The sequence below is a fragment of the Paenibacillus silvae genome (genome assembly GCF_014639235.1).
Lineage (GTDB): Bacteria > Bacillota > Bacilli > Paenibacillales > Paenibacillaceae > Paenibacillus > Paenibacillus silvae.
On the sequence record NZ_BMFU01000004.1, the window covers coordinates 520,920 to 578,590 of the forward strand.

Here is a 57,671-nt window from a genome sequence, read left to right on the forward strand (position 1 = left end):
GGCGGCATCGGTCCTACCCAGGATGATCTGACCAAAGATGCGCTTGCGGCTGTGCTCCAACGAAAGCTGCACATTGATCGTATGGCGATGGACAAGATTGAAGGTTTCTTCCGTGAACGCAATGTAGAGATGACAGAGAACAATCGGCGTCAAGCCATCGTTATTGAAGGTGGAACACCCTTGGCGAATGAAACGGGTCTTGCCGCAGGCAATGCCATTGCGGACAATGACAAATATTATGTCGTGATGCCTGGACCGCCTAAAGAGCTCATTCCGATGTTTGAGCAGGAGGTCAAGCCGTGGCTGCTGCAGCATGTTCTTACTGAAGAAATGCCGATTTATTCACGTATGCTCAAGTTTGCAGGCATTGGTGAATCCGCATTGGAGGATCGCCTGCTTGATCTTATTGATACGCAGACTGATCCTACGATTGCTCCGTATGCAAGCGAGGGAGAGGTTACTGTACGTGTATCTACCAAAGCAGCAAGCGAAGGAGAGGCCAAGCTGAAGCTGGATGCGATGGAGGTGCAGATTCGCGAGCGTCTGGCCGAACATCTCTACGCGACCGAGGATGTGCCTATAGAGTACACAATTGTCACGATGATGTCTGATATGGGACTGACCCTGAGCGCCGCTGAGAGCTGTACAGGAGGGCTTGTAATGCAAAGCCTCACTTCTGTGCCAGGAAGTGCCTCGATGCTGAAAGGCGGCATCGTCTGTTATTCCAATGAAATTAAAGAAAAGCTGCTTAACGTGCCGCACAGCTATCTGGAAGGTGAGGACGCTCCGGGTGCGGTTAGTCCTGAGGTGGCTAAAGTGCTTGCAGAGCAGGTTCGTATGATCGGGGATGCTGATTTCGGTCTGGCAATTACAGGAGTAGCTGGTCCAGGATATTCGGAACGTAAACCACCTGGGCTTGTGTTTATCGCTTTGGCGGAGCGTGGAAAGGATACTGAAATTCATGAATTGCGAATTAACGGTAACCGTGAGACGGTCCGTATCCGTTCGGCAAAAGCGATCCTGTATCGTTTGTGGCAAAAGCTAGTTGCCATTGACTGATAAGCATGGAATGGTTTGCTTTTGTGTAATGAAGGAAGTATAATGTGTTGAGACGGAAGAACCGTAAAATGTGGCTGCACAGCCTTGTTTACGGTTCTTTTTCTGTTTCTTGAATACATTTCGATGAGGAAGAGGCGCCTCGGCCTGAACAAAAAAAACGAATGTATGTTCGAAAAAAAGCTTGGCAAACGAGTAAAAACAAGGTATCATTACATTATAAACAGTAAAGGGTGTGAGTTTATTGTCAGACCGTCGTGCCGCGCTTGATATGGCGCTCCGTCAAATAGAGAAGCAATTTGGTAAAGGTTCCATTATGAAACTGGGTGAGTCAACTCACATGAATGTGGAAATTATTCCCAGTGGATCATTGGCTTTGGATATTGCACTAGGAACAGGCGGCTTGCCTAAAGGCCGTATTGTTGAAATATATGGACCTGAATCTTCAGGTAAAACAACTGTAGCACTGCACGCGATTGCCGAGGTTCAACGCGTGGGTGGACAAGCAGCATTCATCGATGCCGAGCATGCGCTTGATCCGAATTATGCAAGCAAACTGGGCGTTAACATTGATGAGTTGCTTTTGTCCCAGCCGGATACGGGAGAGCAGGGCTTGGAAATTGCTGAGGCACTTGTACGCAGTGGTGCAGTAGACATCATCGTTATTGACTCGGTAGCAGCTCTTGTACCAAAAGCAGAGATTGAAGGAGAGATGGGGGATTCCCACGTAGGCTTGCAGGCGCGTTTGATGTCACAAGCACTGCGTAAATTGTCCGGAGCGATCAGTAAATCCAAAACGATTGCAATCTTCATCAACCAGCTTCGTGAGAAGGTTGGCGTAATGTTTGGTAACCCGGAAACGACACCTGGCGGCCGTGCACTGAAGTTCTATTCTACGATTCGTCTCGATGTGCGCCGTATTGAGAGCATCAAATCAGGTAATGACATTACGGGTAACCGTACTCGTATTAAAGTGGTGAAAAATAAAGTAGCACCTCCATTTAAACAAGCGGAAGTTGATATTATGTACGGTGAAGGTATTTCCAAAGAGGGAAGTATCATCGACATTGGTACAGAACTGGATATCGTTAATAAAAGTGGTGCCTGGTATTCTTACGAAGGCGAACGTTTAGGCCAAGGTCGTGAAAATGCAAAGCAGTTCATGAAAGAACATAAAGAAATTGCTGATGTAATCGAGCAAAAAATTCGTGAAGCCAGCAATTTGACAACAGCTGTTCCTGCACCAACGAGCGAAGAACAAGAAAAAGAAGCGGCTGAGGAACAGGAATTATTTGAAATTAATGAGTAATCATATGTCGGGTGCTAACTCGTGCACTCCGACCTGTTGAAACCTGTAGTAGCGGGCAATTATGCTTATGTAGCTAAATAGGATTGGTTTCTCGCGTGCTAACAGCCTCTGTCCATTCCGGACAGAGGCTGTTAGCATCTATGCCATCCGAATGAAAGAATGAGCAGAGAAAGTGTATTTTAACCTAAACAGAGAATAGCGGGGAGTGTGAAGATCGTAGTGAGGCATCGCCAAAATCAGCATGAAAATGATGAACATGAAGAAGAACTGCATGAACAGGCCGAGGCAGACGGCATCTCCCAGCTTCCAGACGATGAAGAGCTTGTGATTACAAGGGTAGAACGAACCAAGAGCAGAGAAGCCCGTTATCGGATTTCATTTGGCATTTATTCCATTACCGTTCTGGAAGATGTGATGATCAAGTACAGGCTTACTCGCGGAAGTACCTTTATGAAGAAGGATCTGGAGGCGATCCTGATTGCGGATGAGCGTCAGCGGACGTATGTGCAATCATTGCGTTTTCTGGAATTTAAGCAACGGACACGCCACGAATTGAGACAGAAGCTAAAGCAAAAAGAGTTCGCGACATCTAGCATAGAAGAGGTTTTGGATCGGTTGGAGCAAGAAAAGCTAATTGATGATGACCTTTTTGCCAAGGAATGGACAAGACAGCGTATGGAGGGCCAGCGGAAGGGAAAACTGTGGATACGGCAGGAACTACGTCAAAAAGGCATCGCGAATGAACTCATTGCAGAGGTGCTGGATGATGTGAGTGCTGAGGCAGAGCTGGACACTGCATTGACAGCTGGCCGTAAAAAATGGAAACAGGTGCGGGGAGACGTGCAGGAGAAGAAACGTAAAACGTTTGCTTACTTGATGCGGCGCGGTTTTAGCATTGATATGGTGCGCCGGGTCGTGAACCGTTTAATAGAAGAGGATGGGGCGGAAGACCTCGAAGATGACGAAGCATTGTTATGGGACTAGACGAGAAGACTAACAATCCTGCATTCTCTTGACAATTTCTTTCGTCAAATACTAAAATGGACATGAGTCTGTAAGAAAAGGACAACCCTTTTTCCTTCCAAAAAAGCGGTTTCTGCTTCTGCAGGTTTATACCATTCCTGATTATGGGTTCACTGGAAACAGTGGATAGTACATGTAGTCATGTACATGTGAAATGAAAATCGGCGGGGGATCGCCGTGAGTATTATTTATTCCCAAACATATGTAAGGTATGAAAACAGAAAAAGTTGACCCAAGGCGTGCCTTGGAGGAACCAACGAGGAGGTGAACAGTATGGACATTGCTATCACGATCATTCTCGTTGTGGCCGCGCTCGTTATTGGGTTCGGAGTCGGATATTTTATTCGCAAATCTCTTGCAGAGGCTAAAATCTCTAGTGCGGAACAAGCTGCCGTACAAATCGTGGAGAACGCGAAAAAAGAGGCAGAGGCACTGAAGAAAGAAACGGTGCTGGAAGCGAAGGACGAGATCCATCGTATTCGCGCCGAAGCTGAAAAAGACACTCGTGAACGTCGGAACGAAATTCAACGACAAGAGAGACGATTGTTGCAAAAAGAAGAGTCGCTGGATAAAAAATTGGAATCACTCGAACGTAAAGAAGAGCAAGTGGCAAACAAAGAGAAACGTATCGATGAAACACAGCAGCAGATCGAAATGATCTACAAAAACCAGGTAACAGAGCTTGAACGGATCTCAAACCTCACTATGGAGGATGCACGCAGTATCATACTGTCCAACGTTGAACAGGAAGTTCGTCATGAGACGGCTCAAATGATCAAGGACATTGAACAGCAGGCGAAGGAAGAGGCGGACAAAAAGTCTCGCGAGATTATTACACTCGCCATCCAGCGCTGTGCAGCTGACCACGTGGCGGAGACAACGGTATCCGTTGTAACGTTGCCTAATGAAGAAATGAAGGGCCGGATTATCGGTCGTGAAGGACGTAACATCCGTGCTCTTGAAACCCTTACCGGGATTGACCTCATTATCGATGATACGCCAGAAGCTGTTATTTTGTCGGGCTTTGACCCGATTCGCCGTGAAATTGCCCGCACTGCACTGGAGAAGCTGGTTGCAGATGGACGAATTCACCCTGCGCGCATTGAAGAGATGGTAGAGAAATCCCGTAAAGAAGTGGATGAGCGTATACGTGAATACGGTGAGCAAGCTACCTTTGAAGTGGGTGTGCATGGTCTGCATCCGGATCTGATCAAGATTCTGGGTCGCCTGAAGTTCCGTACAAGTTACGGTCAGAACGTCTTGAAACATTCGATGGAGGTCGCTTATCTGGCAGGATTGATGGCGGGTGAACTCGGAGAAGACGTAACTTTGGCAAGACGTGCAGGTTTACTGCATGACATCGGTAAAGCGCTGGATCACGAAGTGGAAGGATCACACGTCGAAATTGGCGTGGAGCTGGCGAAGAAATACAAGGAACATCCAGTGGTTATTAACAGTATCGCTTCCCACCACGGGGATTGCGAAGCAACTTCGGTTATTGCAATGCTGGTTGGCGCAGCAGATGCGCTGTCGGCAGCAAGACCAGGTGCACGCCGTGAAACACTGGAAACGTATATCAAACGACTGGAGAAACTGGAAGAAATTTCAGAATCCTTCGAAGGTGTCGAGAAATCGTACGCTATTCAGGCTGGACGCGAAGTTCGTGTCATGGTGCAGCCTGAGAAGATTGATGATGCTGAAGCCTTCCGTCTCGCACGTGATATTACGAAGATGATCGAGAATGAACTCGATTATCCAGGTCATATCAAAGTTACCGTCATCCGGGAAACCCGTGCGGTTGAATACGCAAAATAAAGGATTACTGAAAAGTGGCCGCATCTGCGTGCCACTTTTCCTGTTCATAAGCGATGCAGGAACTTGAGGAGGCAGTATTCGTGAAAGTTTTATTTATTGGAGATATTGTAGGAAATGTAGGTCGTAAAGCGCTCAAGGAAAATTTGCCTTACCTGAAATCGAAATATAAACCTCATGTCATCATTGTCAATGGGGAGAATGCAGCAGCAGGGCGCGGCATTACAGGTGCCATTGCAAACGAATTTTTTAATTGGGGTGTGCATGGCATCACGCTGGGCAACCATACTTGGGACAATAAGGACATTTTTGATTTTATAGATGATGAACCTCGCATGATCAGACCTGCAAACTTCCCACCAGGTACACCGGGCCGCGGATATACGGTGGTCAAGGGCGAAGGCAAGGAACTTGCCATTGTGAACCTGCAGGGCAGAACGTTCCTGCCAGCGATTGATTGCCCATTTCGTGCAGCGGACGAGATTGTAGACGAGCTGCGCAAAAACTATAAGTGTATTCTGGTAGATATGCACGCAGAAGCAACTTCGGAGAAGATTGCCATGGGATGGCATCTGGATGGGCGCGCCTCCTTTGTTGTAGGTACACATACCCATGTGCAAAGTAATGACGAACGGATTCTGCCTGGAGGCACAGCGTATTTGACAGATGCAGGCATGGTAGGACCACGTGATGGCATCCTTGGAATGGAACGTGAGGCGGTGCTGCGCAAGTTCTATACCCAGCTTCCCGTGCGGTTTGTCGTCGATGACGGGAAGTGGCACTTCCATGGTGCTGTTGTTGATATTGACGAAGCGACCGGGGCGGCAACGCGCATTGAGAAGATTCGTTTGATGGAAGATGAGTGGCGCATGGAATAGGGGTATTGTCCCATTTTGCCAGGCAACTCTGCTAAAAAGAAGGAATTTTTTTGCCTCCCGCGAATAACATCTAGTAAGTGGAAACAAACTTTCAACATTCCCAGGGAGGTACTTACCATGGATGTATTAAAAGTTTCAGCAAAGTCCAACCCTAACTCTGTAGCCGGCGCTCTTGCAGGAGTTCTTCGTGAACGTGGAAATGCTGAACTGCAGGCAATTGGAGCGGGAGCACTGAACCAAGCCATTAAAGCGGTAGCGATTGCCCGGGGATTTGTAGCACCAAGCGGAGTTGACCTGATTTGTATTCCAGCTTTTACAGACATTGTGATTGACGGTGAGGACCGAACGGCCATCAAGCTGATTGTGGAGCCCAGATAATACATGTATCAAGCGTATGCATGAGCCTGTTTACGAATGAAGTAGACAGGTTTTTTTGCGTTATTTTCAGACATTCGGCAGATGAATGGGGTAATTTACAGTTAACAGGGGGATGAGAGATGTCGAGAAAGAACTGGCGTATAGCTGATTTTCATTGTGATGCACTGAGTAAACTGCTGATGAAGCCTGAGCTTTCATTCGAGACTGCTTCTGAGCTGGATGTGAATTTGCAGCAAATGCACGAAGGTGGAGTAAATCTGCAGGCGTTTGCGATTTATTTACCCGAGGTGCTGGGCCGAGGCAAGTTTGAACATGTGATGGGACAACTGGAGCTGTATCGTAAAAAGGTGGAGTACAGCGCAGAGCTCTCCAGTGGGGTTCAAACGCTGCTTTGGCGAGAACAGGTTGTACAGATTCAACGGGATGCGGAAAGCAAACCATGGGGCCTTATTACGCTTGAGGGTGTGGATGGGCTTGAGGGCAACCTTTTTTATCTCGAACTGTGTTTTCAGATGGGCGTGCGCATCGTTGGGCTCACTTGGAATCACGCGAACTGGGCTGCGGATGGCATTATGGAGAAGCGCGGAGCGGGTCTGACTGCTAAAGGCAGGGAACTGGTGCATCTTTGCAACCGGACGGGGATGCTGCTGGACGTATCTCATTTATCGGAAAAAGGGTTCTGGGAACTGGCCGATTTGAGCGAACGCCCCTTCATAGCCTCTCATTCGAACAGCTACAATGTATGCCCGCATGTACGTAATCTGAAGGATGATCAGATCCAGGCTATCATCGCGAGAGAAGGACGCATTGGTCTGACCTTTGTACCCTGGTTTGTCCGGGAGGAGGAGAAAGTCCGTATAGAGGATTTACTGCCGCACATTGAGCACATCTGTTCACTTGGCGGGGCTCATCACTTGATGATGGGTTCAGATTTTGACGGAATATCTGTGAAAATTCAAGGGCTGGAAAATGCGGGATGTTATCCTAAGCTGACTGAAGTTTTACTGAAGCACTATGACGAAGCTCTTGTGCACGGATGGTTATGGGGGAATGCGATGCGGTATCTGGGGGAACACTTGCCAGAGAGAAGACCATAAGAGACTTAAAATGGAAAACCTATTGATAAAATAAGTGTATTTCATGAATTTTCAAGCAGTTCGTTTTCATTTCACGATAAAAAGGAGTATAATACCACTTGGATTGTTAAGAGCCTGTCTACGGGCCATAGATAAACAAGGAGTGAATTTAGGATGAGTAAAACAGTACCTGTGGGCGTATCTGCCCGACACATTCATGTATCCCAAGAGCACGTTGATATTTTATTTGGCAAAGGTTATGAACTGACTGAATTTAAACCACTGTCCCAGCCAGGCCAATATGCTGCTAACGAAACAGTAGCGGTCATTGGTTCCAAGGGGCAGTTTGATAAAGTGCGTATTCTCGGCCCTGTTCGTCCTGAAACACAGCTGGAAATCTCCATGACAGATTCTTTTGCCATTGGTGTTAAAGCACCTGTGCGTGAATCCGGAAGCATCGAAGGTACACCAGGCATTACAATCAAAGGACCAGCAGGCGAAGTAACAATCGACAAAGGAGTTATTGTTGCGGCTCGTCACATTCACTTCCACACGTCCGATGCTGCTAAATGGGGCATTGAAGACAAACAAATGCTGAAAGTACGTTTGGGTGGAGAACGCGGTCTGGTACTCGAAAATGTACTGGCTCGTGTATCCGACTCCTTTGCACTGGATATGCATATTGATACAGATGAAGCCAATGCTGCGGGCGCACGTAATGGTGACACAGCTGAAATCATCGACTAATTGACCTTAGACTACCTTTCATCAGTGCAGGCTGTATGAGGGGGAATCCCAAAGTGTTTGAAAGAAACCTGAGTGTTCTGGTGCAGACAGTTCTTTTGTTGAACTGCTCTCCAGGCTGCTCAGGTTTTTTGGTATTGAATGGCTCTGGTTTTTTGTTGTGTAAACGAAGGGGCATTTTGTTGCGGAAAATGGGATAAGCAGAGTATTCTGCCGGCAAAACTGATAAGGCAGCAGCGCTGTTTGCAGGTGGAACTGCAGCCCAATTCATGTTATAATTTGCTGTAATGCTCTTTTGATGCATGAGAATTGAAATGCTTGCAAAACAATGAAGAATTGAACGCTTTTTATGAATAGAGGCTGTAAGGAGTGACCGAAGGAAATGGCTAAAGACTCAAAAAAGGATTACTCCCAATATTTTGATTTCTCCGATGCCAAAGTAATTTCGCAAGATGAATTCAGCAAAAAAATTAGAATTCGTGGCCGTGAGATTAATATCAAGGCGGAACCGAACCATCGTCAGGAGAAACAAAGGGGCAAGGAAGATATTCAGGTTCTGTATGACACTGCCGTTCCTGATGAACTCAGGTCCATCGGAAAGGGCAAGCGTTATATCGTATATACCTATGGATGTCAGATGAATGAGCATGACTCAGAGACGATTAAGGGCTTGCTCGAAACGATGGGGTATGAAGCGACAGAGGATCGCAAAGAGGCGGATATTATTCTGCTTAACACTTGCGCGATTCGTGAGAATGCAGAGGACAAGGTGTTTGGCGAGCTGGGTCATATGAAAACGCTAAAGCTTGAAAACCCGGGCCTGCTGCTCGGAGTATGCGGATGTATGTCTCAGGAAGAAGGCGTCGTTAACCGGATCATGCAGAAGCATGGTTTTGTTGATATGATCTTTGGTACACACAATGTACACCGTCTGCCATACCTGATCCAGGAAGCGATCTTCAGCAAAGAGATGGTTGTTGAGGTATGGTCCAAGGAAGGCGACATTATCGAGAACCTGCCGAAAAAACGTGAGGGCATGCGCGGCTGGGTGAACATTATGTACGGCTGCGACAAGTTCTGTACATACTGCATTGTGCCGTTTACCCGGGGTAAGGAGCGCAGCCGCCGTCCAGAGGACGTTATTGCGGAAGTGAGAGAGCTTGCCAGACAAGGATTCAAGGAGATCACACTGCTGGGTCAGAATGTGAATGCGTATGGTAAGGACTTCACAGATCTGAAGTACAGCTTCGGTGACCTGATGGACGATATTCGCAAAATAGATATACCGCGTGTACGCTTTACAACAAGCCACCCGCGTGATTTCGATGATCATCTGATTGAAGTGCTTGCCAAGGGTGGCAATTTGGTGGAGCATATCCACCTGCCAGTACAATCAGGAAGCACAGAAGTGCTTAAACGTATGAGCCGGAAGTATACCCGGGAACACTATCTGAATCTGGCAGCAAAGATCAAAGCGGCTATTCCCGACGTTGTTTTGACGACCGATTTCATCGTGGGCTTCCCTGGTGAAACGGATGAGCAGTTTGAGGATACTCTTTCACTAGTCCGTGAGGTTGGTTATGATTTTGCATATACGTACATCTATTCTCCACGCGAAGGCACACCTGCAGCAGTGATGGAGGATAATGTTCCGATGGAAGTGAAGAAGGAACGTCTGAAACGCCTGAACGAAACGATCAACGAGTACAGCCACCGCAGCAATGAACAGCAGCGCGGCAAAATTGTTGAAGTGCTTGTAGAAGGCGAGAGCAAACGAAACTCGACAGTTCTGGCTGGACGTACGCGCAGCAACAAGCTGGTGCATTTTGAAGGGCCTAAAGAATTGATCGGTACGTTTGTGCAGGTGGAAATTACCGACCCGATGACGTTTTATATTCGCGGCAATTTGCTTACCGAACCCGTAGCCGCTAATCAGTAGGAAAAGAGCTGACTATAGGGGCGAGTACCCAAGCCGTACTATACAAAACTCACCGAACAGGATGAGAGTTTCAGGTTCAATATCATGGTTTGGATTTTGGCTTGCTGTAGCGGAGGGGAAGGAAGCGATTCTGAAGAAACGAAGTGTTCGCCTTTATCCGCGGATTTTCCCCTTTGAGAAGGGGATCAGAAAAAAATCCGGGGATAACAGCGATCGGAAGAACGATCCGAACCCGAAGCGTCTACTCAAGTCGGACTATACAAAACTCACCGAACAGGATGAGAGTTTCAGGTTCAATATCATGGTTTGGACTTTGGCTTGCTGTAGCGGAGGGGAAGGAATCGATTCTGAAGAAGCGAAGCGCTCGCCTTTATCCATGGATTTTCCCCTTTGAGAAGGGGATCAGAAAAAAATCCGGGGATAACAGCGATCGGAAGAACGATCCGAACCCGAAGCGTCTACTCAAGTCGGACTATACAAAACTCACATAACAGGATGAGAGTTTCAGGTTAAATATCAGGTTTGGACTTCGGCTTGCTGTAGCGAAGGGGAAGGAAGCGATTCTGAAGAAACGAAGTGTTCGCCTTTATCCGCGGATTTTCCCCTTTGAGAAGGGGATCAGAAAAATCCGGGGATAACAGCGATCGGAAGAACGATCCGAACCCGGAGCGTCTACTCAAGCCGAAGTCCAAACATAGGGTTTTAACCGCATTCTCATCATATATCATCTCATACGAATGGAGCGATCTCAGTGGCGCAGGAAGAAGTGCAGTACAACCATTATGGAATGCCTACCTACGATACGCGCAATCTGGTTATACGCGACGACATTATGGGAAAGGCCAAAGAACTGGCGGACATGCTCGGAACGAGCGAGGAAGTGAAGCAGTTCCAGCAGGCGGAGGCCAAAATTCGAGATCATGAGCGCATTCAGCAATTGATTGCAACGATCAAGAAAAAGCAGAAGGAAATTGTTGCTTTTGAAAGCTTCAACAATAGTGCGATGGTTAGCAAAATTGAGCAGGAAATTGATGAATTGCAAAACGAACTGGACAGTATTCCTTTAGTGACGGAATTCCAGCAAAGTCAAAGTGATATCAATTATCTGCTTCAGCTTGTCATTTCTGTCATTCGGGATACAGTATCCGAAAAAGTCAATGTCGAAGCCGGAACGGATTCACCTCCAACCAGCTGCGGTTAAAAGAACGGAAGGGTGCGGACGCAGTCCGCGCCTTTTTTGACATCGGCGGGCTGAGAGGCACGCATCAGGTAAACTAATCGAGTTCAGGTACGGAGCGGTGATCATCTGCACACATCAGAAAGATTGAAGGGTCATGCTCCACGCTGTGGGGTTATTTGGTTTTGGGTACGTGTGGCGCATGCAGAGGCATACAATACATGTGAAGACAGTACACGTATTAACGAATAAATATAATGACAACTAGAGCTGGTCAGACAACAAGCGGCAAAAGGAGAAATGAAACATGAGCATTTTGGACAAAATGGTGAAAGACGGAGACGGACGTTTTTGGGGATTTCTTGGATGTCGTTATATTAAAGGAAGTAACCAAGAGGTTCAGATTGCGCTCACAGCGGGCGAGCAACATACCAATTCGATGGGCATTATTCATGGTGGCGTGCTGACCTCATTGATGGATCAGGCGATGGGAATGGTCGCCACAGCAGCGATGGAGGTTGATGGTTGCGTAACAACTAACCTGAATGTGCATTTTCTTGCGCCGATGAGGCAGGGTGAATTAATCGTAACGTCGAGTGTGCTGCATCAGGCAGGACGCAGCATCACAACTCAATCCGAGGTGCGGGATGAATCTGGTACGCTGGGATGTATGGCTACAGCCACATTCCGTGTAGCAAAACCGAGAGGTTGAAGACAGAAATTTGAATCATCGGTTGACAAAAAATATTATTATGTCATAATGAGATTATCAAAATGAAAATAGTCGGTGGTGCCCATGAGCGAAAATAACAAACATGTTAACACGGAACCAGATCAGGATGAAATGGAAGCACGAAACTACAGCTCCAAGAAATATCGCACCCCGGATGGGGTTCCAGCGGACATCGTTATGTTCACGCTGACGAAGAGGGAACGCAAGACGGTAACGAAAACCCTCCCGATTCGGGAGTTGAAGGTTATGTTAATTAAACGTAAGGGCTGGCCTTTTGCAGGGCGATGGGCATTGCCTGGTGGTTTTTGCCAAGAGAATGAGTCCATATACGGCGCAGCAAAGCGAGAATTGATGGAAGAAACCGGCGTTGACGGTGGACACCTGGAGTATCTGAACGTGTATAGTCAACCGGGACGTGACCCAAGGGGCTGGATCATCTCACACGCGTTCTTCGCTCTTGTAGAGGAATGGATGCTTGAACACCGGCAGGCAGCGGATGATGCCCAGGATGTCGGATTGTTTACCATTCAAGAAGCGCTGGAAGAGCTTGAGCTGGCTTTTGATCACAGAACGATCATTGAAGATGCGTACAGACGGATACAGCAGCAGATGCTGGAGACCACGATTGCGAGACAGTTTCTTCCACGTGATTTTACGTTAAGTGAATTATATCAGGTTATCCAGAGTGTGGTGCCGGATTTCGAAGAGCCTAATTTTATTCGTAAAATTACTTCAACACGCAGTCGTAAAGGCATTGTCGAGGAAGTGCGTGATGAGGAGGGCAATCTGGTCAGCTCCAATCAATACTCTCAGCGCCCGGCACAGCTGTACAGGTTTACAGAGCTTGTACCACGTTTATCAATTTACACGTAAAACACGGAAAATGCATTCAACCATATTCAAAACCAAGGGAGTGTGGACGATGAAAGCATTAATTGTTATTGATTTTACCCGGGATTTTGTTACAGGTGCGCTGCCTGTAGGTCAGCCTGCGGTGGATATTCAGGAGACGGTTGCGGCGATTACGGAGGCATACTGTAATAACAAAGACGAAGTCGTGATGGCTGTAGACCTGCATGAAGCCAATGATCCGTACCATCCGGAAACAGTGCTTTTTCCACCTCATAACATTCGCGGTACGGAAGGCAGAGCGCTGCATGGCCGTTTGGCCGAGGTGATGGAGAAACGCAAAAGCGAGATTCGGTGGATGGATAAAACGAGATACAGCGCGTTCTGCGGCACAGACCTGGAACTCAAGCTGCGTGAACGAGGTATCACGGATATCGCACTGATCGGGGTATGTACGGACATATGTGTATTGCATACTGCTGTGGATGCCTATAACAAAGGATTTCATATTACGATTTATGAAGATGCCGTAGCGAGCTTTAACCCGGCAGGGCATGACTGGGCGCTTGGTCATTTCCGTTCCAGTATGGGTGCACAGGTGGTTAAGGCAAGTGAAACGATATTGGCCTGATTCGTCAGCGAGTATTGCGGTGTAATCAGCTTTAAGCCCGTCTTCAGGTATGTACCTGGAGAGCGAGCGGAAGTCAGAGAGGATGAGACAAATGCAGACAACAAGCCTGGCTTTACATACGGATAAATATCAGATCAACATGATGTATGCGCACTGGGTTAATGGTACACATAAACGGAAGGCGGTATTTGAAGCCTATTTCCGCAAGCTTCCTTTTGGCAACGGATATGCCGTATTTGCCGGACTGGAGCGTATTGTGAATTATATCAGCCAGCTTCGCTTCACGATGGAGGACATCAAATTTTTATCCAAACAACCAGAGAATTATGATCCGGTCTTTCTGGAGGAATTGCTTCAGTTCTCGTTCCAGGGAACGATTCATTCCATGAAGGAAGGTGCAATTGTTTTTCCTGACGAGCCGCTTATTCGGGTTGAAGGCACCATTATGGAGACACAACTGGTCGAGACGGCCATCCTGAACTTTATGAATTACCAGACACTCATCGCTACAAAGGCTTCCCGCATTAAACAGGTCGCACAGCAGGATACGCTGCTTGAGTTTGGAACACGTCGTGCACAGGAAGCGGATGCTGCCATCTGGGGCGCACGAGCTTCGTATGTAGCCGGATTCCATGCCACATCCAATATGCTCGCAGGTGAACAGTTTGGCATTCCGACAGCGGGCACACACGCACATTCCTGGGTGCAGAGCTTTATGACCGAGCAGGAGGCGTTTGATGCGTATGCAAGAGTGCTGCCGGATCAGGTGACGCTGCTGGTGGATACGTTTGATACACTGAACAGCGGTGTTCCACATGCGATCAAAACAGCGAAATGGCTGGAGAGCCAGGGCAAAAAGATGAACGCCATTCGTCTGGATAGCGGTGACCTGGCTTATCTTTCTATTCAGGCTCGGCAGATGCTGGATGAAGCGGGACTGGATTATGTGAAAATCGTAGCCTCGAATGATCTCGATGAAAATACCATTTTCAACTTGAAAGCTCAAGGTGCTCGAATCGACACATGGGGTGTCGGTACACAATTGATTACCGCCTCAGACCAGCCATCTTTGGGCGGTGTATACAAGCTGGTAGAGCGTGAAGTGAACGGCGAGATGCTACCAACGCTGAAAATATCTGCGAATCCCGAGAAGGTATCCACTCCAGGCAAAAAAGAGGTTTTTCGGATCATAGATCCAAAGCATGGTAAAGCGATTGCAGATTATATCTGCTATCCGGGCGAAGAGCAGCCGCTTCAAGGCGGACCGCTCAAGCTGTTCAATCCGCTGCACCCTTACCTCAAAAAGACGGTTACCCGCTATGAAGCGGTGAATATGCTGGAGCCGATCTTTGTTAATGGTCGCAAAGTATATGAACTGCCTACGCTCGATGAGATTCGCGCATACCATAAGGAGCAGCTGAATTTGTTCTGGCCGGAGTACCAACGGAAGCTGAACCCGGAGATTTACCGTGTGAACATCAGCCCGGCGGCATGGAATATGAAGCAGAAGCTGATTGCTGAACATGTGAAATCTAACGAAGAATAGATGAATGAACGGATCTACAGCATACATCCAGAAGGCATAACCAGTGCAAACGAAGACTGGCTTATGCCTTTTTCATATGAACAGGATATGAACCAGGCTAGGCGATAAGTACACCACCTCTGCAACAATGACATGTGTGCAGCTTCATAGAGGTTTGAGGCAGGATGAGGTATATTATTTCTCGGGAAAGCGCAGGAAACGTCAAATCCCGCCACATTCCGAAATACGTTGCCGATATGCTTGAATTCGGCCAGATTATCTTGAAATATGTATTTAAAAGATGGAAGGCGATATACAGCTCCTTGAGATGATCTTGTTTCAATCTGCTGACAGCAGGGGATGAAAAGGGTGAGGAGGGATGTGTATGAGATACATACTTTGGCTGCTCTGGCTTGCTTTTATCGTGTATGCACTGTTCATGGCGCCGGGAAATTCCCCGGGGAATGATCCGATATTTAGGGAGCTGCTTACATTGCAAAGCAGGGAGCCCTGGCTGCTAACCGTGTTTTCGTGGTTGGGTATATTCCCTTGCATTTATGCCTGTCTTTTGCTGCGAAAATCAGTGAAAACCCGAGGCGCCGTAAATGGAAAACTTGTTCCTGCCTGGCCTTTTGTCCTGTTTTCTTTCGGGCTGGGTGCATTTGCATTGCTGCCCTACTATGCGTGGACTTCGCCTTCGCGAACAGGGTCGGCTTATGAAGCAGATGTTGGTGAACGCACGCTTGCTGCTGAACGCGGCAAGACGGGCATTGCACGAGTGGCTGCAAGCAAACTGACCCATCTGGTACTGCTGTTATTAACGCTGGGTATGGCTTTTTATGCTGTAAGCCAGGGCAATCCAGAACGTTATGCAGAAGCGTTCAATCAATCCTCGTTTGTAAATATTATGACGATTGATTTTGGGGTACTAACGCTGTTGTCCACCCTTGCAATCCTTCGGGATGCCAGAGATAACAGGCGTACAGGCTATTGGGCCTGGTTGGGTTTGTTGCCGCTTGCAGGGCCATTGTTATATTTACTTGCAGAATTTGAACAACCATAAGGAGAGGATACAGATGAAAGAGCAATTTCAAGCTTATGTGATTCGCAAACATGACCAAAAGGGAGTTACCGCCAGCATAGAGCAGCTGAAAAAGGAGGATCTTCCGAACGGTGATGTTACCGTGCAGGTGCGCTATTCCAGTGTGAATTATAAAGATGGCCTCGCAACAGTGGAGAAAGGCGGGGTCGTTCGTCAGTATCCGATGGTGCCCGGCATTGATCTGGTCGGAACGGTTGAAGAATCGGTGAGCGGAAGGTTTGCACCTGGTGATCGGGTGATTAGCACCGGCTTTGAACCCGGTGTATCTCATTACGGTGGCTACAGTGAATATGCCCGTTTGCAGAGTGAATGGCTGGTGCCTTTGCCACAAGGCTTGAGTGAGCAGGAAGCGATGGCCATAGGAACAGCTGGCTTTACTGCAGCACTCTCAGTGGATGCCTTGATCCATGCGGGCATTACGCCGGAGATGGGCAAAATTCTGGTTACGGGAGCAACTGGCGGGGTAGGCAGTATGGCGATAGCCATTCTTGCCAAGCTTGGTTATGCAGTGACTGCAAGCACGGGGAAAAAGCAGCAGGAAGAGGCCCTTCTTCGCAGTCTGGGAGCAGCTGAGGTCATTTCACGTGAAGAAGCGGATGCACCAATCAAGGGAGCAATGGGTAAACAGCAGTGGGCAGCTGTCGTTGATCCGACAGCAGGTCCGGCACTCGCAGAGCGATTAAAGCAGGTGCAGTACGGAGGGGCGGTTGCGGTATCTGGCCTAACCGGAGGCAGTGGTTTTGAGTCAACGGTATTCCCGTTTATTTTGCGGGGCATTCAGCTGATCGGGATTGATTCTGTATACTGTCCAATGGCAAGGAGAGAACGAATCTGGACCAAGCTGGGTGAAGATTGGAAACCGGATCGGGCGCTTGCACTGGGTGTTCAGGAGATTACACTGGAGCAGCTGCCGCATACCTTGGAGAACATATTAAAGGGTGGGGCAGTCGGTCGTACCGTTGTGCGAATCGGCTCCGAATAGTTTGTTTGGAATAAAATGTTTATCTCTTAGACATGCTAACTCTACCTGAGAGAGTCACGCTGCTGTGGCTTATGGAAAGGGAGATGTGCATGTTTTCGAATATGGATAGCAATGGCAGTCAACAGGGAAAAGCAGGAAAAGGCCGAAATGAGAAGATGGGCAGGCTGGGTCTTGCGTGGTTTAATGTAACACGGATCATGGTCGTTGGTGGAGTCGTGGTGATCTGCGCAGCCGCTTTGACCGCCTGCACAACATCGTCCATTGAACAGGAGCGAAAGCTGTATAATGGTCAAGCAACCACGGAAGGCAATTTTCGAGCCAAACAGCAGGGTCATGGTTTAAACGGTGCATTAGCACGAGAACTGACTGCAGGTTTCGATGCGAAACACATTAAACTGATGAATAACATGTTCGAAGATGATGGCGATGGTGGCATGACCTACATGTATTTATTAAACGGCAGTGCAAGGCATATTATCAAAGTGCATATCTATCGCGATGCTCAAACCAGGGCTGAACGCATGGAGGAAATGTATGGCGAGCGCCGAGATCATGCGGTTCTGGAAAATGCAATGGGCAAAACCACAATTCGCAGCCAAGGACATGTATCCTTTGTTTATACGGCTTCCGGCGGAGAGAAGGATGTGTATGAACGGGATGTGATGCAAGTTTTTGGGCAGGTGCTCGGTCAATTAGGCCAAAATAAATAAAACGACAAACCCGTCTGATGTTTCAGACGGGTTTGTATATTTCACGCATGACATGGCGCAGCTCTGGCAAAATAATGCGTTCCATCGCCAGTTTGACGGCCCCGCGGGAGCCTGGCATGGAAAACACAGCTGTCCGTCCAATCGTTCCCGCAACAGCCCGGCTCAGAATAGCGGCAGAACCGATATCCTCCGTAAAGCTGAGGTATCGGAAAATCTCTCCAAACCCCGGCAGCTCCTTGTCCAGCAGCGATGAAACAGCCTCGTATGTGGTGTCTCGGGAAGCTATGCCTGTCCCTCCGCTCAGCAGCACGGCTTCAATATCCTCTCGTACAGAAGCGTCCTGCAAAATGCTTTGAATTTGCTCTGTCTCATCCGGTGTAATGATATACTCCACTACGTGATAACCGGATTTCTGCAAGAGCTGATTCATCAGCTGACCGCTGGTATCTGTTTCTTTGGTGCGTGTGTCCGATACAGTAACAATCATGCAGGCTACCGTTGGCGGAGCCTCCTGCCTGTGCTGTTCGACTGAATTGGCCATATCATAACCTCCTTGAATACACATGTCCTCATAGCATAGACCATTCATGTGAATCAGGCAATGGAGTATTGCTGACGGGCGATTGGAACGAGCATATTGCAGAACATTTGACGAATAGTGTACACTCCCTAGATAGAGTAGGCTCAGATTCAGAATTTTCATGATTGGCAGAAGGGTGTGTAAAGAATGAATACGATTGTAGAAAAAGAACAAAGCATTCCTGTATATATATTGTCAGGCTTTTTGGGAAGCGGCAAAACGACGTTGCTCGTAAAACTCATCGAACACTGGAAACAGCAGAACCTGCGGCCCGCTGTCGTAATGAACGAGCTGGGTGAGGTAAATCTGGATGGTCAGATCGTGGATGAAGCTGTACCGATGACAGAGATGCTGGGTGGCTGTATCTGCTGCACGGTGCGTGGCGATCTGGGACTTCAGCTGGCTGATCTCGTTCAAGAGGAGTCACCGGATGTTATTGTCATTGAAGCGACAGGTGCTGCGAATCCGATGGAGATTCTGGATGCTGTAACCGAAACTTCGCTGTACATGCGTCTGGAACTGAAAAGTTTGATCACCGTGGTAGACGCGGCGCATCTGTCAGGATTGTACTCGGAGCAGAAGGGCAAAACCTTCAAGCTGATGCAGGAGCAGATTCGCTGTGCATCCGTGCTGCTGCTGAATAAAACGGATCGTGTGCAGGCACAGGAGCTTCAGGAGCTGGAGCAGCTGCTGAACAAGTGGAATGGCTTTGCCCCCGTCATTCCTACGATCAGATGTGAAGTGAATATGGAGCATTTGCTTCATAGCGGTACTGACGTTCACATCCAGCAGTCCGCCGAAGCGGGTGGTGCATCTGAATCAGAAAAAGCAGCCAAGTCTCATGTGCATACAGAAGCTTGCCATACGCATGGATGCAGCCATAACCATGACTATGCGGAAGGGCATCTCCATGAGCAGTCCTCTAAGCCTCATGCTTCACATGAGCATGTGATGGTTTACACGCATTATTTTAAGCAGCCCGTGAACAGCGAGGCCTTTGAACAGTTTGTGGCGGCCTTGCCACGTGACATCTACCGGGCGAAGGGCATATTATCATTTAGCGATACGGCCAGTCGTTTCTGGTTTCAGTATGCTTATCGAGAGTCCGATTACATGAAAATTACACCACAGGGTGATGTACCAAATGTTGCAGTGTTTATCGGTGAACATTTTGATCAGACACGTATTCGAGAGCAGCTGCTGGAACTGGAGGCCGTAAGTATCACCGAATAAGCTAAGAGAACTAAACCACGAATGTTCTCAAATAACACGACAAAAATGTTCAATTGATGGTGTTAAGAAAGCTCTAAAATAACTGCGATACAAACGCTCTCAAAGAACCGACTAGTAAAACTTATGGTTCAAAGCTCCTCCGTATTGGGTATTAGGAAGCATAGCAAACTTTGCCTGGGAGGTAACTTTAAATGACACAACAACAATACCAACAATGTATCGATGCTTGCCTGGAGTGCATGAATGCTTGCAACGTATGTTACATATCCAGCTTGAAAGAATATGATCTGGCGATGCTGCGTGATTGCATTCGCGTGAACCGTGAATGTGCAGATATATGTGCATTTGCTGCACAGGCGATGACACGCGGCAGTGAGTTTATCGGTGAGATCTGTGAGTTGTGTGTGAAGGCATGTGAAGCCTGCGCAGCAGTATGTGGAAAACATGAGCATGATCATTGTCAAGCCTGTGCGGAAGCGTGCCGTAAATGTGCGGAAGCTTGCCGTTTAATGGCTGCTGTGGCCTAATCTTTATTTTAAAACGTACGGGTTCCTGCCATTGAGCAGCATACAGGTTGCCAAGGCAGACCAGGATATGTATAATGATGTGAAATGAATGCAATACAGCAATATCAGTGATCGGGAGAGTAGCCCAGATTCAACCAGACAGCGAGCCGGGGCAGGTGTAAGCCGGTATGGGATGAAATGAGTGAACCGCACCCGTGAGATGGTTATCCGAAGCCGTATATGTTCTCCGAGAGCAGAGATCTATGGACCTGAGGGTAATCCCGGCATGCAGCCGTTATTTGCACCGAGCGGATCAGTTATACTTGGCATGCAGCCTTATGCAATTCAGGTGACTGTTCACTTAGAGTGGTACCGCGGGAACTGTTCACACAGCTCTCGTCTCTTGTTGAAGAGACGAGAGCTTTTTTTGCGTCTGGCGATGGGAGCATGACAAAACTGGAGAAGGAGTGTTTGATGTGTTGATGAAACAGGCAGCAGCCCGGATTGCACCGTTAACCGGGCTTGCACAGGAAGACGTGTTAAAACTAATGGAGGTGCCTCCGCAGGAGGCGATGGGAGATGTGGCATTTCCCTGTTTTATTCTGGCCAAAACGCTCAAGAAAGCACCTGCCGTTATTGCAAGCGATATTGCTGCGGCACTACAAGCCGAAGGTCTGGATACTGAAGCTGCGGGGCCTTATGTCAATATTCGTTTTGACCGGGATGTACATGCTGCTCAAATGCTTGAGGAACTGGGCAGCGAGACTTTTGGAAAATTGCAGCTGGGTCAAGGAAAACGTGTTGTCATCGATATGTCTTCGCCTAACATTGCCAAACCTTTCGGCATTGGGCATCTGCGCTCAACCGTTATTGGAGCAGCATTGTACCGTCTCTATAACGAGGCAGGCTATACATCGGTCAGTGTGAATCATCTGGGAGACTGGGGAACCCAGTTTGGCAAGCAGATTGCAGCGTATAAGCGGTGGGGCAGTGAGGAAGCACTGCAGGCTGATCCGATCCGTAATTCACTAGAGCTGTATGTTCGTTTTCATGACGAGGCGGAGCAGGACCCTACCTTGGAGATTGAGGCACGGGACTGGTTTCGCAAGCTGGAGCAGGGTGATGAAGAAGCACAGCGCTTATGGTCCTTTTTTGTGAAGGTGAGTATGCAGGAATTTAACCGGATGTATGAGCGTTTGAATGTGACATTTGACCATACATTGGGCGAGAGCTTTTACAATGACAAGATGGGTGCGGTAGTTGAGGAGCTTCAAGCCAAGGGGCTGCTGGAGGAAAGTGATGGCGCGCTCGTCGTAAGGCTGGATGAAGAGAACATGCCGCCTTGTCTTATTATCAAGAAGGATGGAACAACGATCTATCCTACCCGTGATTTGGCGACAGCGATTTATCGTCATGATGTGATGCAGGCGGATAGGTTGGTATACGTGGTTGGCGGGGAGCAGAAGCTTCATTTCAACCAGGTGTTTACGGTGTTGTCCAAAATGGGTCACGAATGGGCAGCGAAATGTGAACATATTCCGTTTGGACTGATGCGGTTTGAAGGGCGCAAAATGTCTACACGCCGGGGCAAGGTGATCTTTTTACAGGAAGTGCTGGATGAAGCCGCTGCTCGTGCCCTGCAGATTATTCAGGAGAAAAATCCGAATCTGGAGAACCCTGAACAGGTGGCCGAGGCTGTGGGTGTCGGGGCTATCGTCTTTGGGGATCTGCGCAACAACCGGCTGAACGACGTTGACTTCTCCTTGGAGGATGCCGTGAGTTTTGAAGGGGAGACCGGGCCTTATGTGCAGTATACACATGCGCGGATTCAAAGTGTGCTCGCTAAAGCTGCGGAGACAGGTACACAGGAAGGTGCAGAGAACAGCAGTGGGGCTATAGCAGGCGATACCTCATGGTCACTGCTGAAATTACTATGCGATTATCCGGCTTATCTGGAAAAAGCAGTACTTCGCAGCGAGCCTTCCGTTATTGCCAAATATACGATTGACGTTGCTCAAGCCTTTAACCGCTTCTATCACGCGGAGCGGATTGCAGATGCAGCACCTCATGTGAAAAGCTTCCGGGTGAAGCTGGCGAAATATACGGCGGAACGTCTGGCGTACAACTTGTCTTTACTTGGCGTGCAGGCTCCCGAGCGGATGTGATGTGCAGCGAGGGGAAGTGCGAGGTTAAACGCTGCCCGTTTCCTTCAGCTTGAATGTTGAGTTCTGTTTGGGTACGATAGAGGCAGAATAAACATTCAAGAGGAACGGATGGAAAGGAGCGCTCGCAAATGCAAAACACCGATTTCCAGAGTGGTCTCATGCTGGACAGCGAACACTCCAGAGAACTGTTTGCCTACTATGGCTTGGCTGTATATTATGGACAAGCGCTGGAACAGCAGCTTGTTAATCTCATTCTGCTAACCAAAATGTCTCAGGGCAAAGTGGTGACGGAGGAAGAGTTAGAAGAACTGTATGAACGGAAGATGAGCAGCTCTTTGGGACAGCTGATTCATGAGGCACGTCATCATTTTACGTTCTCGGAAGAGGAAACGGACAGGCTGAATGAATTGTGGCAGCAGCGCAATCGGATCGTGCATCATTATTTCAAGGAACGTATTCATGAAACCTTCAGTCCGGAGGGCCGCTCACGTATGATCAAGGAACTGGATGACTTCAAGGAACGGGCTCAGGAACTGGAGATCACACTCCAGCAGTATACAGGTGCCTGGATTGCAGAACTGGGTCTGAATGCTGAATCGGCAGCTGCATGGGCTGCTCTCGAACGCATGCATGCTGCGAGTCTGGAGGAGCAGGAGCAGGAAAAGGAACGGGGTCTGGGTGAGCCATAATGGAACGAAGTCATGATCTTAGGCCGGGCAGTGCACTTTGGATGAAAAGCAGATATTTCGGGGTATACCAAAAACCCGTTCTGACAGTATGCTTGAAGGCTGCTGCGCAGAGCGGGTTTGTTGTATTTATTCAAATGTATATGTGCAGGCAGGGGAGGTTAAGCCTTCCCACCTGCGAGCGATGCCGAAGCTGTACCGAAGGCGTTCACGGAATGAGCCGAGTCGTCAATGACGGCTTCCCCTTGAGCACCTTGCTGCAACTGATACATCCGGTAATATCGGCCTTTGAGCTCCATCAGTTCATGATGTGCACCTTGCTCCACAATTTTGCCGCGATGCAGGACTAGAATTTGATCCGCGGAGCGAATGGTTGATAGACGGTGAGCGATGATGAAGGTGGTACGTCCTTTTTTCAGGACCTCCAATGCGTTCTGAATCAATGCTTCTGTCTCCGTATCAATGTTGGCGGTGGCTTCATCCAGAATAAGAATCGCCGGATCAAAGGCCAGTGCGCGGGCAAACGAGATCAGCTGCCGTTGTCCGGCAGATAACGTTGCGCCTTTCTCGACAACCGGCTCGTCAAAGCCCTGCGGCAGATGAGCCAGAATTCGTTCAGCACCCACATCACGCAGCGCCTGCTCAATGCGTTCACGAGAGATCTTTTCATCGCCTAGACTGACATTGGAAGCGATCGTGCCTGTGAATAGATACGGGTCCTGCAGCACTATGCCCATATGCTCCCGAATCCACTGTTTCGGCAGTTCCTTGACATTTTGTCCGTCAATCGTAATCTTGCCTTTTTGCGGATCATAGAACCGGAAGAGCAGGTTGATGATAGAGCTTTTGCCTGAACCGGTATGACCGACCAGAGCCACTGTCTGCCCTTGCGATGCCTTGAACGAAATGTTGTTCAGCACATAGTCTTTTTTATAAGCAAACGATACATCGTCAAACACGACATCACCTTTATATCTTGGCATCGAGCCATCCGTCACGGGTTCTCCCTTTTCGTCCATCAGCTCGAATACACGTCCGGCAGAGACCAGAGAGGAATCCAGATTCGCAAGCTGGTTCACCATGCCGATAATCGGCTGGAACAACCGACCGAGAACATCAACAAAGGCATAGAGTACACCAAGTGAGATGATGCTTGTGCCCGTAATGGCACCTGTCCCGAAGTACCACAGAACAACCGCAAAGGCAATATTCCGAAGCACGTTAACGAGATTATGGGAGGTAAAGGCGTTCAGGTTGAGCATTTTGTTCTGATGTTTCATATAATCTGCATTCAGCTCTTCGAATTCCTGGCGGGTTTGCTTCTGGCGCCGGAAGACACGAATGATGGACATGCCCTGAATGGATTCGTTAATGATGGCATTGATCTCACTCAGTCGTGAGCGAATGATCGTGTTATATCGAGTAGCAAATTTGCGATAGAGCACAATCCATGCAATAAGCATCGGCACAACAAACAGCGATATTAGACCGAGGCGAACATCGAGCAGGAACAGAGCGATATATACCCCTGTAATTGTAATGATGCCTGAGAAAAAGTTGGATAACACGGCGACAAAAAGATCTTTGACCGCCTCGGTATCATTTGTAACCCGGGATACGACCTTACCTGCCGGCAGATTGTCAAAAAAGTTCACTGGCAGCCGCTGAATGTGTGCGTACACATCATTGCGAAGCCGCTGGATGACCTTGTTGGCAGAGGATTGCAGCCAGAAGGTTTTACCAAACTCCATAATAATGGAGATCACAAGAAAGATCAGGTAATACACAATCAATTGATAGATGCCCGGCATCTCGGGTTTGTAAAAACTAAACAGTTCACCAGCGGACAGCGGAGCAGCCGCGTATTTCCCAACGACTTCACCTGAGCGAGTCACGGTTAACGTTCCGTCTGCATAGGTGCGGTCGCCGTCAGGAGAGCTGACAGGCTCGTTTACAAAATAAAAGCTTTTGCCGGCTTGCAGCACCCGCACCTCGGCTCCTTTGGTTTCGTCTGATGCAAACAAACCTTCACGTTTATAAAGTTTTCCTTGATAGACCGCAGCATCCTTGGAAGAAGCGGTCTCATAGAATGGCTGCTCGATGGCGAGCAGATGATTATCAATCATGGATTTGGCGATAAAGGGGCCGGCAAGTTCTGCCGCAACACCAATCGTCAGCATGATCAAGGCAGCGATAAATGTGCCTTTGGCTTTCAAGGCATACTGAAGCAGCCTTTTACCTGTATTAGACTTCAATGCGTTGACCTCCTACGTGGACAGATTGGACTCCACCTGTTGCCGTTCATATTGTTCACGGTACCAGCCGTTCTTGGCGAGCAGTTCCTGGTGAGTGCCTTCTTCCGTAATTTTCCCGTGCTCCAGCACGATGATCCGATCGGCATGTTCTATGGCGGACAGGCGGTGAGTCGAGATCAGCGTTGTTTTACCCGCACGTTTGCTGCGAATATTTTCAATGATTTTGGCTTCTGTTCGTGCATCAACCGCGGACAGGGCATCGTCTAGAATCAGAATGTCCGGATCAGCAATAAAGGCTCGTGCCAGAGATACCCGTTGTTTCTGTCCGCCTGACAAGGCAATGCCTTTCTCGCCTACAAGGGTATCGAGGCCGTCAGACAGTGTGCCAAGATCACCGTCAAAGGCAGCGGTACGAATGGCCTCCATAATGACGTCATCCGAAGCGTCCGGTTTACCAAACTGAATGTTCTGGCGAACAGATTTGGAGAACAGAATTTGCTCTTGCGGTACGTATCCAATCCAGCTGTGCAGATCATCTTTGGCAATATCCTCAATGGAGTGTCCCGAAATGCTGAGTGTGCCTGAACCGGTCGGATATTCATGCAGCAGCTGCTTCAGAAGTGTGGATTTACCACTTCCTGTACGTCCTACAACGCCAAGTGTCTGCCCGCGCTGGAGCGCAACGTTGATATGGCTGAGATTATCCACGGTTGAGCTTGGATAGCGGAATGTCACATCTTTCATCACAATTTCATTCGGCTTCGTAATATGAACAGGCTGTTCGCGATCCTGCACAGCGGGTTCAACCGACAAGGTTTCATTCACCCGATCCAGGGAAGCGCTGCCGCGCTGCATCAGATTAATTAATTCGCCAATGGCAAACATCGGCCAGATCATCATCCCCAGGTACATGTTGAACGATACGAGATCCCCCAGGGTAATTTCATTATGAAAGACAAGATAAATGCCGTAGGCAAGTGCGATGACATAACTGAGTCCTACGAATAACCGAATCGTCGGCTCGAACAGCGCATCCATACGGGCAACCGCCAGATTTTTGCGATAAACATCTTCCGTCACATCCGCAAAGCGTTTCTCGTCCAGTCGCTCCTGAACGTACGCGCGTACAACGCGGATGCCAGCAATCGATTCGAGCACCTGATCGTTCATGTCGCCGAAAGCATCCTGTGCCAGTGTATAACGCTGATGCACGGCTTTACCGTAGATCATCATGGCAATCGCGATAAAAGGCAAGGGGAGGATGGCGGCCAAAGTCAGTTTCCAGCTGACCAGGAAACCCATGGCGAACAGCACAGTAAGCAGAAATGCTGTCGAGTCTGTCAGGGTAAGCATACCGAAGCCTGCGGTCGTTGCAATGGAACGAAGATCGTTGGTGGCGCGAGCCATCAGATCCCCGGTTCTGTTTTTTTCGAAAAAGGGAGGTGTCATCCGCAGCAAATGGTCCATAAAGCGGGAGCGCAGCAGGCGCTCAACCAGGTTGGCTCCGCCAAACAGTTTGTGCATCCATATGTACGTTGTCAGATAGATCAGGATAACCGTCCCGAGAATCAGCAGAATGTAACGGGTTAATGAAGCGCTTGTAATGGAGCCGCGCACGATTTCATCGATGGCGTTCCCTAACAGGCGCGGGGGCAGTAGTTCGGCAATGCCCACCAAAATGAGCAAAATGACACCAATCAGGTATCTTTTGCGTTCCAGCCGGAAGAACCAGGCCAGGTTTTTAAGTACAGAGAACAAGTGTTATCCCTTCCTTTCGTTATCCAAGAAATGCAGTCTTCGTTCAAAATAACAGTTGAAATCTGTTGCAATGCACGTTTATCTCACTTTTAACCCACAAAAAAAGACACACCGCACGCAGGCGGTATGTCTTGATTTCTTCATACGGCAGCATGACTCCGAGAGCAGAGCCACCGCCGTACATAAGATTATAATGAGCAAACTTCACAAGGGTCTTGAAAAAGACACCTGAAGTGCTGTCTTATGAACGAAATAATGATTTCGGGGATACTCCGGTATTTAATTGTGTGTGAATATGAACCAGCTTATGTCTGTTAAACACCGTAATCACCCTTTCTTGTTAATGGAAATTAATGCAATGTAGACCTCGTATGTTTGCATCTTACCACCGCGTTTTACGATCTGTCAAACATTTTTCACAAGATAATATGCCTGTGTATGATTTACAGGGTTTGTGTTCAGGACGCTCTAGCGATATGATGTAACATATATATACAGAAGGAGCTGACAGCATATGAGTACCATACATGTATCCGAACAAGCTGCTCGTTGGTACAAAGAAGAATTGAACCTGAATGAAGGAGACAGCATCCGCTTCTTTGCAAGATACAGCTCTGGCGGAGGTCTTCACCCGGGATTTTCGCTCGGAATTGCCGTGGAAAAGCCAAAACATCCTGCCGAACAGACGGAAGTATCCGGCATTCAGTTTTTTATGGAGGATCACGATTACTGGTACCTGAAGGGGCATCAGCTGCATGTTGATGTCGTCGATGAAGGTCATGACATTGAATACCGTTACACAGAAGTGCAGTAGAAACATATAACAGTTCAAACACTAGGCGTGTCTGAACACTCTGAAGAAAGCCGATTTGGCCGAATTTTCGTTCCAAGCCAGAAATTTTCCCGCAGGTGTTAAGGGCATGTCAAGGGAAAGTGACGTAGCAGGGAGCGAAAAGGGGTAAAAGATGCACTTTAGTAGGTTTCAAGACACGCCCTAAACAACACAGAGCAAGAAACCAAGGCAATCCAAAGTAATCTATAAAAATTCAAAGCAACCCGACGCAACTCGAAGGAACCCACCGTAACCCAAAGAAATTCAACGTAACCCAACGTAACCCAACGTAACCTAAAGCAATTCAAGACAATCCAAGGCTATTCGAGGCTTATACATGGCTACCTCTCTTCTGGCATCAGCTAGATGATTCTAACGATCTCAGGAAACGCTATTTGCATGTTTTTTAACTCTTTTGAATTCTAACGATCCGCACAGGCCTTATTTCCTGCCAATGGACTGTTTTAATGCGTTTTAGCCCATTGGCAGAGAGAATAAGGTTCCTGGGAATCGTTAGAATCGGAAACGGCTAAAAAGTGTACAATTAAGGTTTCTGGTGATCGTTAGCCGGTGAATTACTTTGAAAGATCGACAACACCTCAGTGATTGACGTTGGACCTGAATTGGAGCAGAGTTGAGATCACAATCGAATAGAGGCTGGCAGGGTTCGAACAGGACTTGAACAGGACTTGTCGAACCGGGATCGTTTTATATTTTGCCGAAGCAGCTTGAGCAGCATTCTTTATAGCTGATGGATTTGGTTCAATCGACACAGAGTTGTTTCCGTTCCGAAACTCGTAGCCATCATACATTTTAGCCCGGACCAGGACTGTATTTCATTATGGTTGACCACCGTCTTTTACTGGAAGGAGGGATGAGGAGTGAATCTGCCAGCGCGAGATATAGGCCAATATATTGCCAAGCGGGCAAATATTGTAGTCAAAGCGGCTATTATGGCTGCAAATGAACAGGGTGAGCTGCTGCTCATCCAGCATGCCGAACAAGGGCATTGGCGTCTGCCTGTTGGAGAGATGCGTCCTGGTGAGACGATTGAGGGGGCTGCACATCGTGAGCTTTGGGAAGAAACAGGATGGACAACGGATTTCATGACCTTTAGTGCGTTATATTCTGGCCCGGAGCTGCGACAAGTGCATGCCAACGGGGATGAAGAATATGATGTTATTGCCCTGTTCCATGCCCGAATCATTCAGGATGATCTGGTGGAGGCAAGAGTGAACAGCGATGCGGGATTGAAGTTTTTCGACCCGGCCTCACTGCCGGCTATGAATGGAATCAGTCAAACCCTGCTGGAGCGTTCAGATCTTGCAGTACAAGCGCCAGATTGAAAAATCTATGCTCAGATTCAGGTTTGAGAAATTGGTCAGATCTAAGATTCTGAGATTCTAAGTTACTGAAATCTGAATATATCAAAGACCTCGATATCCGATGTAAAAGTGGATACCGAGGTCTTTTGGCGTTTATCGTAACATACTCAGCTGTATGATCAGTTCATCTGCTCCGTCCTTCTGTCCAGACCTCTGTAAAGTGCAATCACACTTGATCGAGCGGTTCATCGTCCATAGCAAAATCAAAATCATCAATATCAAATACCTGTACCGGAGATTCCGATTCGATAATTCGGGCGATCAATTCAACCTGATCCGTCAAAATAGGAATGCCCAGACGTTGGGAGGTGAGCAGCAGCTCTGTCTCGATGGGATCAAAGAACTCTCCAAACTGTGCAGTATCCATCGCGTTAATAATCGTAAGGGATACCTGGTCGCCGAACAGGATTGCAGGGCTTTTGGCCCAAGGAACAGATAGCGCTCGTTCAATTTTTTTCTTGTTTAGAGGTTCCTCGAAGTACGAGATCATTTCACCGATTTTAGTTTTAACGTGCTGGTCATCTGCCGGATTATCCATCATCGGATCAGCACTGCTTTGAAATTCATATAATTCAAGGATGGTGGTGTAAGGAACAATATATTCAACAGGCGCTGGCGGCGCAAGTAATTGACCGTAGATGGCCACCATCACGGCTTCGGTAACAAAGGGACGTGACATGGTTCCTGAATCCTCCTGAGGACGATAATTGTCGTTGATGAATTCATCTGACAAGGAGAAAGATGATGTTTCCTTGCATCAGATGCATGTACCTGAATTGCATGAATAGAAGTATAGCATACAACTGTGGGAAATACATCCAATCCGCAAAAGTGTACATGGTTATGCTGCGGTTCAGGATTTGCCGCCTAATAATATGGCCAGAATACCTGCTGCAATCAGCGGGCCGACCGGAACCCCTTTGAACAAGGCAACACCAAGAACAGTGCCAATCAGCAAGCCTGCTACAACAGTGGGCTGTGCAGTCATCAGCGAAGCACCTCGTCCGCCGAGGAAGGCAACGAGCATGCCTACGCCAATAGCGAGCAGTGATTTCCAGTGCAGGAACGATTCACCGACGGTTTGCAGACTGATCTTACCGCTGGCAAGTGGTGCCATGACACCAATCGTCAGGATGATAATACCCACAGTGAGGCCGTACTTTTCAAGCCAAGGAAAGGCCTGATTGACATTCAGCACACGAAGCAGCAGCAAAAATACCATCGCAACAGTCACCGGGGTATTGCTGCTGATGATGCCAAGTGCCGCAAACCCAAGCAGCAGGAGGGAGGTCATGTCCATTGATTTCATTGCTCCACGGATTGAGGGCCTGATGTGCTGTTCATATGCTCTGACTTGCTAATGATATGTTCTGCAATATATCGCCCATGCCAGCGACCTGACTCGATAAATACTTCGTTGGCATTACGCCCGGATGCGATAACACCGCCGACGTAGATGCCTGGTACACTGCTTTCCATCGTTTGCGGATTGTACATCGGTTTATCCATATCTTCGGACATTTCTACACCGATGGAAGTCAGCAGCTGGCGATCCGGTCTGAATCCGGTCATGGCGAGCACAAAGTCATTGTCCAGTTCGCTCTCTGAACCGTCGGCGTGTACGATGCGGATTGAATTATCCAGAATTTCATTCACTCTCGAGCCGAGATGAAGTGTAATGCGATTTTTCTGCACCATACTTTCGAATAATGGACGAACCCAAGGTTTAATGTGGTCGGACAGACCCGTGCCTCGGTAGACCATATCGATATGTGCCCCGACCCGGACAAGCTCCATGGCAGCATCAACGGCGGAATTACTTCCACCAATAATGGCTACGCGTGTCCGAGTATACGGATGGGCTTCACGGAAGTAGTGGGTTACTTTGTCCTTCTCTTCCCCGGGAATACCGAGATAATTCGGGTGATCAAAGTAGCCTGTCGCTACAACGACATGACTACCTTGATGTACAATAGCTTCGCCGCGCCGGTTAACTGTATGTACCTCGAATGTGCCATCTTCTTTGCGCTGAATCTCACGGGCTTCCTCATAATTATGAACGCGCAGGCCGAAATGTTCGGCGACTTTGCGATAATAGGCAAGTGCTTCATAACGAAACGGCTTGTCATTCGGACTGCTGAACGGCACGTTCCCGATCTCGAGCAGCTCGGCTGTACTGAAAAACTGCATATGGGTTGGATAGAGATAGATGGACTGTACGATATTATGTTTCTCAATGATAACCGCTGACAATCCTACCCGTTCACACTCAATTGCCGCGGACAGACCGCATGGGCCTCCGCCAATAATAATGACATCTTCCATGTTCATAATCCTCCTTCATTGCAAGCAATATAATCCTACCGTAAATAACACTTCAATGCCAGTTTTCACGCAGGAGTACGAATAGAAAAATCAAAAAAACGATAAGATTGACTTCCCTAAAACAATAGACTAATATCAAATTAGATGATCATCTAATTAATAGAGGGGTGCATAACGATGCAGCTGGAGAAAATAGTGGCCTATCACAAAGCCATGGCTGATCCTACCCGGCTTCGAATGCTGCTGCTTCTGTCCGAAGGAGAACTGAATGGGCAAGCGCTTGCTGAGCGTTTGAATCTGTCGCAGCCAACCGTGACACATCATGCAGCCAAGCTGAGAGAAGCTGCGCTCATTCAGGAGCGGAGAGAGAAAAATACGGTGTATTTCACATTAAACCCTTCGTTTATCCGGGAGCATGCGCAGGCCTCGGTTGATTTTATTTTCAAAAGAAAGGAGCATTCTGATATGACCGATGTTAACGAGACACTTAAAGCCTCCATCATGAGAAATTTCTTCTCAAAGGATGGCCGGCTTCGACAGATTCCGGCACAATACAAGAAAAAGCTGGTTGTGCTGGAGCATCTGGTGGAGCAGCTTGAATTCGGACGCAAGTACAGCGAGAAGGAGATCAATGCGTTTATTCAGAATTATCACGAGGATTTTGCCACCCTGAGGCGGGAGTTTATCATGCATCAGTTCATGTACCGGGAAGACGGAGTGTATGAGCTGAATCCACGTGAAATGTGGACCCGCTGGGATCAGGTGAATTAGAGTAAAGAGCGCTCTCAATTCAAATATAATTCCAATGCAATTCGAAATAGGCTTGACAATTATATGCATGACTGTGTAACATGATGGCATATTCTACAAGGGAGGCGATGTTAAATGACAAATCTAACGGCATTATACGTGGACTTGAATAAAAACAGCGTCTCCGGAACGGATCAGGGCACATTCATTTTGGCATAGCAGGTAGGGATAGACCTATTCATGTGATGCCATAATGTTATGACCTTCAGACAAAGTCACGGGTGACGTACCCGTGGCTTTTTTTGTGCCGATGAGGGAAGAATGGGCAGGTTTGGATAATGGAGGAGATGCAGGTCAACCGTTATTCCATATGCTGTGCAGCCTTCTCTTTATTTCGGATAACTTAAAGTTGCCGCGGGTGTGTAAACGCTCGTGGTTTTTTTTGTTTGGAATCTGTAACCGGAGAAGCAGGACAAATTGCAAGACGAAGATGCTCATAAGAGCAAACATTAAATCGTAAAATGTAAACGATCTGGGAGGAATTTTTATTTTAAATCAAGATAATAAAAAGACTATTGAAAGTAGTAAAAGAGAGGCTAATGAAAGCAGTAGTATAAAAGAGGTTATTGAAAGCACTATCGAAATTGAAAAGAACGGTATTCAAAGATATGGATGGTCTGCGGCATGGGAGAAGGTGTGGACGGAGGAGCAGCAGGAAGAAGCATCCAGACAGCCTGCCCGAATTATAGCGGATCATGGACATATGCAGCGACTGATTACAGCAGACGGAGAATGTTGGGGCAAGATGTCAGGACGACTTCGGCATGAGAGCCTGGAGTCAGGCGTTTCCCCCGCCGTCGGTGATTGGGTAGCTGTAGCGTGCAAGCCGGGTGAGGAAGCAATTATTCATCACCTGCTTCCGCGCCAGAGTCGTGTGTCCAGACAGGCGGCAGGGCCGATAACGAAGGAGCAGCTCATTGCGGCCAATGTAGATACGTTATTGGTCGTTGCTGCGCTTAATCATGATTTTAATCTCAGAAGACTTGAAAGGTATGTGTTAATGGCCTGGAATGGGGGCGTAAGACCCGTTATTGTCCTGAGTAAAAGTGATCTCTGTGACGATGTGCAGACACGAATCAGTCAGGTGGAGGGCATTGCTCCGGGAGTAGAGGTGCTGGCAATCTCGGCAATCGAGGGACAAGGGAAAGAGCAGTTGGATATGTATCTGAAGCCTGGGGCAACGGTGGCACTTACTGGCTCATCGGGAAGCGGCAAGTCCACTTTGGTTAACTGGATGATGGGCAGAGAGGTGCAGATTACACAATCCGTTCGTGAAGGGGATAGTCGAGGCAGACATACAACGACACATCGGGAGATGTTTGTATTGCCGCAGGGAGGCGTCCTGATCGATACACCGGGCATGCGAGAGCTTCATCTGTGGGATGAAGGAGAAGATGGGCTGTCTCAGGCATTTGGCGAGATTGAAGAGCTGGCCTCTGCATGCAAATTCATGGATTGCAGCCATACAAAAGAAGAGGGCTGTGCGGTCAAAGAGGCGATCGAGAACGGAGAGCTTGAGGCAAAGCGGCTGAGCAACTTTCTCAAGATGCAGAAGGAGCTTCAGTATCAGCGTCGCAAGGAAGAGGTGGCTTCAAGAAAACGAACAGCGTCAAGTAAACCGGCCAAAACACGTAAGGCCAAGCACGCACATCGGGTCAAGGATTGGGAGCAGTATTGACAGTAGCCGGGGAAATCCGCATCTGCCTTGCATAGGATAGGGCAGGAGGGATGACAACATGCCGAATTATAGAATTATCGTAGATTTGTCCGACCATATGTTATATCTGCTGGACGGAGATCAAGTTGTGAAGGGATATCCTATAGCCACGGGAAAGATGCTTACAGAGACGCCAAGCGGCGAGTTTACCATTGTGAATAAACAAGAAAATCCCGGGGGCCCCTTCGGTGTGCTCTGGATGGGATTGTCCGAGCCGCACTATGGCATTCACGGCACCAATCAGCCCTCATCCATTGGCAAGTCCGTCTCGCATGGCTGTATTCGCATGTATAATTCAGACGTGCTGGACCTGTCCTCCAAGGTGCCAGTAGGCACGAGAGTCACGATCCGGCCCTAGGCCGGATCGCTGTATCTCACCAGAAGCTGTATCCCATCAGAATCCTGTACCTCACATGAATGGTAAGAAAATGGAGAAGGGAGTAAGACCATGATACGGATCAGACAAGCGCGTCAGGGGGATGCACAGGCAATCGCTTATGTACATACTGAGAGCTGGAAAACAACGTATCGAGGAATTGTGCCTGATCATGTTTTGCATCATTTGACAACTGAATCGAGATTGCCGCAGTGGGAGAAGCAAATACGCTCCGGCGAAAAAGATCAGATTTTGCTTGTAGCGGAGGAGCGGGACGGGAAGATTGTCGGTTTTGCTTGCGGTGGAAAGGAACGGGAAGGGAAACTTCCTTATGATGGTGAGCTCTATGCTATCTACCTGCTGCAGTCTTATCAGCATTCAGGAATAGGCAGACAGCTGGTCCAGCGGATAGTTCAACATCTTCAGAAATGTCAGATGCGCACCATGCTGATCTGGGCGCTGGAGCGTAATCCGGCTTGCCGGTTTTATGAAAAGTTGGGGGGAATCCCTGTTCATACACAGCAGATTCGTATCGGGGATGAGGATGTGGCAGAGGTTGCTTATGGCTGGTCTGATTTGACCGTTTGCCTGACTTCGAACGAGGTTAATGAATGAGACATCGTTTTTTCATATGTACATTCTAATCTAAGGATCGGAGGCGTGCGTAATGACTTTAATGGATAATCAACGTACAGCGGCAACCTGGACGAAGCAATATATTTCAGGCAAATGGGTGGACGGCACAGGTGAAAAAATGCTGGAGAACATCAATCCGTACACGGATGAAGTGATCGCTGTATGGCGTTCGTCCAGTAAAGAGGACATAGACCGGGCGTATCAGTCTGCGAAAAAAAGTGCAGTGGAATGGAAGGCAGCTCTGCCATCCGTTAAGGAAGGGGTGCTTCGCAAGATGTCTTCCTTGATGAACGAACGAAAGGAAGAGATCATTCGGCTTCTCATCACGGAATCAGGCAGCACACGAATCAAGGCAGAAGCGGAATTTGCAGCGGCAAAACGTGTTGTAGACGAGTCGGCTTCATTTCCTTTTCGAATGAAAGGAGAGCTGCTCCCGTCAAATACGCCTGGCAAGGAAAATCGTGTACTCCGTGAACCCAAAGGTGTAGTTGGAGTCATTGGGCCATGGAACTTTCCGCTGCATCTGTGTCTGCGTTCGGTTGCGCCAGCAATTGCACTCGGTAACGGTGTTGTCATCAAACCTGCATCGGATACTCCGATTACAGCGGGCTGGCTGATTGCCGATCTGTTTGAACAGGCTGGCCTGCCAGAAGGGGTATTAAATGTTGTTGCCGGAAGCGGCAGTGAAATCGGGGATTATTTCGTAACCCATCCGGTTCCCAAGGTAATCTCGTTTACAGGCTCTACGGAAGTCGGACGAGGCATCGGTAAGCTCGCAGGTGAGCAGCTCAAGGAAACTGCACTGGAGCTTGGCGGCAACAACGCCATGATTGTTTTGGAAGATGCCGATATTGAGCATGCGGCTCAGGCTGCGGTGTTTGGCAAGTTCCTGCATCAGGGACAGATCTGTATGGCGCTTAATCGAATCATTGTGCATGCGAATATCTACGACAGGTTCCTGCAATCGTTTGTAGACAAAGCGAAAAACATTCAAGCGGGCGATCCTGCTGATCCGAGCACGCTGGTGGGACCATTGATTCGCCAAAAAGAGGTGGAGCGTCTTCTGAAACTGGTGAAACAGGCTGAGGAAGAAGGGGCGAAACTGCTGCTGGGAGGCACACATGAACAGGCCGTACTTCAACCGACAGTGCTTGCAGATGTGAAGCCGGGCCAAGGGATTGTGCAGCAGGAGCTTTTTGGCCCGGTCGCATTAATTATGAAAGCAAAGGATGAACAGCAGGCCATTGAACTGACGAACGATACACCTTACGGGCTTAGTGGCTCGATATTTACAACGAATCCGGAGCGTGGTTATCACGCAGCTCAGCAGATCGAGTCCGGTATGGTGCATGTAAATGATCAATCGGTAAATGATGAAGCTCATGTGATGTTTGGCGGTGAAAAATCGTCAGGGATCGGCCGCTTCGGCGGAGAATGGGCCATTGATAAATTTACACGTACACGCTGGATTAGTCTGCAGCATCAACATCGCGACTATCCGGGTGTGAAATGAGTCGAATATACGGAAAGTACGGGTAGTGCTCTCTGTCACAGAGGTATGTTCGCTATAAAGCGACAAGAGTTGTGTAAAGCCTGTCTCAGCGCTGTTGGGACAGGCTTTTGCATCATTTTACAACCGGTTCAGATAGGGCGCTGTTTCCGTAAAAAAAGCTGTTTGGGCTCGTCTTGATCTGGTTATTTATGGATACACGGAACGAAGTGCTCCGTAAATATATGGCAAAGGGGCTTGGAACTCATGTCCATTGACCGCTTTATTTTAAGAAAAATAAATACCTGTCAGGAAGAACATACACGAGCCAATCTGGTCAGACTATTTGTCATTCGTATTCGCAAAGCCGAGATCGCGGAGGAGCATGAGGTGGCCTATGCTCTGGAGAAGATGTAACTAAGCAGGAATGTGTGCGAAAGTTAAACAGCAATTCATGCGAAAAAGGAAGCTTGTCCCTTGAGGGGAGGCTTCCTTTTTCATGGTAACGTATAAGCGAAGGAGAACGGGGTCTTCTTCAATGTGTCCTTCAATATAAAGATAGAGCAAGAGAGTCATTTTCACTACGGCTGTGAAGGATCGCTTCGCCACCTACGATTTCAATACTAATCAAAGAGTGCAGACATTTTTGCAAAGCGCGTTTACCGTTACTGATCTTGTGTTCCAAAGCACTGCTAAGCAAGCGTAATGTTTTTTGCACAGGTTGTTTGTTTTCTTGATTAAAGTATACAGGGATTGATTTGTTTTGAAATGTTATTAGAGTTCTCACTTGAAATCACCTCACGAGAGTTATTTCATACAGGTAATATTAAATACCAATGCTTAAAATTACCTTAAAATCAGCTTATGAAAACATAAAGGTGCATAAAGTTTGAAAAGTGTTCACAATTCAATTGTGGGCGAAGCAATAGAAGTCCTATTTAGTATACTATAATCTGCAAATAAATGGAAGAAAGTCCGAAGCTTTCGCATCTTTGCATTTCTTAAATCAAACAATGACACGAAAGTTCTGAGTCGAATGGACGATATTTTAATATATACGTGGGTCATATGTAACAAAATTACAGCTGGTACGTTGCAAACAAGGGTTTTATATAAGAAAATAGGGTGGAATACCGTTTCATCCGCATTTTTTTGATTTAATCTGACATTAGGACATTTTACATATGAGACTTTTGGGAGGGATTCACATGATATTAACCGTGTATTCCGGCCGGGAGGAAGGCGAATGGTTTGACATCGATGTTCCTGATGAATGTACCATTGAACATCTGAAGACGCTGCTGGGTGTGCGCATTTTCGGGCAGGCTCCGGGAGATGGCATTCAATATATTCTTGAGGCCAAATTTCCTGAGGGACTGTGGTTTACCCCGCAGAATACCCAGCAGTTAATGGAAACAGGGCTTCGTCAGGGAAGCTGTGTGCGTGTGCAGCGCGCATTTTCAACCACTTCCGAAGAGGCGCCGATCTATGGAAGACGCTCCTTATTTCAACAAGAGAGCAACGAATAGCGCTCTAAGGCGTATCATTCATTAAATGAACGATTAAAAGGAGGTCTTTTCTTCGTGAATGTGTTATATCAGCGTTCTCCAAGAATGACACCGGTTCTAAAGGAAGAGGGACTCGAAATTCTCAGGCCGCCTTCCGAACCGAACAAACCTACATTTTCAATGATTTCAATTATTATTCCCGTGATGATGACAATGGTCAGCATCGGTTTTTACGTATATATCAATATGACGGGCAAAATGAACAACAGCAGTTATATGATGTTTCAAATGATGACTGTTATGATGATGCTCACTTCATACACGATTCCTTTTTTCGTCTATCTTAGCAACAAAAAGACCTATCGCAAAAAGATCGAGGAACGTAAAGCAATGTATCTTGCACAACTGGACAAACACCGTGAAGAGCTGAAGGAAGCGCAGGCAGAGCAGGTAAAGAGTCTGCATGAGATCCATGGTGATCCGTCCGTATGTTTGCAGATTGTGAAGAATCGCAGCAGTTCGCTTTGGGAGCGTTCGCCGGAGGATGATGACTTCCTGCAGGTGCGAATTGGTACAGGAGAAATTCCGTTTCGGATCAAACTGCAGGTTCCGCGTATTGATGGATATGAAAAGGATGAGCTGATTGAAGCAGCACACGAGCTCGCTGCTGAATTCCAGACGGTTCCGGATGCATCCATCACGCTGCCGTTGTTCGAGTCCAAGGTGATGGGGCTTGTGGGTGATCGGGAAGAAGTTATGGCTTCGCTCCGGGTCATTGTATCCCAGCTTGCGGTAAGGCATTCACCTGACGAGCTGAAGCTTGCTGCTTTCTATGAAGAAAAGGATACGAAGGAATGGGATTGGCTCCGCTGGCTGCCGCATATTTGGGATGAGGATCAGGGGCAGCGGTACATGGCTGACAGGCACAGCAGTGCGCATCAATTGGCGGACAGCTTGTTTTCCGTATTAAACCGTCGCCGGAACAATAAAGAGGACCGATATAAAAAAGCGGTGCAAACACCATGCTATGTTGTGATTCTGTCAGATACCCAGCTGATTGAAGAGGAACCTTTACTGCCGCTGCTGCTGGAGGCTGCGCAAGAGATTGATGTGTGCACGATTGTACTGGCGAACCGCAAACAATCGCTTCCTATGCATTGTCAGTTAATTATGGAGGCTGGCAAGGGCAAAGGGCTGTATATCAAAAAAACGGAAGATGCGGATGTCATTCAGCAGCTATACAAGCCGGATGCCATCTCCAGGGAGATGGCTGAGGCATTGTCTCGTTATATGTCACCGATTCGTCTGAAACGTTCCTCTGCTTCGGAGATTCCACAGGTGCTGCCATTATTTGATATGCTCAGCACTTCGCGTGTGGAGGATCTGGATGTCGTATCCCGCTGGGAACAGACTCGCTACCCCGATACTCTTCCGGTACCGATGGGAGTAAGAGCCGGAGGCAAGAAAATAGCGATTAACCTGCATGACAAAATCGAGCGGCAAGGCCATGGTCCACATGGCCTGATTGCTGGCACGACCGGTTCAGGTAAAAGTGAGGTCATCCAGTCCATCGTTGCTTCGCTGGCTGCAGAGTTCCATCCTCATGACCTTGCATTTATGCTGATCGATTACAAGGGTGGCGGCATGTCCAATACGTTTGTTGATCTGCCGCATGTGGTAGGTACAATCACCAATCTGGACGGCAATCTGATCGAGCGGGCGAATGTTTCACTTCGGGCAGAGCTGGTCAGAAGACAGAAAATTCTGAATGATGCTGGAAATCTGCAGCACATCGATGAGTATTACAAAATTTTGCGATCCAGACATGAGCAGCCGCTGCCGCATCTCGTTATTATTATTGATGAGTTTGCTCAATTAAAGCGGGATCAGCCGGAATTTATGGATGAGCTCATTAGTATTGCAGCTATTGGCCGAACGCTGGGCGTTCACCTTATTCTGGCAACCCAGAAGCCTGCCGGTGTTGTCGATGATAAAATATGGAGCAACTCGCGTTTCCGTATCTGTCTTCGTGTACAGAGTGAAGGAGACAGCCGGGATATGATTAAAATTCCAAATGCGGCCTGGATTACAAAACCGGGTCGAGGTTATTTTCAGGTCGGCAGTGATGAAGTTTTTGAAGAGATGCAGTTCGCCTGGAGCGGAGCGCCTTATAACCAGCAGGAGGATACTTCGACGGTGCTGCCTGTCATGGAGGTGCGCCTGAATGGCAAGCGAGAGCCTCTCCTGACTGGTGAGCGAAGAGCCGTGCTTAAAGGGGAGGATGTTCCTAAGCAGCTCCAGGTATTTATTGATTATGTGGCCAAGGCGGCCGCAGATGCGGGCATTAATCGGTTGCCGGGGCCATGGCTGCCACCGTTGCCGGAGACACTGGAGCTGGAGAGCTTGCATGATTGGAAGCAGGAGCGCAAGAGTGAGTCTCTGCTTGACGCCGGCACGAGTGGTCTCAAGCCTGTCGTAGGCATGCTGGATGACCTGCCGAATCAGCGCCAGCTGCCGCTGGCATTGCCTATGGATCAAGGGCACCTCGTAGTATACGGAATGCCTGGTCTTGGCAAAACAACGTTTGTTCAAACGCTGCTGATGTCTCTGGCCAGCGCGGAGCGAACCGAGCCATGGAATGGATACATTATTGACATGGGCCGAATGATGAAGGACTTTGCAGTACTGCCGCAGGTCGGCGGTGTGATGATGGCCGAAGAGGAAGACCGGATCAAGCGCTTATTCCGTTACATTGTCAAAATTTCATCACAGCGAAAGGATATCATCTCGGAGGCAGGCGTTAAAACAATTTCGGCATATCGTCGAACAGCCCATACGGCTGTGCCACAGATTGTAGTGGTCATTGACGGATATCTGTCGTTCCGTAATGCTTACCCGGACGAAAATGAATTGTTAGAGACCCTTTTGCGTGAAGGCGGCAGTCTGGGCATTACCTTTGTGCTCACAGCGAATCGGGTAACGGATATTTTTGAAAAATTCAGAAGCAACATTCCGAATGCCGTTTCGTTCGAGCTGTCTGATCCGAGTGATTATTATTATGCGGTAGGACGGCCGTCCAAGGCTCCGAGTCAGCTGCCTCCCGGCAGAGGTCTGGTGAAAGGACAGGTGCCTCCATTGATGTTTCAGGCTGCGCTGCCTTCTACCGGAGCGGATGAGGGGGAACGCTCCTCTGCACTTCGCCGCACAATTGCAGCGATTCGCCAGAACTGGACGGGTGAAGAAGCACCGCAAATTGCACCGCTTCCGGATGAAATCAAGCTGAAGGACCTGCTTGTGCGCACAGGCTCGTTTGGCAAGGCTTGGGAGACTTCAACTGTTAATGTACCCGTTGGGCTGCTTACGGACGATCTGGAGCCGTTTGAACTAAATCTGCGTGAAGGCCCGCACTTTATGGTGACCAGTCCGATGGAGGGGGGCAAAACGACATTTTTGCAAACCTGGATGTTGTCTCTTGCCTATCATGCATCCCCAAAGGATGTGCAAATATACACGGTTGATATGAGGTACGGCTCAGGAGGGCTGGGCGAGATCAGCAGTTTGCCCCATGTCCGTGGACATGTATCGCGAGAAGAACAGCTTGCGCCTGTCATTCAGGAGTTGTACGATGAAGTTCTGAAACGCGGGGAGATTGCGGGAGGACCGGCCATCGTGCTCGTCGTTGACGATGCGGATACGCTGTCCAAACAGCTGACTGACTTTAATGTAAAAGATCAGCTCGGGGTCATTGTTCGTCAAGGAAGAGACAGGGGCATTCATGTTATTCTATCTGGCGTGCCTGCGGACTTTCCAACGTTCGGCTCCGATTGGGTAAGTGATGTAAAAGCTTCTCAGAGTGGATTGCTGTTCGGGACTTTGGACCCTAATGATCTGTCGTTCTTCCGTATTCCTTATTCGGAATCCGGGGGCAGCACAAGTGGGCTGAAGGTACTGCCACCAGGTCAGGGTTATTATATAAAACGCAAATATTCCAGGGTTAAAGGTGCAGTTCCATGCGATAACAGCTGGAAGATGAACAATTGGATTTCTGAAATTCGTGACCGATGGCATGTTGTAGTTTGAGGGGAGGTGGCTCATAATGTTGACGGTTCATGATTCTAAGCAAAAGGTAGTCACACTGCAAATTAAGGAACTGTTTTTCCTTGCCGGCATACTCGGTTCCGATCGGCTGCTGGGGGTGGAAGATCCGTTTCGCGGTTATATGGCAGAAGAGATTGCCATGGAGTGGGAGCGTGTCAAAACCTCCTTGCTGGATAAAGGCTACTTGATTCAGGATCAAGATACCAATGAGCTGATCATGACTCCAACCGTTTTTTCGAGAGTAGCTATAGCCGGGTTGTCGGACAGGGCATGCTGGCTCCGCTATACCGTTTGTGGCAAGTCGCATGAAAGTTATATTCATTGTACGGATGAACGGGTCGTTGAAGTCACCCGCGCTTCGGATGCTTCTGATTCATTCCGTCTCCGTGATCTGGGCAATGTACGTGAAGCCATTGATATCCTCATTGAGAGGATGAAATGGAGTGGTCATTCTCCAGCGGAGAAGCCGGCATTAATGTGTTCCAAGAAAAAGTTTTACGATGTGATGAATGGTCTTGAGGCCTTTGAGGTGCAGTCTCTCGCAGATGAGCTTTCACAGGAAACGAGTGATCCTGAAGGCTCGCTTGCTCTGGCCCGTTGCCTGACGAGCAAGCAATCGGATGGAGAGCTGCGATTACTCGTATGGGGGCAGGAGGGATGGCGGTCGCAGTCGGCTGCATTCACTGCTAGTCCGGCTTCAAACTGGTTATTCCGCATGAGCACAACAGCTTCAGATGATTGGCTTGTTGCAGCGCTCACAACAAAAGAACAGTTTCACGAAATGCTGCTGGACTGGCTTAAACAGCCTGCAGGGGAAGAGGAAAGGTGATGGTAAATGCGCATTCGTGTGGAACCGGATGTGCTTCGGGCACTGAGCAGGCAGATTCAGTATGCAGCGGAGCAAATACAGCAAAAAATGGCAGTGTTGGATCAGGCAATTCATTCGCTGGATTGGGATATCGAATCTCGTGCTGCGGTGATGAGTGAATGGGATCGCAGTAAACGTCTGGGGGAAGATGCTCTTCGTCGATTGATGGACTTAAGTGTGCTGTTAGGTCGCAAGGCAGTGTTGTTCCAACAAGTAGATATGGATTATCGTTCCGTGCTGACTCATGTCAACGTTGCCTATGGTAATGCAGTCAACATGCTGAATGTTCTTCAAAGCAGCAGTGCAAGCGAAATTCTGCCTGCCCGTGCTGCTGATGTAGCTGTTGTATCCGATCCCCTTTCCGCTATGGCGGCAGTGTATCGAATACAGGATACAGCCCCGCCCGATGGTTCTCCGGCTACTCTTGTTCAGGCGATGCAGCCTGAGCCTGTCGCCTGGAGATTCAGGGACCCTTCCTTTCGGGACAGGAGAGGAACTGAACCTGTAGTTTCCTGAGCATGCTGCGAAGCGAAAGTACAGCAGGAAATAAATTTAATTGTAAATAGGCTGTTAGTTGAAGTTTCATGGGCCGAAAATGGGGTAAATAGGATTAGGTCCTTCGGCTTTTGTCCGATCGATCCTTGTATAGTACAATTTGAACAAACCAAAACAATTGCACACATCAAGGAGGAATTTAACAATGGCAGGACGTATTTTAGTTACCCCGGAACAACTGGATCAGGTGTCTAACCAATTCAAACAAAGTGGAGAGCAAAGTCAGCAGATCGTATCTACTTTGACTCAATCCATCACTAGCATGGAAGGTCAATGGGAAGGTATGACGAAGCAGCGCTTCTTCCAGGAGTTCCAGGAAGCAAGCAAACAAATGCAGTCTTTTGTTCAAACACTCAACAGCATCAGCGCAGAATTGTCAGCAATTGCGACTAAATTCCGCACTGCAGACCAAGCTCGTTAATCTGCTGTACATAGATCAGGGCGATGAGGGCAATACAACCGCCTTGAATATATGCGGGCAGCAAGAACAAAATTGTGCAATTTATCAACAAAAGGAATTGTACAATTACAGCGAAACCGGGTGTATTCACGCCCGGTTTTTGTTGCAACTATGACACAAAGACAGAGAGAGGGATAAGCATGTCTTTTCAACTGAATCCCGGGGATGAAGTGGTGATTAACGACATTGCCTATACGATTGGGCAGCATCCGGCTGCGCCGGGGCTTGCTTATGCTCAAGCCGGGAGGCAAGGGATTGTTTATCAGTTAATTCCCCGCGGCGGATCCGTTCATGGGGCAAAAGCACTAAAAGTATTTTTTCCGAAATTTCGTATCCCGGCGATGGTATATCAGTCTGAGCATATGGAGCCATACAGTGAACTGCCCGGGCTGCAGGTATGCAGACGTGAAGTGCTCACTCCGGAAAGAAACGGAGCGCTTATTGGAGAACATCCTGATCTGCTGTACGCCGTGTTGATGCCATGGGTACAGGGACTGACCTGGTTCGATGTGATCAGTGACCAAAAACAGCTGACATCGGAAGAAAGCCTGAAGCTGGCAAGAGCACTTGCGGGCACAGGTTCTGCGATGGAGCAGCGCGGACTGGCACATTGTGATCTGTCTGCGCCTAATGTAATGATTCCGTTTTTTTCCGAAGTGCAGAACTCGCAGCTGACTTCTGCAGTTGAACTTGTTGATGTCGAGCAGATGTATGGTTCCAAGATGGATAGGCCAGATGCGCTGCTAGCGGGCTCGCCCGGTTATGCAGCCCATCGTACGGTGCATAGTGGTCTGTGGAGCTCTTATGCCGACAGGTTTGCCGGTGCTGTCATTATTGCGGAGATGCTGTGCTGGTCAGACCCGGTCATTGTCGAAAAAGCATGGGGAGAAAGCTATTTTGATCAGCATGAGATGCAGACTGCCAGCGAGCGTTATTTTGCTATGCGGAGTTCTCTGGAGAAACGCTGGGGCTCCAAATTATCAGATCTCTTTATCCGGGCTTGGGAAAGCCATGACCTGAGCAGCTGTCCAACCTTTGGTGAATGGTACGTTGCTCTTGCCGCTGCAGATACAGAACAGGCGGAAGCGCTTCTGGTTCCACCTGTCGAAGTGCAAGATGATGCACAGCATTTGCCAGAAGTTCCTGGGGATACGGAAACTGAGCACGATGCAGGACATTCTGATCATAAGGGCAATACTGCCGCTGGTATGTCAGGTGCCAAACAGGCTCCAGAACAGGAAGCTGTGGTGAATCGTTTGTTCCTTCAAGCCAGAGCATTGGAGGATGAGGACAAACCGGCTGCTGCACTGGAGGTATACCGCTCACTGTATCACTTTATTCCGAGCAACAGTGCGATGCAGATGGAAGTGGAGGCGGCGATCAAGGAGCTGGAGGAACGGATTCATGGAAGCAAGGAAAGCACAGAGCCGGCACCGATTCCATTTTACCGTTCCAAAAAATTCATGATCTCTTCAGCGGTGCTTATTGTGCTGCTGGCCGGGGGAGTGCCTACAGTTAAAATTCTTGCCGATCAGGCTGAGGTAAAACAGCAGGAAGCTGAGCGTTTGGCTGAAGCAAAGGCCGCTGAGGAGGCTGCTGCTGCCAAGCTCAGGCAGGAAGAGGCTGACAAGCAAAAGGCCGCTGAAGCTGCGAGGCTTGCAGCCGAGGAGAAGAATAAGCTTGCGGAAGCGAAACAAAAGGAAGCGGAAGCGAAGAAAAAAGAAGCAGAACGTAAGGCTTTGCAAGAAAAATATGATAAACAGGCAAAATATGAAGCTTACCTGGCGAAGCAGGAACAGCAGAAGAAAGAAGCTGCCAGAAAGGCATTGCAGGAAAAATACGATCAGCAGGCCAAATATGAGGCGTATCTGGTGTGGAAAAAAGAAAATGATGCTAAAATCGCCAAACAAAAGGCAGAGGCTGAAGCGAAGCGAAAGCAAGAGCTTGCTCAGAAGGAAGCACTCAAGAAAAAGCGTGCACAAAACGTGGTAACACTGATCGCACATTATAACAAAGCTTATAACGCACAAAAAGGCAGAAAAACGGATAATGCTCTTTCTTATGCCCGGGATTTTAAAAACCTGTACAATACGGACGCATCGTATTTCAAGGGGGTAGGAAAAGTGGCTGTACGAATGAGTGCAATCAACAAATTTTTGAGCAATTCCAAGTATACGCTGCCTGACCTGTAACTTTATATTAAATAATAGAGGTGACACACTCTAGATGAACTATACAATTCAAGCATCACAGCGCACCCCTGCACTTATTATCTATTTAATTGATATCAGCGCCTCGATGAATATGGTTTTGGATAATCGGCGGCGAATTGACATCGTATATGATGCTTTATCCTTGGCGATTCGCCAGATGGTGTTTCGTTCAACCAAGGGAAATCGGCTGACGCCGCGGTATCGGATTGCTATTTTGGCATACAGTGATGACGTATATGATGTGTTAAACGGCATTAAAGGAATAGACGAGATTGCCGCAGCAGGCTCACTGCCTGATTTGACTCCAAGACGTTTCTCGGATTCAGCGAAAGCATTTCTGCAGGCGGAGAAAATTTTGCAGGCAGAAATACCGAATATGCAGGACTGCCCTGCTCCACTCGTATGTCATATGACGGACGGCGTTGCGACAGGCGAGGACCCGGAGCCGATTGCCAAACGCATTATGGGCATGAGTGTACCCGATGGCAACGTTCTGGTGGAAAACATATTTATTAGTGATCATCTGCTGGAAAGCCCTATTACAGAACCGAGACGCTGGAAGGGCATCTCTCCAGAAACCATACTTCAGGATGAGCATGGTGAGAAATTACGCAACATGTCCTCCGTGCTGCCTGAAAGCTATCGTGAAATGCTGGTGGAGGCTGATTATTTGCTTGCACCGGGAGCGCTCATGATGCTGCCTGGCACTTGTGCGGAGCTGGTTTCCATTGGATTCCAGATGTCTGCTGCGACACCTGTAAGATAGGAGGGGAATCATGCGAGCGATGCGTATGGCTACATTGTCTGCCAGTGATCGGGCAGGTCATGCCAAACAGGGGCATGAACATTTTCGCTATGTAAGCGTGCAGACGGGAGAGCAGCCGTTGACACGTTATCAGGGCAGGCTGAAGTGCAGATATGGTTACGGCCGGGCAGCGGAGACAGTGAATCAAGGTGATGCAGGTCAAGACTTTGTTGCAATTCGCATGCAGGACAATGTCTGTCATTTTGTATTATGTGATGGAGTTGGTATGAGTTATCTCGGTGATTTTGCAGCCCGTTTTCTGGGCAACGCATTGCTGGAATGGATGGAAAAGACCCCCAGTCTTACAGCTGAAGGCATTGAACGTTACCTCCAAGACGTAACAGATGCGGCTTCCAAGCAGCTTGAACAGTTACAGCCTTTGGACAGCTCGCCGCTTCTGCTGCGGGAGGTATTAATGGAGAAGCGGAGCCAGGGAAGCCAGACGATGTATGTATGTGGGCGCATTGCGCTGACCTCGGGTGGACGTAAAAGCAAGGTATGGCTCGCTTGGCAGGGTGACTCCAGAATCCGGCTCTGGTGTAACGGCCAGGAGCAGTCCAAGCAGTTTCAGAAGCATTGCAGCACCAATGAACGATGGTCTACACGCGAAGGTCCTGTAGGTGGCAAACCTCATGTTTTTGAAACGAAAGCCTCGTCTAATGATTCTTGCCGTCTTCAATTGTATACAGATGGCTTGAATGATCTGGATGCCATTGATACGTACATTCCAGATGAGCATATTCAGGTGCTGCTGGATGCCGCCCATACGGGCGGTCTGGAAGATGATGCCGCTTTCATCGAAATCGAATGGTAAATTTTATTTGAAAATTGTTGCGGGTGTTGATTTAAAAGCTGCTCGTTTTGGGTAATCTTGTGAAGAATTGATTAAACTTCAGGTTGGATCGAATCTTCTTACATAACTTCCAAATCGAAGGAGTGACTAAGTGATGACACAACACAGCAACAGGCCCCAGTTTCAAGGCAAGGTAGCGATCATTACTGGAGCGGGCTCCGGTATTGGGAAAGCGACAGCACTCAAGCTGGCGAACGAAGGAGCGCATGTGGCACTGTTTGATATGGTGAATGATCGGATCTCGCAGACGGAAGCAGAAATTAATGCACAGCATGAAGGGGCCGCGAGAGCCTTTGATGTAGATATATCTGATCCGGCACGGGTGGAAAAGGCTGTGCTTGAAACGGTAGAGCTGTTTGGCGGTTTGGATATCGTATTTGCCAATGCAGGTATTAACGGAGTATCCGCGCCAATCGAGGAAATTCAGGTGCAGGATTGGCAGCAGATCATTACAACAAACCTGGACGGTACGTTTTTCACTGTGAAATATGCACTGCCTCATCTGAAAAAACGTGGCGGGGGTAGCGTTATTATTACGAGCTCGATTAATGGAAACAAGCGTTTCTCCAGCTTCGGAATGTCAGCCTACAGTACATCAAAGGCAGGACAGGTCGCTTTTGCCAAAATGGCAGCTCTCGAGCTGGCGAAATTCAAGATCAGGGTTAATGTCATCTGTCCTGGCGCCATTGCAACTAATATTGATCAAAGTACCATTAAAACGGACGATCTGCAGGATATTATTATTCCCATTGAGTTTCCTGAGGGGCAGCAGCCACTCGCGGACGGACCAGGGCAACCTGAGCATGTGGCCGATCTGGTGAGCTTTCTCGCTTCGAATGCCTCCAAGCATATTACGGGTGCAGAGATTGTCATTGATGGTGCAGAGTCATTGCTCAGTTGACCCTATAGAAAGACAGGGGCGGGAAACCGCAGTCAGCAGGATAAAGTGCAATGACAAGATGAGTCATGGCTGCACATATCTACATGTTATGCATATAGCATAGTCGTTCCTTCGGGACGGCTTTTTTTGTTATAATGCTAACGACCGAATTTTGAACTTAGGGGAACGAGAATAGATATTGAAATTAAGAAAATAAATGTTGATGTAACTTAGGGAAACAAATAAATATTGAACTTGGCAAACAAAAGTGAAGTGATGGAAACGATTATTGAAGGTGTGAAAGTGATCTCGAAATAATGAAGCCGAATATGCAAAAAGTGAAAAGAATATGCAAGTGATAGAAGAAAACGAAGTGGTAAGACATTCCTTAGGAGCGATGACATGTACACTGATTTACCGATACAAGCGATTATTCCGGAATTGCAGCAATGCTTCCGTGAGCAGGATACAGCTGTTCTCATTGCCGAGCCCGGAGCAGGGAAGACATCGGTTGTGCCGCTGGCTATGCTTGAACAGCCTTGGCTTGAGGGCAAAAAAATCGTGATGCTGGAGCCGCGCAGGCTCGCAGCCCGCTCAGCTGCGTCAAGAATGGCAGCAGCCTTGGGTGAAAAGACAGGGCAGACTGTTGGATATCGTGTGCGGATGGATACACGGGTTAGTTCAGGTACTCGCATTGAAGTAGTGACCGAAGGTGTGCTCACGCGCATGCTGCAGCAGGATCAGGGACTGGAGGATACCGCCATGATTATTTTCGACGAATTCCATGAGCGGCATCTGCACGGTGATCTGGGACTTGCTCTTGCGCTGGAATCCCGGGCCATGCTACGCCCGGATCTGAAGCTGCTTGTGATGTCGGCTACGCTGGACCCGGCTCCGGTCAGTAGTCTGCTGGGGGAAGGCACACGTATAGTGCATTGTGCCGGACGTACATTTCCGGTGGAAACGAGATATGTGCCCAAACCGGCTGCGGTTGAACTGGAGAGCTGGACTGCACGCACCGTTATTCGGGCATTGACGGAGGAGCAGGGAGATATTCTGGTATTTCTGCCTGGAGCCAGAGAGATACATCGTACGGAACGGGAACTGATGCAGGCTTCACTCCCCGCTCAGGTGAATGTACATACGCTGTATGGCAGTATGGCTGCCGAGAAGCAGGATGAGGCGATACGTGCCGCTGCCGAAGGCTGGCGCAAGGTGGTTCTGTCTACTTCGATTGCGGAATCAAGCCTTACGATTCCAGGTGTGAAAGTGGTCGTGGATGCGGGACTGAGCCGGGCATCATCGTTCTCGGCCAGAACAGGTATGAGCCGGCTTGTCACACTGCCGGTGAGTAAAGCGTCCGCCGACCAGCGGCGCGGACGTGCGGGGCGGATTGCCCCGGGGGTGTGTTACCGGCTGTGGAGCGAGGAGGCTCATGGGGCGCTGCCTGATACAGCGCGCCCGGAAATCGCCTCCGCGGACCTTGCGCCGCTGGCGCTGGAGCTTGCCGCCTGGGGTGTCCAGTCTCCAGCCGAGCTGAGCTGGCTGGACATCCCGCCTGATGCGGCCTACGCGCAGGCACAGGCGCTGCTGCGCCAGCTGGGCGGCCTGGATGACGCAGGCCGCATCACGCCCCTTGGGCGGCGGATGAACACACTTGGTGTTCATCCGCGGCTGGCCAGCATGCTGCTCCGCGCGGCGGAGCTTGGGCTGGCCAGCTACGCCAGCACGCTGGCGGCGCTGCTGCAGGAGCCGGCAGGCCTCCGCAGCGGCAGCGCAAGTGCTGGCGGCGCGGGCGTGGACCTCCGCCCGCGCGTGGAGGCGCTGCTGGCCGCAGGCAGCAGCGCTATGCCGCCTGCGGCTGGCGCAGACGGCGCTGCCGTGCGCCGCATGCTGCAGGAGAGCCGCCAGCTGTGCTCGGCGCTCGGCGGCCCTGCGGCCGATCCGGTGCAGCCGGATGAGGACAGCTGCGGGCTGCTGCTGTCCTTCGCGTACCCGGACCGGATCGCGCAGCGCCGGGAGGACGGCCGCTATCTGCTGAGCAGCGGCCGCGGGGTTCAGCTCGGCGTGATAGAATCGCTGAGCCGTTCCGCTTATCTGGTCGCAGCCGAGGCAGACGACCAGGGCGCAGATGCGCGTATCCTGCTGGCTGCGCCGTTGCAGGAGCAGACGGTGCTGCGTGCCGCGCAGCACCTGCTGCACGAGGAGGTGCAGGTGGCATGGGACCGCACCACGCGAAGCGTGCGGGCACACAAAAGGCAGCGTATTGGCGCGCTGATTATCAAGGAAAGTCCAGCTGCACAGCCGCCGGAAGAGCAGGTGCTGGAGGCGCTGTTAACGGGAATACGACTGGAAGGGCTGGATATGCTGCCTTGGAGCAAAACATCCCGCCAGCTTGCGGACCGCATGCATTTTCTGCATAAACACCTGCCAGAATGGCCTGATCTGATTGAGGACCATCTGACGGATGAACTGGCCGAACAGCTGACACCCTATCTGACGGGCATGCGCTCCGCAGCAGATCTCAAGCGGCTTTCGATGCATGATGTACTGCTGGGCGGTCTCAGCTGGACCCAGCGCCAGCAGCTGGATGAGGAGGCGCCAACCCATATATTGGTTCCAAGCGGCTCTCGTATCCCGGTGGATTACAGTAATTCGGATGACCCGGTGCTGGCAGTGCGTTTGCAGGAGATGTTTGGTCAGCAGGAGACACCGCGAATCGGAGGTGGACGCGTGCCGATAACACTACATCTGTTATCTCCTGCACAGCGACCTGTTCAGGTGACACGAGATTTGGCGAATTTCTGGCGCGAAACCTATTTTGAGGTAAAAAAAGACCTGAAGGGACGATATCCGAAGCATTATTGGCCGGATGATCCTCTTGAGGCGACAGCAACGAATCGGGCAAAGCCGAGAACAACCTGAAGTTAATTTAAAAGATATAAAGCTCTTTGAAAAGCCGGGCCAGTGCGTAAATTCAGACATTCTGTCATCAGAGTGCTCCATGTAAAAGATGTGTAGTCCAGCTTTCATAGATTCATATTCATACGATCACGATCATCATCTTTCGAACGTTTGAAAGATGATATGACGGGTAATAACATAGCGAACCACTCAAACCAATGAGGAGGTATTCACTATGCAGAAGAAAATCGTAGGTGTGTTTAATACAGAGCGTGAAGCATCCGAGGCTATTGAAAGCTTGAAGGCGGAAGGATTTTCATCAGATGAAATATCCGTCGTTACACAGGATCGGGATGAGCTGAAAGCCATTCGTGAGGAGACGGGCACCAAAGCACCGGAGGGTGTGGCTGCGGGAGCAGCAACCGGCGGGTTGCTTGGCGGTGTGGCGGGTCTGCTCGCAGGTATCGGCGCACTGGCCATCCCGGGCATTGGTCCAATTCTGGCGGCAGGACCTATTGCAGCAACCTTCACAGGCGCTGCTGTAGGGGCAGGAGCCGGAGGCTTGGTGGGTGGACTTGTCGGACTCGGGATTCCGGAAGAAGATGCTAAACAATATGAAGAATATGTGCAGAACGGTAAAATTCTGCTGCTGGTAGACTCGTCCGATCGGGATAGCGCTGTATACGATGTGTTTAACCTGGGCAGCCCGGGACATGCGAGCAGAGATGCCGTGCACGGTGAAGATGTCAATGCCGTCCGATCAGATCTGTATATGGAAGAGCGCCGGATGGAAGCACAGACCAAAGCCGCGCGTTATGGCAACAATACCTTCTTGTAAAGGTAGGGAGTCCGTGCTCATTTCAAACTGGTTTTGTGAAAAATTGCAAAAAATCATGCATACAGGTTATACAAGCACAGCAGCCGGTCTCCGCTGAGGAGGCCGGTTTTCTCCCTTATACAGAACCTTGCCCCTTTCTTATACAGAGACTAAACTTGTTCCTGTATCTATCCTGCTGGCAGCTCAAGCTGTATTCCATGTCGATGGCCCTGTTTTACTTCAGGTCCTTGTTTTTCCTGGTCAAACAGGGAATAACAATACATAGAGCAGGATTGCAAGCGCGATGCCAATCACAAGCAGAATGATGCCAAGAAAGGTGATAAGTCTGGTTGTGGCCCGGAAGGACTGCTCATTAATCTGTGTTCGTTTCCGGTGATAGGCTGCCGCCGAGAACAGAATAATAGAGATGCCGCCAAGAAGAGACGTGATGCCGGTGATAACCGCAGCAAGGTGTACCAGCTGATCATAGGTGTTCGAATGGAAGCCAAAGCCGGCCGCGAGAAAACCGATGCCCGCAATGCCAATGCCTGTGCGCACCCAAGCGAGGAATGTGCGTTCATTTGCCAGATGCTGCTGTACATATTTGGAATCAGAACCATTGGATGATCTGTCTGACATGGGTATTCTGAACCTCCAATCAAGAATGGTAACCGAAATGATTAGTTTACATCGCAAGCAAGAACAAAAATATAAGGAAAGGCTGATGATTTTGCCTCGCAAAGAACGGATTATCGAAATAGAAACCTTAAGGGGAATGGCTTTTGCTGCTGTTGTACTTCAGCATTCCATTGCTCATTATTCACTCGTTCCGCAAGCTGGACTTCAGGACGGTGTAGTGATGGCAGTGCTGCTGATGCTATCCAAGTTTGCTGTACCGCTGTTTATATTTATAACCGGGATGGTGTTGTTCTACAACACAGGGGAGCAGCTGAACTACAGCCAGTTTATGCGCAAAAGAGTAATGGACGTGATTTTGCCCTACGTAGTGTGGACGCTCATCTATTTTATACTTACCCCGCGAAGCTGGACAGGCTTTGGCTGGCAGGAGCTTTCTGACCTTGGACTGAAGTTGGTGACTGGCAAAACGGCCTCACATTTCTGGTACATCATCATGCTGATCCAGATCTATGTGTTTTTCCCTTTGTTTCTAAGCAGCATACGGTACATATATCAGCGTTATCAAGCAAAGGGGCGTATGATTGCTCTGTTTATCTCAGGCATCGTTTATCTGATCCTGGCTGATCAATTGAGTACCATTGCTCACTGGATGGAGCCGTTGCAGATTCCGGTGCTGACCGATGCTTTTACAACCTATGCCGACCGTAATTTTATTTATTTTTTCTTTTATTTCGTGCTTGGGGCCGCAGCGGGATTGTCTGTCCAGAACTGGAGAAAATGGGTTCATCGTCTGCGCTGGGTATCCTGGCTGGTGTTTATTGTACTGGGTCTGCGGTTTATTTATCTATTAATGCTGGAGTTTCAGAAGCCCGATGGCTTTCAGATCAGCTTCTACACCGTCAGCCTGATCAGGCCGGGTATGATCCTGTTCCTGCTCGCTTCAATCCTGGTTCTGTACCAGTTGGCCGTAAAGCTTCAGCAGCCAATGGTGCTGCTCTGGCTGGCATGGATTGGCGGCATGTCGTATGGCGGTTATCTGATGCATATGCTGGTGCTTCGTTATAGCTACATTCCAGATGAATGGTTCTACGTGGCCTGGGGATGGAATCCTATTATCCGTATGATTATCACCTGGCTCACTGCACTTGCAGTTTCTTGTGGGCTGACCTGGCTGATCTCTCGTCTGAAATGGGGAAAATGGATCGTGGGTACGGTGCCGACCAAGCGACCCCAAACCCAAGAAACAACGAATTCATTGATATCGAAGTGAATATATCATTACATGAAAAATTCACAATAATAAAAGATAAATTTCGCTGGTTCTCACCTCACGATTGCTTTCCCAACCCCGATCTTTCTTGCTCTACTCAGACCTTTGTTACAAGAGTGAGGTCAGGATCAAGATGGCAGGATCAGAACATATGTACTATAATGAAAGATAGACAGGTTCTGACAGGAGGGAAAGATCATGGCTTTTATGATTGCACAGCGGGCATTTATCAAGGTTTATCTTATTACGATGGTCGAGCAGCACAGAGGATATGGCTACGAGATGCTGGAAGCGATGAAGCAGGAATTCAAGGATTACGGATACGTGCCGCCGCAGAGCGAGGTATATCGGGCCTTACATGAGCTGGTGCAGCAGGGTATCTTTTATCGAACCAAAAAATTAAAGGGGAATGATCCCAAGGTGGATTTTCAGGAGATCGTGCTCTATCACTTCACGGATGAAGGTGCGGCGAAAGCCGAGTTATACAAAAAACAGGTCAAAGCCGATCTGGATCGTTGTCTTGGCATTTTACACAAGGCGGAAGCGGATAACTACGGTACGAAAGGACGATGAGCATGAACAGACCTCTGCAGTGGGGTGTACTCGGAACTTCTACGATTGCCAAAAAAGCAATTATTCCAGCGATTCAGCAGTCCGAACGTGGTGAAGTGCTGGCGATTGCCAGCCGCTCGAAGGAAAAGGCGGAAGCTATAGCTGAAGAGATGGACATTGTCAGAGCCTATGGCAGTTACGAGGAGCTTCTGGATGACCCGGATATCCAGGCTGTCTATATTCCTTTGCCGAATCATCTACACAGAGAATGGACGATCAAAGCTGCCGAGGCGGGAAAACATGTCCTGTGTGAAAAGCCCGCAGCGCTGAATGCACAGCAATCAGCCGAGATGATCGAGGCATGTGAACGTCATGGTGTGTTGTTTGCGGAGGCGATCATGTATCGTTATCACCCGAAGCACAGACGTGTGCAGGAGATTATCGAGAGTGGCGAGATTGGAACGGTTAGAGCGATACATGGCAACTTTACGTGTAATACCGCGGATGATAAGGAGAATGTACGCTTCAAAAGAGAGATGGGCGGCGGTTCTATTTTTGACCTCGGCGTATATCCGATCTCTGCTGCCCGCATGTATCTGGGAGACGAGCCTGAAGCGGTCACCGTACATGCCTTGTTCTCGGAAGAGCATGATGGCGTTGATATGATGGCTTCAGGACTGATCGAGTTTCCGAATTCGGTAGCGCTGACCTTTGATTGCGGCATGTGGGCGTCCGGCAGGGCCGAGATGGAGATTCTCGGCACGGAAGGCCGAATTGAGCTGCCTAAGGTGTTCGGCTGGGAGAATAGTGATATTCCACCGCAGATTATCATCCATACGGATTCGGTAAGCCGGGAGGAGCGTGTATCAGTCTCGAATTCCTATGTGCTGCAGGTAGAGATTTTTGCCGAGGCGGCGCTGGAGGGCAAGCCTTTACCGTTTAGTCCAAGCAACACCATTCTGAATATGCGTGTAATCGACGCTTGTCTGGAATCCGCCCGAACGCGTCAGCGCGTGCTGGTGGATCAGAGTCCGGTGGAGTAAGCTCCTGAAGCAGAAGTGCTGGTGTGCTGGTATGCAGTGCAGAGGCTGTCTAATAACTTTTTTACCGAGGCTGTAAAAATGAAAGAAGAATAGAAGGCGGCTCCATCCATGCGGATGAGAGTCTTTTTTTACTTGGAAACAAATCTGGAACGGAACTGCTTTGTTTGACACTTCAATCAACAATCCACCCGTTAAATGATTATTTTAATCTATCGTGAGAACGCATCGTTTAAAAAGTCTTTAAATATGACGTTAAAAATATTTTAACGTTGGTATTGATTTTTGTGAAAACTCCGTTAAAATAATATTAACATTAAAAATATTTTCACGTTGAGGAGTGGGGCAGATGAACGGCAGCACAGCGGTTGGCAAACAAGGATTAGGGGAACTCATTCGAATCAGGCCATATATGCAATTTATGATGAGCAAAATGGTATCCCGTTTTGCTGATTCCATAGATTCGATTGCATACAGCTGGATGGTGTACGTGTTGACAGGCTCGAAGGTGCTGATGGGCACCCTGCTGGCTGTTAATTTTTTGCCGAATATTGTATTTGGCCTGTTCGCTGGTGCGCTGGTGGATCGCTTGTCCCCCAAAAAAGTAATCGTAATGACCAATACTGGACGTGGTGTTATTGTTGGTTTGACAGCTCTCTTATTTGCTCTTGGTCAGCTTGAGGTCTGGCATTTATTTTTGTTCACCATCCTGAATTCCTTGCTGGAATGTTTTACATCACCTGCCGAGGTGTCCAGTGTTCCCCGATTGCTTCCACCGTCTCTGCTGTTGTCAGGCAACGCAATGACCACATCTGCCACCAGGCTGGCTGAGTTAGCGGGTCTCGCTGCGGCAGGTGCATGCATTGCAACGGTTGGCATTGCGTGCACGATCTGGATCGATGCCGCGCTTTTTGCCTTCAGTGCTTTACTTATGAGCGGTGTGCATTATCCCGAAGGCATGCCCGCTCGTGGTGTATCTTCTGCCGCCCGAAGTTTGATAGCCGAGATGGCGGATGCTTTTCATTTTCTACGTAAACATGCCTTGTTACTGATCAGCTCTATTCTGTTTGCCTTGGTGAACTTCTGCCTGATGCCCTTTAATGTGCTTCGTACACCGTACGTGATGGAGACGCTGCACGCGGATGCCTGGGGGCTTAGTCTGCTTAGCGGACTGTTAGTCGGGGGAATTGTCATTGGTGGTCTCTGGATGTCCCATTGGGGAGTCCGTTATCGTAAAAGTGTGCTGATCATCACTGGCATTGTAATGTCTGGTTTTGGTTATGCAATGACAGCAGTTCCCGCTTATATGACGGCGTTTCAGCTCCCGGTTGCAGGTTTCTTCTGTCTGCTGATGGGCTTGGGGATTCCGCTGGCTACAACTCCGCTGGCTTCATATCTGATGGAGGTTACTCCTTCCCATATGCTTGGAAGAGTATCAGCTTTGCAAAGCATGCTGGTGTTAAGTGTGTCCCCACTGGGCAGTCTGCTATCGGGTGTGCTTGCGGACTGGTTTTCAATGCATGTGCTGTTTA

Annotated in this window: 52 protein-coding genes (2 of these 52 cut by a window edge); 44 read left to right on the top strand and 8 right to left on the bottom strand. The window is 48.8% G+C overall.

Going from position 1 to position 57,671, the window contains the following annotated elements; genetic code table 11:
* From IEW26_RS16690 to IEW26_RS16770, 17 genes are all read left to right on the top strand, one after another.
* On the top strand, positions 1 to 1,059 hold the 3' portion of the coding sequence (locus tag IEW26_RS16690) for a competence/damage-inducible protein A (RefSeq protein ID WP_145402747.1). It extends 198 nt beyond the left edge of the window; the window shows 1,059 of its 1,257 coding nt (coding positions 199-1,257); the start codon falls outside the window, past its left edge; its stop codon occupies positions 1,057 to 1,059.
* A 241-nt stretch (positions 1,060 to 1,300) separates the two neighbouring features.
* Entirely contained in the window at positions 1,301 to 2,365 is a 1,065-nt protein-coding gene (gene recA, locus IEW26_RS16695) for a recombinase RecA (RefSeq protein ID WP_111268738.1), read from the top strand.
* 219 nt (positions 2,366 to 2,584) lie between these two features.
* Positions 2,585 to 3,349, top strand: coding sequence for a regulatory protein RecX (locus tag IEW26_RS16700; protein WP_188593315.1), 765 nt, complete (start codon positions 2,585 to 2,587; stop codon positions 3,347 to 3,349).
* A gap of 312 nt (positions 3,350 to 3,661) precedes the next feature.
* Positions 3,662 to 5,203: a ribonuclease Y gene (gene rny, locus IEW26_RS16705; RefSeq protein ID WP_090923808.1), complete on the top strand. Its 1,542-nt coding sequence runs from the start codon at positions 3,662 to 3,664 to the stop codon at positions 5,201 to 5,203.
* Positions 5,204 to 5,283: 80 nt separating this feature from the next.
* Positions 5,284 to 6,078: a TIGR00282 family metallophosphoesterase gene (locus IEW26_RS16710; RefSeq protein WP_184180348.1), complete on the top strand. Its 795-nt coding sequence runs from the start codon at positions 5,284 to 5,286 to the stop codon at positions 6,076 to 6,078.
* Positions 6,079 to 6,195: 117 nt separating this feature from the next.
* Complete coding sequence (locus IEW26_RS16715) at positions 6,196 to 6,456, top strand: stage V sporulation protein S (RefSeq protein WP_007430104.1); 261 nt, start codon at positions 6,196 to 6,198, stop codon at positions 6,454 to 6,456.
* A gap of 119 nt (positions 6,457 to 6,575) precedes the next feature.
* Positions 6,576 to 7,553, top strand: coding sequence for a dipeptidase (locus IEW26_RS16720; RefSeq protein WP_188593147.1), 978 nt, complete (start codon positions 6,576 to 6,578; stop codon positions 7,551 to 7,553).
* 153 nt (positions 7,554 to 7,706) lie between these two features.
* On the top strand, positions 7,707 to 8,279 hold the full coding sequence (gene pduL, locus IEW26_RS16725; protein WP_111268734.1) for a phosphate propanoyltransferase: 573 nt from the start codon (positions 7,707 to 7,709) through the stop codon (positions 8,277 to 8,279).
* A gap of 379 nt (positions 8,280 to 8,658) precedes the next feature.
* Positions 8,659 to 10,215 (top strand): tRNA (N6-isopentenyl adenosine(37)-C2)-methylthiotransferase MiaB, encoded by a 1,557-nt coding sequence (gene miaB, locus IEW26_RS16730; RefSeq protein WP_111268733.1) that lies wholly within the window; start codon positions 8,659 to 8,661, stop codon positions 10,213 to 10,215.
* A gap of 787 nt (positions 10,216 to 11,002) precedes the next feature.
* Positions 11,003 to 11,416: a YlbF/YmcA family competence regulator gene (locus IEW26_RS16735; protein WP_253298943.1), complete on the top strand. Its 414-nt coding sequence runs from the start codon at positions 11,003 to 11,005 to the stop codon at positions 11,414 to 11,416.
* Between the two features lie 283 nt (positions 11,417 to 11,699).
* On the top strand, positions 11,700 to 12,104 hold the full coding sequence (locus tag IEW26_RS16740; protein ID WP_188593148.1) for a PaaI family thioesterase: 405 nt from the start codon (positions 11,700 to 11,702) through the stop codon (positions 12,102 to 12,104).
* A 132-nt stretch (positions 12,105 to 12,236) separates the two neighbouring features.
* Positions 12,237 to 12,998, top strand: a complete 762-nt coding sequence (locus tag IEW26_RS16745; RefSeq protein WP_110894007.1) for an NUDIX hydrolase — start codon at positions 12,237 to 12,239, stop codon at positions 12,996 to 12,998.
* Between the two features lie 49 nt (positions 12,999 to 13,047).
* Positions 13,048 to 13,605: a cysteine hydrolase family protein gene (locus IEW26_RS16750; protein WP_188593149.1), complete on the top strand. Its 558-nt coding sequence runs from the start codon at positions 13,048 to 13,050 to the stop codon at positions 13,603 to 13,605.
* Positions 13,606 to 13,696: 91 nt separating this feature from the next.
* Positions 13,697 to 15,151, top strand: a complete 1,455-nt coding sequence (locus IEW26_RS16755; protein WP_145402741.1) for a nicotinate phosphoribosyltransferase — start codon at positions 13,697 to 13,699, stop codon at positions 15,149 to 15,151.
* A gap of 364 nt (positions 15,152 to 15,515) precedes the next feature.
* Positions 15,516 to 16,193 carry a hypothetical protein gene (locus tag IEW26_RS16760; protein WP_188593150.1) on the top strand — a complete coding sequence of 226 codons (678 nt, stop codon included), beginning with the start codon at positions 15,516 to 15,518 and terminating at the stop codon, positions 16,191 to 16,193.
* Positions 16,194 to 16,206: 13 nt separating this feature from the next.
* Positions 16,207 to 17,214: an oxidoreductase gene (locus IEW26_RS16765; RefSeq protein ID WP_188593151.1), complete on the top strand. Its 1,008-nt coding sequence runs from the start codon at positions 16,207 to 16,209 to the stop codon at positions 17,212 to 17,214.
* 89 nt (positions 17,215 to 17,303) lie between these two features.
* Positions 17,304 to 17,924 carry a hypothetical protein gene (locus IEW26_RS16770; RefSeq protein ID WP_188593152.1) on the top strand — a complete coding sequence of 207 codons (621 nt, stop codon included), beginning with the start codon at positions 17,304 to 17,306 and terminating at the stop codon, positions 17,922 to 17,924.
* Positions 17,925 to 17,946: 22 nt separating this feature from the next.
* Here IEW26_RS16770 and IEW26_RS16775 read toward each other — a convergent pair whose 3' ends face one another.
* On the bottom strand, positions 17,947 to 18,465 hold the full coding sequence (locus tag IEW26_RS16775; protein WP_188593153.1) for a MogA/MoaB family molybdenum cofactor biosynthesis protein: 519 nt from the start codon (positions 18,463 to 18,465) through the stop codon (positions 17,947 to 17,949).
* 186 nt (positions 18,466 to 18,651) lie between these two features.
* On the opposite strand from IEW26_RS16775, the gene IEW26_RS16780 reads away from it, so the two are divergent.
* The 4 genes from IEW26_RS16780 to IEW26_RS16795 all read left to right on the top strand — a co-directional run bounded on the left by IEW26_RS16780 (position 18,652) and on the right by IEW26_RS16795 (position 23,097).
* The gene (locus IEW26_RS16780; RefSeq protein WP_188593154.1) at positions 18,652 to 19,737 is read left to right on the top strand and encodes a CobW family GTP-binding protein; all 1,086 of its coding nucleotides are present in this window, start codon (positions 18,652 to 18,654) and stop codon (positions 19,735 to 19,737) included.
* Between the two features lie 191 nt (positions 19,738 to 19,928).
* Positions 19,929 to 20,264, top strand: coding sequence for a four-helix bundle copper-binding protein (locus IEW26_RS16785; protein ID WP_111268956.1), 336 nt, complete (start codon positions 19,929 to 19,931; stop codon positions 20,262 to 20,264).
* A 455-nt stretch (positions 20,265 to 20,719) separates the two neighbouring features.
* A complete protein-coding gene (argS, locus tag IEW26_RS16790; RefSeq protein WP_373288491.1) occupies positions 20,720 to 22,408 on the top strand; it encodes an arginine--tRNA ligase in 1,689 nt (562 codons plus the stop codon).
* A 128-nt stretch (positions 22,409 to 22,536) separates the two neighbouring features.
* The gene (locus IEW26_RS16795) at positions 22,537 to 23,097 is read left to right on the top strand and encodes a hypothetical protein (RefSeq protein ID WP_145402736.1); all 561 of its coding nucleotides are present in this window, start codon (positions 22,537 to 22,539) and stop codon (positions 23,095 to 23,097) included.
* Between the two features lie 158 nt (positions 23,098 to 23,255).
* Here the strand turns inward: IEW26_RS16795 and IEW26_RS16800 are convergent, their stop codons facing one another.
* Entirely contained in the window at positions 23,256 to 25,349 is a 2,094-nt protein-coding gene (locus tag IEW26_RS16800; RefSeq protein ID WP_188593155.1) for an ABC transporter ATP-binding protein, read from the bottom strand.
* A gap of 12 nt (positions 25,350 to 25,361) precedes the next feature.
* Positions 25,362 to 27,107, bottom strand: a complete 1,746-nt coding sequence (locus IEW26_RS16805; RefSeq protein ID WP_188593156.1) for an ABC transporter ATP-binding protein — start codon at positions 27,105 to 27,107, stop codon at positions 25,362 to 25,364.
* A gap of 514 nt (positions 27,108 to 27,621) precedes the next feature.
* Here IEW26_RS16805 and IEW26_RS16810 point away from each other — a divergent pair.
* Together IEW26_RS16810 and IEW26_RS16815 are read left to right on the top strand one after the other, a co-directional pair.
* Positions 27,622 to 27,921, top strand: coding sequence for a HesB/YadR/YfhF family protein (locus IEW26_RS16810; protein ID WP_184180381.1), 300 nt, complete (start codon positions 27,622 to 27,624; stop codon positions 27,919 to 27,921).
* Positions 27,922 to 28,820: 899 nt separating this feature from the next.
* Positions 28,821 to 29,285: an NUDIX domain-containing protein gene (locus IEW26_RS16815; RefSeq protein WP_145402733.1), complete on the top strand. Its 465-nt coding sequence runs from the start codon at positions 28,821 to 28,823 to the stop codon at positions 29,283 to 29,285.
* 205 nt (positions 29,286 to 29,490) lie between these two features.
* Here IEW26_RS16815 and IEW26_RS16820 read toward each other — a convergent pair whose 3' ends face one another.
* From IEW26_RS16820 to IEW26_RS16830, 3 genes are all read right to left on the bottom strand, one after another.
* Positions 29,491 to 30,003, bottom strand: coding sequence for an ADP-heptose synthase (locus IEW26_RS16820; protein ID WP_111268950.1), 513 nt, complete (start codon positions 30,001 to 30,003; stop codon positions 29,491 to 29,493).
* Between the two features lie 174 nt (positions 30,004 to 30,177).
* Positions 30,178 to 30,624, bottom strand: a complete 447-nt coding sequence (locus IEW26_RS16825; RefSeq protein WP_111268949.1) for a DUF441 domain-containing protein — start codon at positions 30,622 to 30,624, stop codon at positions 30,178 to 30,180.
* Between the two features lie 5 nt (positions 30,625 to 30,629).
* The gene (locus IEW26_RS16830; RefSeq protein ID WP_188593157.1) at positions 30,630 to 31,649 is read right to left on the bottom strand and encodes a YpdA family putative bacillithiol disulfide reductase; all 1,020 of its coding nucleotides are present in this window, start codon (positions 31,647 to 31,649) and stop codon (positions 30,630 to 30,632) included.
* 177 nt (positions 31,650 to 31,826) lie between these two features.
* On the opposite strand from IEW26_RS16830, the gene IEW26_RS16835 reads away from it, so the two are divergent.
* The 6 genes from IEW26_RS16835 to IEW26_RS16860 all read left to right on the top strand — a co-directional run bounded on the left by IEW26_RS16835 (position 31,827) and on the right by IEW26_RS16860 (position 37,094).
* Positions 31,827 to 32,420, top strand: coding sequence for a DUF2087 domain-containing protein (locus tag IEW26_RS16835; protein ID WP_188593158.1), 594 nt, complete (start codon positions 31,827 to 31,829; stop codon positions 32,418 to 32,420).
* Positions 32,421 to 33,093: 673 nt separating this feature from the next.
* Positions 33,094 to 34,137 (top strand): ribosome small subunit-dependent GTPase A, encoded by a 1,044-nt coding sequence (gene rsgA / locus IEW26_RS16840; protein WP_229729890.1) that lies wholly within the window; start codon positions 33,094 to 33,096, stop codon positions 34,135 to 34,137.
* Between the two features lie 58 nt (positions 34,138 to 34,195).
* Entirely contained in the window at positions 34,196 to 34,534 is a 339-nt protein-coding gene (locus tag IEW26_RS16845; RefSeq protein WP_145402730.1) for a L,D-transpeptidase, read from the top strand.
* 90 nt (positions 34,535 to 34,624) lie between these two features.
* Positions 34,625 to 35,167, top strand: coding sequence for a GNAT family N-acetyltransferase (locus IEW26_RS16850; RefSeq protein ID WP_188593159.1), 543 nt, complete (start codon positions 34,625 to 34,627; stop codon positions 35,165 to 35,167).
* A 52-nt stretch (positions 35,168 to 35,219) separates the two neighbouring features.
* A complete protein-coding gene (locus IEW26_RS16855; protein ID WP_188593160.1) occupies positions 35,220 to 36,701 on the top strand; it encodes an aldehyde dehydrogenase family protein in 1,482 nt (493 codons plus the stop codon).
* 243 nt (positions 36,702 to 36,944) lie between these two features.
* Positions 36,945 to 37,094, top strand: a complete 150-nt coding sequence (locus tag IEW26_RS16860) for a hypothetical protein (RefSeq protein ID WP_167433928.1) — start codon at positions 36,945 to 36,947, stop codon at positions 37,092 to 37,094.
* A gap of 130 nt (positions 37,095 to 37,224) precedes the next feature.
* Here the strand turns inward: IEW26_RS16860 and IEW26_RS30370 are convergent, their stop codons facing one another.
* Positions 37,225 to 37,464: a hypothetical protein gene (locus IEW26_RS30370; RefSeq protein ID WP_110892980.1), complete on the bottom strand. Its 240-nt coding sequence runs from the start codon at positions 37,462 to 37,464 to the stop codon at positions 37,225 to 37,227.
* A gap of 421 nt (positions 37,465 to 37,885) precedes the next feature.
* Between IEW26_RS30370 and IEW26_RS16865 the strand changes: the two genes are divergently transcribed.
* From IEW26_RS16865 to IEW26_RS16915, 11 genes are all read left to right on the top strand, one after another.
* Complete coding sequence (locus IEW26_RS16865) at positions 37,886 to 38,206, top strand: hypothetical protein (protein ID WP_111268942.1); 321 nt, start codon at positions 37,886 to 37,888, stop codon at positions 38,204 to 38,206.
* Between the two features lie 54 nt (positions 38,207 to 38,260).
* Positions 38,261 to 42,265, top strand: coding sequence for a type VII secretion protein EssC (gene essC, locus IEW26_RS16870; protein WP_188593161.1), 4,005 nt, complete (start codon positions 38,261 to 38,263; stop codon positions 42,263 to 42,265).
* A 16-nt stretch (positions 42,266 to 42,281) separates the two neighbouring features.
* Positions 42,282 to 43,112, top strand: coding sequence for a hypothetical protein (locus tag IEW26_RS16875; protein WP_145402726.1), 831 nt, complete (start codon positions 42,282 to 42,284; stop codon positions 43,110 to 43,112).
* A gap of 6 nt (positions 43,113 to 43,118) precedes the next feature.
* Positions 43,119 to 43,667 carry a WXG100 family type VII secretion target gene (locus tag IEW26_RS16880; RefSeq protein WP_111268939.1) on the top strand — a complete coding sequence of 183 codons (549 nt, stop codon included), beginning with the start codon at positions 43,119 to 43,121 and terminating at the stop codon, positions 43,665 to 43,667.
* 184 nt (positions 43,668 to 43,851) lie between these two features.
* The gene (locus tag IEW26_RS16885; protein WP_110892970.1) at positions 43,852 to 44,127 is read left to right on the top strand and encodes a WXG100 family type VII secretion target; all 276 of its coding nucleotides are present in this window, start codon (positions 43,852 to 43,854) and stop codon (positions 44,125 to 44,127) included.
* Positions 44,128 to 44,306: 179 nt separating this feature from the next.
* The gene (locus IEW26_RS16890; protein WP_188593162.1) at positions 44,307 to 46,358 is read left to right on the top strand and encodes a protein kinase family protein; all 2,052 of its coding nucleotides are present in this window, start codon (positions 44,307 to 44,309) and stop codon (positions 46,356 to 46,358) included.
* 34 nt (positions 46,359 to 46,392) lie between these two features.
* Entirely contained in the window at positions 46,393 to 47,145 is a 753-nt protein-coding gene (locus IEW26_RS16895; protein WP_188593163.1) for a vWA domain-containing protein, read from the top strand.
* A gap of 10 nt (positions 47,146 to 47,155) precedes the next feature.
* Complete coding sequence (locus IEW26_RS16900) at positions 47,156 to 47,998, top strand: protein phosphatase 2C domain-containing protein (RefSeq protein WP_188593164.1); 843 nt, start codon at positions 47,156 to 47,158, stop codon at positions 47,996 to 47,998.
* Positions 47,999 to 48,131: 133 nt separating this feature from the next.
* A complete protein-coding gene (locus tag IEW26_RS16905) occupies positions 48,132 to 48,938 on the top strand; it encodes an SDR family oxidoreductase (RefSeq protein WP_188593165.1) in 807 nt (268 codons plus the stop codon).
* Positions 48,939 to 49,319: 381 nt separating this feature from the next.
* Positions 49,320 to 51,842 (top strand): ATP-dependent helicase HrpB, encoded by a 2,523-nt coding sequence (gene hrpB, locus IEW26_RS16910; protein ID WP_188593166.1) that lies wholly within the window; start codon positions 49,320 to 49,322, stop codon positions 51,840 to 51,842.
* A gap of 214 nt (positions 51,843 to 52,056) precedes the next feature.
* Positions 52,057 to 52,659 carry a general stress protein gene (locus IEW26_RS16915; RefSeq protein WP_188593167.1) on the top strand — a complete coding sequence of 201 codons (603 nt, stop codon included), beginning with the start codon at positions 52,057 to 52,059 and terminating at the stop codon, positions 52,657 to 52,659.
* A gap of 240 nt (positions 52,660 to 52,899) precedes the next feature.
* Here the strand turns inward: IEW26_RS16915 and IEW26_RS16920 are convergent, their stop codons facing one another.
* Positions 52,900 to 53,277 carry a YidH family protein gene (locus IEW26_RS16920; protein ID WP_188593168.1) on the bottom strand — a complete coding sequence of 126 codons (378 nt, stop codon included), beginning with the start codon at positions 53,275 to 53,277 and terminating at the stop codon, positions 52,900 to 52,902.
* A gap of 37 nt (positions 53,278 to 53,314) precedes the next feature.
* On the opposite strand from IEW26_RS16920, the gene IEW26_RS16925 reads away from it, so the two are divergent.
* The 4 genes from IEW26_RS16925 to IEW26_RS16940 all read left to right on the top strand — a co-directional run.
* Entirely contained in the window at positions 53,315 to 54,547 is a 1,233-nt protein-coding gene (locus IEW26_RS16925; RefSeq protein ID WP_188593169.1) for an acyltransferase, read from the top strand.
* A 198-nt stretch (positions 54,548 to 54,745) separates the two neighbouring features.
* Positions 54,746 to 55,120 (top strand): replication termination protein, encoded by a 375-nt coding sequence (locus IEW26_RS16930; RefSeq protein WP_110892954.1) that lies wholly within the window; start codon positions 54,746 to 54,748, stop codon positions 55,118 to 55,120.
* A 2-nt stretch (positions 55,121 to 55,122) separates the two neighbouring features.
* Positions 55,123 to 56,142, top strand: coding sequence for a Gfo/Idh/MocA family protein (locus tag IEW26_RS16935; RefSeq protein WP_188593170.1), 1,020 nt, complete (start codon positions 55,123 to 55,125; stop codon positions 56,140 to 56,142).
* Positions 56,143 to 56,488: 346 nt separating this feature from the next.
* A protein-coding gene (locus IEW26_RS16940; protein ID WP_188593171.1) for an MFS transporter crosses the window boundary here: on the top strand, positions 56,489 to 57,671 show its 5' portion. 74 nt of this gene lie beyond the right edge of the window; the window shows 1,183 of its 1,257 coding nt (coding positions 1-1,183); its start codon is at positions 56,489 to 56,491; its stop codon lies beyond the right edge, outside the window.

Bases quoted from the DNA above. Each gene is read 5' to 3' on its own strand.
- rny (WP_090923808.1), top strand. From the start codon at position 3,662: ATGGACATTGCTATCACGATCATTCTCGTTGTGGCCGCGCTCGTTATT.
- IEW26_RS16715 (WP_007430104.1), top strand. From the start codon at position 6,196: ATGGATGTATTAAAAGTTTCAGCAAAGTCCAACCCTAACTCTGTAGCC.
- IEW26_RS16720 (WP_188593147.1), top strand. From the start codon at position 6,576: ATGTCGAGAAAGAACTGGCGTATAGCTGATTTTCATTGTGATGCACTG.
- pduL (WP_111268734.1), top strand. From the start codon at position 7,707: ATGAGTAAAACAGTACCTGTGGGCGTATCTGCCCGACACATTCATGTA.
- miaB (WP_111268733.1), top strand. From the start codon at position 8,659: ATGGCTAAAGACTCAAAAAAGGATTACTCCCAATATTTTGATTTCTCC.
- IEW26_RS16735 (WP_253298943.1), top strand. From the start codon at position 11,003: ATGCCTACCTACGATACGCGCAATCTGGTTATACGCGACGACATTATG.
- IEW26_RS16740 (WP_188593148.1), top strand. From the start codon at position 11,700: ATGAGCATTTTGGACAAAATGGTGAAAGACGGAGACGGACGTTTTTGG.
- IEW26_RS16745 (WP_110894007.1), top strand. From the start codon at position 12,237: ATGGAAGCACGAAACTACAGCTCCAAGAAATATCGCACCCCGGATGGG.
- IEW26_RS16750 (WP_188593149.1), top strand. From the start codon at position 13,048: ATGAAAGCATTAATTGTTATTGATTTTACCCGGGATTTTGTTACAGGT.
- IEW26_RS16755 (WP_145402741.1), top strand. From the start codon at position 13,697: ATGCAGACAACAAGCCTGGCTTTACATACGGATAAATATCAGATCAAC.
- IEW26_RS16760 (WP_188593150.1), top strand. From the start codon at position 15,516: ATGAGATACATACTTTGGCTGCTCTGGCTTGCTTTTATCGTGTATGCA.
- IEW26_RS16765 (WP_188593151.1), top strand. From the start codon at position 16,207: ATGAAAGAGCAATTTCAAGCTTATGTGATTCGCAAACATGACCAAAAG.
- IEW26_RS16770 (WP_188593152.1), top strand. From the start codon at position 17,304: ATGTTTTCGAATATGGATAGCAATGGCAGTCAACAGGGAAAAGCAGGA.
- IEW26_RS16775 (WP_188593153.1), bottom strand. From the start codon at position 18,465: ATGGCCAATTCAGTCGAACAGCACAGGCAGGAGGCTCCGCCAACGGTA.
- IEW26_RS16780 (WP_188593154.1), top strand. From the start codon at position 18,652: ATGAATACGATTGTAGAAAAAGAACAAAGCATTCCTGTATATATATTG.
- IEW26_RS16785 (WP_111268956.1), top strand. From the start codon at position 19,929: ATGACACAACAACAATACCAACAATGTATCGATGCTTGCCTGGAGTGC.
- IEW26_RS16795 (WP_145402736.1), top strand. From the start codon at position 22,537: ATGCAAAACACCGATTTCCAGAGTGGTCTCATGCTGGACAGCGAACAC.
- IEW26_RS16810 (WP_184180381.1), top strand. From the start codon at position 27,622: ATGAGTACCATACATGTATCCGAACAAGCTGCTCGTTGGTACAAAGAA.
- IEW26_RS16820 (WP_111268950.1), bottom strand. From the start codon at position 30,003: ATGTCACGTCCCTTTGTTACCGAAGCCGTGATGGTGGCCATCTACGGT.
- IEW26_RS16825 (WP_111268949.1), bottom strand. From the start codon at position 30,624: ATGGACATGACCTCCCTCCTGCTGCTTGGGTTTGCGGCACTTGGCATC.
- IEW26_RS16830 (WP_188593157.1), bottom strand. From the start codon at position 31,649: ATGGAAGATGTCATTATTATTGGCGGAGGCCCATGCGGTCTGTCCGCG.
- IEW26_RS16835 (WP_188593158.1), top strand. From the start codon at position 31,827: ATGCAGCTGGAGAAAATAGTGGCCTATCACAAAGCCATGGCTGATCCT.
- IEW26_RS16845 (WP_145402730.1), top strand. From the start codon at position 34,196: ATGCCGAATTATAGAATTATCGTAGATTTGTCCGACCATATGTTATAT.
- IEW26_RS16850 (WP_188593159.1), top strand. From the start codon at position 34,625: ATGATACGGATCAGACAAGCGCGTCAGGGGGATGCACAGGCAATCGCT.
- IEW26_RS16855 (WP_188593160.1), top strand. From the start codon at position 35,220: ATGACTTTAATGGATAATCAACGTACAGCGGCAACCTGGACGAAGCAA.
- IEW26_RS16860 (WP_167433928.1), top strand. From the start codon at position 36,945: ATGTCCATTGACCGCTTTATTTTAAGAAAAATAAATACCTGTCAGGAA.
- IEW26_RS16865 (WP_111268942.1), top strand. From the start codon at position 37,886: ATGATATTAACCGTGTATTCCGGCCGGGAGGAAGGCGAATGGTTTGAC.
- IEW26_RS16875 (WP_145402726.1), top strand. From the start codon at position 42,282: ATGTTGACGGTTCATGATTCTAAGCAAAAGGTAGTCACACTGCAAATT.
- IEW26_RS16880 (WP_111268939.1), top strand. From the start codon at position 43,119: ATGCGCATTCGTGTGGAACCGGATGTGCTTCGGGCACTGAGCAGGCAG.
- IEW26_RS16885 (WP_110892970.1), top strand. From the start codon at position 43,852: ATGGCAGGACGTATTTTAGTTACCCCGGAACAACTGGATCAGGTGTCT.
- IEW26_RS16890 (WP_188593162.1), top strand. From the start codon at position 44,307: ATGTCTTTTCAACTGAATCCCGGGGATGAAGTGGTGATTAACGACATT.
- IEW26_RS16895 (WP_188593163.1), top strand. From the start codon at position 46,393: ATGAACTATACAATTCAAGCATCACAGCGCACCCCTGCACTTATTATC.
- IEW26_RS16900 (WP_188593164.1), top strand. From the start codon at position 47,156: ATGCGAGCGATGCGTATGGCTACATTGTCTGCCAGTGATCGGGCAGGT.
- IEW26_RS16905 (WP_188593165.1), top strand. From the start codon at position 48,132: ATGACACAACACAGCAACAGGCCCCAGTTTCAAGGCAAGGTAGCGATC.
- hrpB (WP_188593166.1), top strand. From the start codon at position 49,320: ATGTACACTGATTTACCGATACAAGCGATTATTCCGGAATTGCAGCAA.
- IEW26_RS16915 (WP_188593167.1), top strand. From the start codon at position 52,057: ATGCAGAAGAAAATCGTAGGTGTGTTTAATACAGAGCGTGAAGCATCC.
- IEW26_RS16920 (WP_188593168.1), bottom strand. From the start codon at position 53,277: ATGTCAGACAGATCATCCAATGGTTCTGATTCCAAATATGTACAGCAG.
- IEW26_RS16925 (WP_188593169.1), top strand. From the start codon at position 53,315: ATGATTAGTTTACATCGCAAGCAAGAACAAAAATATAAGGAAAGGCTG.
- IEW26_RS16930 (WP_110892954.1), top strand. From the start codon at position 54,746: ATGGCTTTTATGATTGCACAGCGGGCATTTATCAAGGTTTATCTTATT.
- IEW26_RS16935 (WP_188593170.1), top strand. From the start codon at position 55,123: ATGAACAGACCTCTGCAGTGGGGTGTACTCGGAACTTCTACGATTGCC.